Genomic DNA, 55,556 nt, shown 5'->3' on the forward strand with positions numbered 1-55,556 from the left:
GGCGGAGGGCGAGGAGCAGGCGGTCCTGGCGATCGACGCGGAGGGCCGGGTGTACAGCGTCGACCACACGGGCGACTGGTTCCTGGGCCAGGACATCGACGAGGCACTGGCGACCCTGATCACCGGCACCCAGCCGGCCCGCCTGACCTCGGCACCCTCCGACCCGCCCGGCGCGTGAGGCCGCGCCCGGAGACCCAGGACCTGCGGCCCGCCCCGGCCGGCCCGGCGCCCGAGGACGCCCCGGTCAGCCCGTCCGCCGCTCAGACCGCAGCTTGAGGACGGGACCGGCCACCCCCAGCCCGTCCGGCGCTTGAGGACGGAACCGTCGCTCCGGACGAACGGCACCATCTCTTCCCGGACGCGGAGGGGTCGCCGCTCTCCACAGCCAGGGTTCCGTCCTCAATCGCCGGACGGGCTACAAAGGCTGCCGGCCGCACGTGCCGGACGGCAGAAAGGGCCGGGCCTCACCCCCAGGGCGGCCGGCCACGCACGCCGGACGGGCCGCAAGCGCGCCCTGCGGACAGGCAGGCGGGCCGAGGAGCACCGGCTTCAGGCGTCGTCGCCCGAACCGTCGGGAAGCACCGCCGAAACCCGGAAGCCCCCCGCGTCCGTCGGACCGGACACGAACACGCCCCCCAGCCCCTGCACCCGCTCCCGCATCCCCACCAGCCCGTTCCCCCCGCTCGGCAGCCCCGCATCCGCCGCCGCCGAGTCCGAAAGACCGTTCTCCACCTGCATCGCGACCTCGGCCTCCCGATGCGCGAGCCGTACCCACGTCTTCGCGCCCGCCGCGTGCTTGTGCACGTTCGTCAACGCCTCCTGCACCACCCGGAACGCCGTCTGCTCGACCTCCGGCGGATACGGCCGCGGCTCACCGTCAACCGACAGCTCCACCGTCATCCCCGCCTGCCGCGACTGCGCCACCAACGCCTCCAGCTCATCCAGCCGGGGCCCGTCCTCGGACGCGGCGGCGGCAGCGGCCGCGACGGCCGCCTGCCGCACCGACGCCAGCGGAACCGCGCGCCCGCCCCCGCCCGCCCCCGCGGCCGCGGGCGCGGTCAGCGCGTCCCCGCTGCGCAGCACCCCGAGCATCTCGCGCAACTCCGTCAGCGCCTGCCGGCCCATGTCCCCGACCAGCGCCGCGTTGCGCACCGCCTTCGCCGGGTCCTTCGGCGCGACGGCCTGCAGGGCGGCGGCGTGGACCACCATCAGGCTCACCCGGTGGGCGACCACGTCGTGCATCTCCCGGGCGATCCGGGTCCGCTCCTCCGTACGCGCCCACTCGGCCCGCTCCTCCGCCCGGTCCGCGAGCAGCGACAGCTCCCGCTCCAGCGAATCGGCCCGCTCCCGCAAGCTCTCCATCAGACGGCGTCTGGCGCCTATGTAGAGGCCGAGCAGCACGGACGGGGCGGTGAGCCCCACCGCCATGAAGACGGACATCAGCGGGACGTACCAGTCCCCCGGCCCGAAGTCCGTCTGCTCCGCCACGCTCTGCCGCAGCCGTACCCAGGTGACGACGAACGTCCCCACCAGCGCCATCCCCGCCAGCACGACGGTGATCCGGCGCGGCACCTCGGACGCGGCCAGCGTGTAGAGGCCCACGAGGGCCATCAGGAAGCCCATCTCGGCGGGCGTCATCGCGATCGTCACGAGCACCACGGCGATCGGCCACCGCCGACGCACCAGCAGCACCGAACCCGCCAGCAGTCCGAACACCACGCCCACCGGCACCGGTATCCCGGTGTTCCGGGCGAACTCCACCCCCTCCAGGCCACACTCCAGCGCCGATACCAGCGCCAGTCCCACGTCCAGGGCGACACCGCGTCGCCGCTCCCACCACCAGTAGCCGCGGGTGGTCGATCCCGCCGCCTCCCGGTCTGCCCCCGTTGCGGTCATGGCATCCAGCCTACGGGCGGACGCATCTCATTTTCGGGTGACCGGCGACAGCATGTTCCGCGCTCGAACAAGCACGAAACACATACCGATCGCCTGAAATGGCGAATCGACCGCGCTTTCGACCCGGACGTTCGCATTCCGGACGACGATCTCCGTATGACGAAAACCACAAACAAGTACGCCGACTTCGAGGGCCTGCGCGAGCGGGCGGTGGCGCTGCGCCGGGAGGGGCTCAGCCGCCGCCAGATCCGCGACCGGCTCCACGTCGACAACAACGACATCCTCAACCGGCTCCTGGAGGGTGAGCCGGCTCCGGAATGGACGAAGCGGCCCCCCGCCAAGGACGACGTACGGGCGAAGGCCCGGGAATTGCGGCTCCAGGGGATGACGTACGACCAGATCCAGGTGGAGCTGGGGTGCTCCAAAGGGTCCATCTCGCTGTGGGTGCGGGATCTGCCGAAGCCGGAGCGCAAGCGGACCCGGGAGGAGGCCTCCGCCATCGCACGGCGTGGCTGGGAAGCCACTCTCCAGCAGCGGGACGCGGAGCGCCGGGAGGCAAAACGCAACGCTTCGAAGGAGGTTGGCGCGATGAGCGAGCGTGAGCTGTTCCTGGTGGGCGTCGCCCTCTACTGGGCAGAGGGCTCAAAGTCCAAGCCGTACCGCCCTCAGGAGCGGGTCACCTTCGTCAACAGTGACCCCGGCATGATCGAGGTCTTCCTCTCCTGGCTCCGCCTTCTGGGCGTACCCCTGGAACACCTGCGCTTCCATGTCCACATCCATGAGACCGCAGACATCACAGCAGCCGAGCAGTACTGGATCGCCCTTACGGGCGCCGCCCCTTCAGCGTTCGGCAAGACGTCTCTCAAGACGCACTCCCCGAAGACGAACCGCAAGAACATCGGCGACAACTACCGAGGCTGCCTTTCTGTGCGTGTCCTAAAAGGTGCCGACCTGTACCGTCGCATCGAAGGCTCTTGGTACGGCATAGTAGGGGCTGCAAAACGAGCCGATCAAGAGAATCGGACATAAGTGGCGATACTATCCCGGGTCGTCTAATGGCAGGACAAATGGTTTTGGTCCATTGAATGAGGGTTCGATTCCTTCCCCGGGAGCACGCCTGCGGGCCCCGACCACACCGGTCGGGGCCCGCCCCCGTTTCACCCGGAAACACCCCCGGTATCCTGCGGATGACCACCACCCGAAGCCGAAGGGCACATCCGTGAGCGCAACCAGCCCGGCAGCCGTCGTCGTCCTCGCAGCGGGTGAGGGCACCCGCATGAAGTCGAAGACACCCAAGGTCCTGCACGAGATCTCCGGGCGCTCGCTCGTCGGACATGTCGTCGCCGCCGCCCGTGAGCTGGACCCCCAGCACCTCGTCGTGGTCGTCGGCCATGCCAGCGAGCAGGTCACCGCGCACCTCAACGCCGGCGACGCCCCCGTGCGCACCGCCTTCCAGGCCGAGCAGAACGGGACCGGGCACGCCGTCCGCATGGGTCTCGAAGAACTGGGCGGCGCCGTCGAGGGCACCGTGATCGTCGTCTGCGGCGACACCCCCCTGCTGTCCGGCGGGACGCTCGGCGCGCTCGCCGCCACCCACGCCGCCGACGCCAACGCGGTCACCGTCCTGAGCGCCGAGGTCCCCGACTCCACCGGCTACGGGCGCATCGTGCGCGACCCCGCCATCGGCGCGGTCACCGAGATCGTCGAGCACAAGGACGCCACCGAGGAGCAGCGGGCGATCCGGGAGATCAACTCCGGGGTGTTCGCGTTCGACGGGCGGCTGTTGGCCGAGGCTCTGGGCAAGGTGCGCACCGACAACAGCCAGGGCGAGGAGTACCTCACCGACGTGCTGTCCATCCTGCGCGAGGCCGGGCACCGGGTCGGGGCGTCGGTGGCGGGTGACCACCGGGAGATCCTCGGCATCAACAACCGGCTCCAGCTGGCCGAGGCGCGCCGGCTGCTGAACGAGCGGCTGCTGGAGCGGGCGATGCTCGCGGGCGTGACCGTGGTGGACCCGTCGTCCACGCTGATCGACGCGACGGTGACGTACGAGCGGGACGCGGTCGTGCACCCGGGGACGCAGCTGCTGGGGACCACGCACCTCGCGGAGGACAGCGAGGTGGGGCCGAACTCGCGGATCGAGGACACCGTCGTCGGTGCCGGGGCCCGGGTGGACAACTCCGTGACGCTGTCGGCCGAGGTCGGGGCGGGGGCGCTGGTCGGCCCGTACGCCTATCTGCGGCCGGGCACGCGGCTGGGGACGAAGGCCAAGGCCGGTACGTACGTGGAGATGAAGAACGCGACGATCGGGGAGGAGACGAAGGTCCCGCATCTGAGTTACGTCGGTGACGCGACGATCGGCGACCACACCAACATCGGTGCGGCGAGCGTCTTCGTGAACTACGACGGCGTCGCCAAGCACCACACGACGATCGGCTCCCACTGCCGTACCGGTTCGGACAATATGTTTGTGGCGCCCGTCACGGTCGGGGACGGCGTCTACACCGCCGCCGGGTCGGTCATCACCAAGGACGTGCCTGCCGGTTCGCTGGCCGTGGCGCGGGGCCAGCAGCGGAATATCGAGGGTTGGGTGGCCCGGAAGCGGCCGGGCAGCGCGGCCGCGCAGGCCGCTCAGGCGTCGTCGCGGGAGACCGACGGGCAAAGCTGACCGGAAACAGGTGCGCCGGTGACGGCGTACCGTGATAGATGCTCACCCATTTCGGCTGGCTCGTTGCACATCGGGACCTATGCGTGCGGCGCCAGATACACGTCTGAGGAGACTGTGCTGTGACCGGGATCAAGACGACCGGCGAGAAGAAACTGATGCTCTTCTCCGGCCGCGCCCACCCCGAGCTTGCCGAGGAGGTCGCCCATCAGCTGGGAGTCGGTCTCGTGCCGACGAAGGCCTTCGATTTCGCCAACGGTGAGATCTACGTGCGCTTCCAGGAGTCGGCACGTGGCGCGGACTGCTTCCTGATCCAGAGCCACACGGCTCCGATCAACAAGTGGATCATGGAGCAGTTGATCATGCTGGACGCGCTGAAGCGCGCTTCGGCCCGCTCCATCACGGTGATCGTGCCGTTCTACGGCTACGCCCGGCAGGACAAGAAGCACCGCGGCCGTGAGCCGATCTCGGCGCGCATGGTGGCGGACCTGATGAAGACGGCGGGTGCGGACCGGATCCTCACGGTCGATCTGCACACGGACCAGATCCAGGGCTTCTTCGACGGCCCGGTGGACCACCTGTTCGCGCTGCCGATCCTGGCGGACTACGTGGGCGCGAAGGTCGACCGTTCCAAGCTGACGATCGTGTCGCCGGACGCGGGCCGGGTGCGGGTCGCCGACCGCTGGTGCGACCGGCTGGACGCGCCCCTGGCGATCGTGCACAAGCGCCGCGACAAGGACGTGCCGAACCAGGTCTCGGTCCACGAGGTCGTGGGCAACGTCGAGGGCCGGGTCTGTGTGCTGGTCGACGACATGATCGACACCGGTGGCACGATCTGCGCCGCGGCGGACGCGCTGTTCGCGCACGGTGCGGAGGACGTCATCGTGACGGCGACGCACGGGGTGCTGTCGGGTCCGGCGGCGGACCGGCTGAAGAACTCGAAGGTGAGCGAGTTCGTGTTCACGGACACGCTGCCGACGCCGGGTGAGCTGGAGCTGGACAAGATCACGGTGCTCTCGATCGCGCCGACGATCGCGCGTGCGGTGCGTGAGGTGTTCGAGGACGGTTCGGTGACGAGCCTCTTCGAGGAGCAGGGCTGACAGCAGTGACGATCACCCTGGGGTGATCCACTTTGGGGTACGGCCTCCCCGCCGGGTAGACTCAGCGAGTTGCTCGGCGAGGGAGGCCGTACCTGTGTGTACGGCGGTCCGTTATCGACGCGCTCTTCGTAGCAGGCCTGTCGTGGGCCGGGTGACCGTTCGAGATCCGTCACCCCCGGCGGCTCTCCGTACCTGACGAGGAGTGCAACATGGCCGAGATCAAGCTCGCCAGCGAGGTCCGTACCGAGTTCGGCAAGGGCGCCGCCCGCCGTGTCCGTCGTGCCGACCGCGTTCCCGGTGTCGTCTACGGCCACGGTGCCGAGCCCGTCCACGTCACCCTGCCGGGCCACGAGCTGCTGCTCGCGCTGCGCACGGCCAACGTGCTGATCGGTCTGGAGATCGACGGCAAGGACGCGCTGGTCATCCCGAAGGCCGTCCAGCGTCACCCCCTCAAGGGCACCATCGAGCACGTCGACCTGCTGACCGTGAAGCGCGGCGAGAAGGTCGAGGTCGAGATCGCGGTGCACACCGAGGGCGACCTGGCGCCGGGTGCCAACCTGCTGGAGTTCGTCCAGAACACGCTGCTCGTCGAGGCCGAGGCCACCCACATCCCCGAGTCCGTGACGGTCTCCGTCGCGGGTCTGGACGCCGGTGACTCGATCCAGGCGAAGGACATCGCGCTGCCCAAGGGCTCCGTGCTCGCCGGTGACGAGGACGCCATCGTGATCCAGGTCGTCGCCGCGCAGGCCGAGGAGCCGTCCGCGGACGCGGCCGGCGAGGCCTCCGAGGCCTGAGCCTCGTCGCTCACCGTTCCACCCGCATCACCTGTTCCACCCGCATCACCTGTTCTACCCGCATCATCTGTTCCACCTGCATCACTTGTTCCACCTGCTTGACTGACGGGGTGGTGGTTCCCTTTCCGGGAGCCACCGCCCCGTTTGCCTGCCATCCCCCTGCGTGCGAGGAGACCGAGCGCTGATGTCCGACGCCACCGACCCCTGGCTCATCGTGGGCCTGGGCAATCCCGGTCCCGACTACGCGGCGAACCGGCACAACGTCGGGTTCATGGTCGCCGATCTGCTGGCGGAGCGGATCGGCGGGAAGTTCAAGCGGGCGCAGAAGGCGCAGGCGCAGGTCGTGGAGGGGCGGGTGGGTCCGCCGGGTCCGGCGAGCCGTCGGGTGATCCTGGTGAAGCCGATGTCGTACATGAATCTGTCGGGCGGGCCGGTGACGGCGCTGCGGGACTTCTACAAGGTGCCGACGGATCACGTCGTGGCGGTCCATGACGAGCTGGACGTCGATTACGGGATGCTGCGGCTGAAGCTGGGCGGCGGTGACAACGGGCACAACGGGCTGAAGTCGATGACGAAGGCGATGGGCCCGGACTATCACCGGGTGCGGTTCGGGATCGGGCGGCCGCCGGGTCGGATGCAGGTCGCGGATTTCGTGCTGAAGGACTTCTCGTCGGCCGAGCGCAAGGAGCTGGCGTTCCTGGTGGACAGGTCGGCGGACGCGGTGGAGTGTCTGCTGGCGGAGGGTCTGGAGCGGGCGCAGAGCGCGTACAACTCCTGAGTCCCGGCCTCGGTCGCCGTGTCTTCCGCCGCGTACAACTCCTGGGCCCCGGCCATGGTCGCCGTGTCGTCCGCCGCGTACAACTCCTGACATTCCTGGTGCTGGTGGGGCGTTTTTCGGCCACAGGTTGACCGCGGGTGGGGGTCTGGCCAAGGATCGGCCCCCATGAAGCGGAGCTCTTCCCAGCGTGCGGCGCTCGCGGGCCGTCGGGCGGCCATGGGGCTGGTGGTCCTGGTGCTGCTGGTCGCGGGTGCGTGGTCGTCGTGGAACACGGCGCACCACATCGTTCTGGCCAAGGGCCGTGACCACGGCACCGTGACGGTGACGGGGTGCGGCGAGGAGAAGTGCACCGGTTCGTTCGAGCCGGACGCGGTGTCGCGGGAGCGTTCGCGGGTGAGCGTGGACCGGTCCGTCGCGGCGCGGGAGGGGGATCGTTTCCCCGTGGTGGTGAAGCCCGGCTCCGATGCGGTGGTCCGCACGGGGGTGCCGGGCTTTCTGCATGCGTGGATGCCGTTGGGCGGGGCGATGGTGCTGGCCGCGTTCGTGATCGGCGGCGGGCTGCGGATGTCGCGGACGGCGTGGGGTGCCGGTACGGCGGGGGCGGCCCTGCTGGTGGCGACGTTCGTCGCGCTGTAGCAGGGCCGCCCCGTTCCGGCGTGGGTCCGGTCAGCCGGTGTTGCGGAGTCCTGCCGCGACGCCGTTGACGGTGAGCAGCAGGGCGCGGGCGAGCAGCGGGTCGGGTTCCTCGCCGCGCTCGGCGGCCTGGCGCTGGCGGGCCAGCAGTGAGACCTGGAGGTAGGAGATCGGGTCCAGGTAGGCGTCGCGGATGGCGAAGGTCTGCTGGAGCACCGGGCTGGTGCCGAGCAGTTCGGTGGAGCCGGTGACCTTGAGGACTTCTCTGACGGTGAGCGCGTGCTCGGCCTCGATGGCGTCGAAGACGTGCTTCAGTTCGTCGGGGACGAGCGTGTCGACGTAGTGCCGGGCGATGCGCAGGTCGGTCTTGGCGAGCGTCATCTCCACGTTGGAGAGGAAGTTCCGGAAGAAGTGCCAGTGCTCGTGCATCTCGTCGAGGACGGTGTCGAGTCCGGCTTCGCGCAGGGCCTTGAGGCCGGAGCCGACGCCGTACCAGCCGGGGACGATCTGGCGGGACTGGGTCCAGCCGAAGACCCACGGGATGGCGCGCAGGCCGTCGAGGGAGACGCCGGAGCCGGGGCGGCGGGAGGGCCGTGAGCCCAGGTGCAGGTCGGCGAGCTGGTCCACCGGGGTGGAGGCGAGGAAGTAGGCGGGGAGGTCGGGGTCCTCGACGAGCTTGCGGTAGGCGCTGTGGGCGGCGTCGGAGACGGTGTCCATGGCCGCGTCCCAGCGGGCGAGGGCTTCGTCGGACTGGCGGGGCGCGGTGTGGAGGGCGGAGGCCTGGAGGGTGGCCGCGACGGTCAGTTCCAGGTTCTCGCGGGCGAGGGCGGGGATGAGGTACTTGTCGGAGATGACCTCGCCCTGCTCGGTCACCTTGATCTCGCCCTCCAGGGTGCCCCAGGGCTGGGCGAGGATGGCGTCGTGGGAGGGGCCGCCGCCGCGGCCGACGGTGCCGCCGCGGCCGTGGAAGAGGCGCAGGCGTACGCCGTAGCGGTGGGCGACGTCGCGGAGGCGTCGCTGGGCGCGGTGGATCTCCCACTGGGAGGTGGTGATGCCGCCGAACTTGGAGGAGTCGCTGTAGCCGAGCATGACCTCCTGGACGTCGCCGCGGAGTGATACGAGGCGGCGGTAGGAGGGGTCGGCGAGCATGGCGTCGAGGATGACGTCGGCGGCCTTGAGCTCGTCGGTGGTCTCCAGGAGCGGGACGATGCCGATCTTGGCCCAGCCGGCGTGGAGGTCGATGAGGCCGGCTTCGCGGGCGAGGACGGCGGCGGCGAAGACGTCGTCGGCGCCCTGGCACATCGAGATGATGTAGGACTCGATGACTTCGGGGCCGAAGCGTTCGAAGGCCTGCTTGATGGTGTGGAAGACGCCGAGGGTCTTCTCGCCGGCGGCGTCGAGCGGGGCCGGGGTGGGGGCGAGCGGCCGGCGGGAGCGGAGTTCCTTGGCGAGGAGCTTCTGCCGGTAGTCGCGGGGCATGTCGGTGTAGCGCCAGGACTCCTCGCCGAGCCGGTCGAAGAGCTGGCCGAGGGCGTGGTGGTGGGCATCGGCGTGTTCGCGTACGTCCATGGTGGCGAGCTGGAGGCCGAAGGCGCCGAGGGTGCGGATGGTGCGGTCCATCCGGCCGTCGGCGAAGAGGCCGCCCTTGTGCGCGCGCAGGGAGGCCTGGATGAGTTCCAGGTCGGCGATGAGTTCGGCGGTGCCGAGGTAGTCGCAGCCGGGGCGGTGGGGGGTGCCTTCGGCGAGGCGCTCGCGGGTGTTGACGAGCTTCTGGCGGATGCAGGTGGCCTTGAGGCGGTAGGGCTCCTCGGCGTTCAGCCGCTTGTAGCGGGGGCTGATGCCGGGGAGGCGTTCCAGGTCGGCCTGGAGGGAGGTGAGGAGTTCCTCGGTGGCTCCGGCGTAGCGGATGGAGTTGGAGAGGAGGCCGCGGAGGTGGTCGATCATCTCCAGGGCGTCGGTGATGCCGTGTTCGTGCTGGAGGATCAGGACGTCCCAGGTGACGGACGGGGTCACGTTGGGGTTGCCGTCGCGGTCGCCGCCGATCCAGGTGCCGAAGGTGAGGGGGCGGGTGCCGGCGGGCAGTTCGACGCCGACGCGCTCCAGCTCGGCGGCGAGGTCCTCCAGGACGTCCCCGACGGCGCCCGCGTGGAGTTCGTCGAGGTAGTAGATGGCGTTGCGGGCCTCGTCGGCGGGTTCCGGGCGGACGACGCGGAGTTCGTCGGTCTGCCAGATGAGGTCGATGTTCTCGGCGAGGCGGAGGTCCAGCCGGCGGCGGTCGGCCTCGATGACCGGGGTCTCCAGGAGGGCTCCGATGCGGCGGAGCTTGTTGAGGACCGAGCGGCGGGCGGCCTCGGTGGGGTGTGCGGTGAAGACGGGCCGGACGTTGAGGTTCTTGACCGTCTCGCGGAGGTGCTCGGGGTCGGCGTCCTTGAGGCGGTCGGCGGTGCGGGCCAGCAGGCCGCCCTCGGCCGAGCGGCGTTCGCGCATCTCGTGGGCGCGGTGGACCTGCTCGGTGACGTTGGCGAGGTGGAAGTAGGTGGAGAAGGCGCGCACGAGCTGTGCGGCGGTCTCCAGGTCCGTGTCGCCGAGGAGCTCGGCGGCGGCTTCGCCGTCGGTGCGGGTCAGGGCGCGGACCCGTTCGACGAGGTCGAGGAGCTCCTGGCCCTCCTGGCGTACGAGGGTCTCGCCGAGGAGGTCGCCGAGGCGGCGGATGTCGGCGCGCAGCGCGGGGCTGGCGGCAGGGGTCTGGTCGGCACTGCTCACAGTGTGCGGCTCCTTGCAGTGAATGAGGAGGTGCGTTCGCTTCGCCGTCCCCATGTGGGTGGTGGTGGGGGCGGGTGGCGGGGTCCGGGGCCCTGCGGCTGGCAGCGGTGCTGTCGCCACGCCCCGACGAGCGGGTGCGGACCGCGCTGTCCGACCCTCTCAGGATAGGTGTCGTCGCAGGCGGCGTGTCCGCTGCCCCGGCGGGGGTCGCGGTCGTCGCGTGACACCTTCTTCCCCTTACCCCGGGGTCGGGCGGGCTACCGCGTGGGACGGGTGGGAGCGGCTTCTCGTGTTGTGGGCCCCGTCACTGCCATACTTACCAAGCCGTAGGTTACGGAACCGTAGCCAGGGCCGTCCGAGTCTCCTCCTCTCACCCTCCGAGGTATTTCCCCATGCCGAGCACTCCCCGTGTGATCGACGAGACCGAGCCGCCCGGAGCGGCCGAGGCCTCGCTGCCCCCCGGCACGCTGGGCGGCGACAACAAGCGGTCGGTCGAGCAGTTCGCGTTGCTGGCGTTCATCGTGGTGCCGTTCGCGGCTCTGGTCGTGGCGGTGCCGCTGGCGTGGGGCCGGGGGGTGAGCTGGCTGGACGTGGGGTTGCTGGTGGCGATGTACTTCATCGGCTGTCACGGGATCACGATCGGTTTCCACCGGTATTTCACGCACGGTTCGTTCAAGGCGAAGCGGCCGTTGCGGATCGCGCTGGCCGTGATGGGCTCGCTGGCGGTGGAGGGGCCGCTGGTGCGGTGGGTGGCCGATCACCGCAAGCATCACCGGTTCTCGGACGCGGAGGGTGATCCGCATTCGCCGTGGCGGTTCGGGGAGAGCCTGCCGGCCCTGATGAAGGGGCTGTGGTGGGCGCACATCGCGTGGATGTTCGACGAGGAGCAGGCGCCGCAGCAGAAGTACGCCCCTGACCTGATCAAGGACCCGGCGATCCGGTCCATCTCGCGGCACTTCCTCTCCTTCACGGTCCTCTCGCTGGCGATTCCGCCGCTGGTCGGCGGTCTGGTGACGATGTCGTGGTGGGGTGCGGCGACGGCGTTCTTCTGGGGTTCGCTGGTGCGGGTGGCGCTGTTGCACCATGTGACGTGGTCGATCAACTCGATCTGTCACGCGGTGGGCAAGCGGCCCTTCAAGTCCCGTGACCGGTCGGGGAACGTGTGGTGGCTGGCGGTGCTGTCGTGCGGCGAGTCGTGGCACAACCTGCACCACGCGGATCCGACGAGCGCCCGGCACGGTGTGATGAAGGGACAGATCGACTCCAGCGCCCGGCTGATCCGCTGGTTCGAGAAGCTGGGCTGGGCCACGGACGTGCGGTGGCCGGATGCCGGGCGTATCGACTCCCGGCGCACGTCCGTACCGGCCGACGCGGCATGATTGACGACGTGGCGACCGACGGCAGCACGAGCAGCGAGAAGAGCCGGACCTCCCCTTCCCGGCGGGCCCGGCGGGTCCGGATGACGGGTAAGGAGCGCCGCGAGCAGCTGCTGGACATCGGGCGCGCCCTGTTCGCCGACAAGGGCTTCGAGGGCACGTCGGTCGAGGAGATCGCGGCGCGTGCCGGGGTCTCCAAGCCGGTGGTGTACGAGCACTTCGGCGGCAAGGAGGGTCTGTACGCCGTGGTGGTCGACCGCGAGATGCGTCAGCTTCTGGACATGGTGACGGGGGCGCTGACCGCGGGCCATCCGCGCGAGCTGCTGGAGCAGGCGGCGTTCGCGCTGCTGGACTACATCGAGTCGTACACGGACGGTTTCCGGATCCTGGTGCGGGATTCGCCGGTGGCCCAGTCGACGGGGACGTTCGCGTCGCTGATCAGTGACATCGCCACGCAGGTGGAGGACATCCTGGGCCTGGAGTTCAAGGCCCGGGGTTTCGATCCGAAGCTGGCCCCGCTGTACGCGCAGGCGCTGGTGGGGATGGTGGCGCTGACGGGCCAGTGGTGGCTGGACGTGCGCAAGCCGAAGAAGTCCGAGGTGGCCGCCCATCTGGTGAATCTGTGCTGGCACGGGCTGGAGAACCTGGAGGCGAAGCCTCGGCTCATAGGGCACCGGAAGAACTGACCTTCAGAGCTGTCCGCACTTCGTCACTCGTTGTGATGACGGGTGCGGATCTCCCGCCGTAGGGTGGTCTGCAGGCGTCATGCCCCGGTGCGCTCCGGCTCCAGGAACTCCAGCCGGTTGCCCACCGTGTCCTGGGCGTAGAAGCGGCGGTGACGGCGGCGAGGCCGGCAGCGGCGGTCGTCACTTCTCCTTGCGGGCGACGGCGAAGATGCGGCGGAACGGGAAGACCGTGCCGTACGGGCCGGGCGGGTAGGCCGAGCGGAGCAGGTCGCGGTATTCGGTGAGGAACGCGTCGCGGGCGTCGGGGGCGTCGGCGAGGGCGGTGAGGACGGGGCGCAGGGCGGTGCCCTTGACCCAGTCGAGGACCGCGTCGTCGCCGCGCAGGGTCTGGAGGTAGGTGGTCTCCCAGACGTCCGCCGCGCAGCCCAGGTCCCGCAGCCGGGTGAGGTAGTCGGTGGGTTCCAGGACCGAGGCGGTGCGGTCGCCGACGCCGTGGAGCAGGGGTCGCCATCGGTCGGATTCACGGAGGCCCGCCAGGAGGGTGTGGCTGGGGGCGGTGTAGTTGCCGGGGACCTGGAAGGCGAGGGTGCCGCCGGGGGCGAGGGCGTCGAGCCAGCGGGGGAAGTGTTCGGCGTGGCCGGGGATCCACTGGAGTGCGGAGGTGGAGACGACCAGGCCGTACGTCTCGGTGGGCGTCCAGGTCGCGGCGTCGGCCTCGGCGAAGTCGAGCAGGGGCGGCCGGGCGTGGGCGGCGGCTTCGGCGAGCATCTCGCGCGAGGTGTCGTAGCCGGTGATCCGGGCGGCCGGCCAGCGGTCCGCGAGGAGGGCGGTGACGTTGCCCGCGCCGCAGCCGAGGTCGGCGATGCGGGGTGCGGGGTGGCCGGGGAGGTCGCCGATGCGGGCCAGGAGGTCGTGGAAGGGGCGGGTCCGGTGGTCCGCGTGACGCAGGTACTGCTGCGGGTCCCAGGAGGGCCGGTCGGGTGCGGTCATGCGGAACAGGATCACGCCACACATCTCTTGATGTCAAGACACTTGAATTCAAGAGACTTCATGTCGAGGGACCCTTTACACTGATCGGCATGGAGGACGAGGTCGACCGACTGGTCGCTGCATGGCGCCGAGAGCGCCCCGACCTCGACGTGGAACCACTCGAGGTGCTCAGTCGCGTCTCCCGCCTGGCACGCCACCTCGACCGGGCCCGCCGCATAGCCTTCTCCGAGCACAACCTGGAGCCGTGGGAGTTCGACGTGCTGACGTCGCTGCGCCGGGCCGGCTCCCCCTACCAGCTCTCCCCCGGACAGCTGCTCACCCAGACCCTGGTCACCTCGGGCACGATGACCAACCGCATCGACCGTCTGACCAAGAAGAACCTCGTCGAGCGGCTGCCCGACCCGAGCGACCGGCGCGGCGTCCTCGTCCGGCTCACGGCCGAGGGGCGCGACAAGGCCGACCAGTCGCTGGCCGGACTGCTCGACCAGGAGCGCGCCATCCTCGGCGAGCTCTCCCGCCACCAGCGTGGCGAACTGGCCGGGCTACTGCGCCAGTTGACCGCCCCGTTCGACAACATCCCCTAGAGGGTGCTCGGCGGGGCCGACCCCCGCCCTGCGGGCCAGCGCCACCGCGGCCAGGGTCGAGTGCACCCCGAGCTTGCCCAGCACGTTCTGCATATGGGTGCGCACCGTGTGCGGGGACAGGAACAGCCTCTCGGCGACCGCCTTGCGGCCCAGCCCCGCCACCATGCAGCGCAGCACCTCCCGCTCCCGCGGCGTCAGCGACTCCACCAGCCGCTCGCTCTCGGTGCGGTGCTTGCGGGCGGCGGTCAACTCCCGCAGTACGCCCGTGAGCAGCGCGGGCGGCAGATGTGTCTCGTCGCGCAGCACGCCCCGTACCACCGCCAGCAGCCGTTGCAGCGAGCAGTCCTTGGCCACCCAGCCCGAGGCGCCCGCCTGGAGCGCCCGTGCGGCGGTCCGCGGGTCGTCCTTCTCGGCGAGCACCACCGACCGCACGGCGGGCCGGCCCGAACTGACCCCGGCGACCAGGGAGATGCCGTCGAGGACGCCCGTCTCCTGCTGCTGGGGCACGGGGACGGCCTGCGCGGCACCGGCCGCCAGGACGCCCAGCTCGGCGTCCACCAGCAGCACGTCGTAGTCCCGCCCCTCGGCGGCAGCGCGCTCCAGGGCGCGCAGCGCGGCCGGGCCACTGCCCGCCGCGGACACGTCCACGTCCGGTTCGGCCGCGAGGGCGGCCGCGAGCGACTCGGCGAAGATGCGGTGGTCGTCGACCACCAGGACCCGGATACGCGGCACAGAACCCCCATCGGTGGGGGCGGACAGCTGCGGGTACGGCGCCCGGAGGCCTCGGCGCGGCCCGCTGTGCTCCGGCCGCCGCCTTCGCACTGCCTGCCGCCCCGCCCCCGGGCGCCGTACCCGGCTCTCTCGCTCCCCTGAATCGGCACCGGCCCCCACCGGTGCTGAGCATCAGCGTACGGGCGGGGGCCACGAGGGGAAGCCGATTCGCCGAACTGGTTGCCCTCGGTGTTTAGGGTGTGCTTCATGTTCCGTCTTGAGACAGAAGTGGACAGAGAACGTCGCATTCTGCTGAGCGGGCGTCTGCACGAGGACAACATCGCGGCCGCGGCCGGCCTGCGTGCACTGCTCTCCACCCCCGCCGAGCACGAAGTGCCGCTGGAGGTCTGGGCGTTGGACGAGCTCGGGGCCCTGGCCGGTGGGCTGACCGGGCGGACCTGGGCGTACTGGCTGCACGTCGACCTGCTCTGGGTCGACGCCCCGCACCGGGGCTCCGGCCTCGGCGCGCGCCTGCTCGCCGAGGCCGAACGGACCGCCCGCACCGAGCGCGCCTGCACCCGCTCGCGGCTGGAGACCTGGGACTTCCAGGCCCCCGGCTTCTACCGCGGGCAGGGGTACGAGGAGATCGGACGGGTCACGGACTACCCGCCGGGCGTCACCGAGTTCATCCTGGTCAAGGAGCTGTGAGCGCGGTGCCCCCGGGGGTCACCGCAGTCGGCGGGCCCCTGCGGAAGGGATGGCGTCGAAGATCCCCGGGGCCGCGTGTCCGGCCGCCGCGAACGCCTCGCTGACGGCCTTGGCCACCGTGCCGGCCGCCGCCTCCTCCACCAGGACGACCGCCGAGCCGCCGAAGCCGCCGCCGGTCATCCGCGCACCGAGCGCCCCGGCCGCGTTCGCCGCCTCGACCACCAGGTCCAACTCGGGGCAGGAGACCCGCAGATCGTCGCGGAGCGAGCGGTGGCCCTCGGTGAGGACGGGGCCCGCGGCCCGGACGTCACCCGCGTCGAGCAACCCGATGACCTGCTCGACCCGGCGGTTGTCGCCGACGACATGGCGTACGTAACGGATCACGGACTCGTCCGCCCCGGCATCGGCGAGGGTGGTGAGCGCCGCGTCGAGACCGGCGTACGGGAGGTCGCGGAGCATCGGCAGGCCGAGCAGCCGGGCGCCCTCCTCGCAGCCGGCCCGGCGCTCCGCGTACGCGCCGTCGCCCAGGGCGTGCTTGACCCGGGTGTCGACGACCAGCAGCGTCAGCCCCTGGGGGGCCAGGTCGAAGGGGACCTGACGCAGGGAGAGGTCGCGGGTGTCCAGGTGGAGCGCGTGGCCCTCGGTGCAGCAGGCCGAGGCCATCTGGTCCATGATCCCGCAGGGCACGCCGACGAAGTCGTTCTCGGCGCGGCGGCCGACGACGGCGAGTTCGGGCCCGGTGAGGCCGAGGTGGAAGAGGTCGTTCAGGGCCAGCGCGGTGACGACTTCGAGGGCGGCGGAGGAGGAGAGCCCGGCGCCCGTGGGCACGGTGGAGGTCAGCGCGATGTCCGCCCCGGTGACCGGGTGCCCGGCCTCGCGCAGCGCCCAGAGCACCCCGGCGGGGTAGGCGGCCCAGCCGTGGCCGGAGTGCGGGGCGAGTTCGTCGACACGGAGGGAAACGACGCCGCCGGGCGCGTCGGAGGAGTACAGGCGCAGCACGCCGTCATCGCGGCGGGAGACGGCCGCGCGGGCGGTGTGCGGGAGGGCGAGCGGCATGACGAAGCCGTCGTTGAAGTCGGTGTACTCGCCTATGAGGTTCACTCGTCCGGGTGCCGCCCAGATGCCGTCGGGTTCGCCCCCGTACAGCTCGGCGAAGGTGGCGGCGGGGTCGGAGTCGGTCCCGTGCGCCTCGGTGGTCTCGGTGGACTCGGTCATGGGGTGGTGGTGTCCTCTCGGCGGGCGAACCGCCAGGCGTCGGCGATGATTCCGGCCAGGTCGGTGCGGGAGGGCTGCCAGCCGAGCCGCTCCACGGCGGTGGCGGCGGAGGCGACGAGGACGGCCGGGTCCCCGCCTCGGCGGGGGGCGGCGGTCTCGGGAACGGGGTGGCCGGTGACCTCGCGGACGGTCTCGATGACCTCGCGGACCGAGAAGCCGTTGCCGTTGCCGAGGTTGCAGATCAGGTGCTCGCCGGGGGCGGCGGCCCGCAGGGCCAGCAGGTGGGCGTCGGCGAGGTCGGCGACGTGGATGTAGTCGCGGACGCAGGTGCCGTCGGGGGTGGGGTAGTCGTCGCCGTACACGGAGATCGACTCGCGCTGTCCCAGCGCCACTTGGAGGACAAGCGGGATGAGGTGGGACTCGGGGGCGTGGCGTTCGCCGCAACTGCCGTACGCCCCGGCGACGTTGAAGTAGCGCAGCGAAACGGCGGCCAGGCCGTGGGCGGTGGCCTCGCCGCTGATCATGTGGTCGACGGCGAGTTTGGACGCGCCGTAGGGGCTGGTGGGGGCGGTGGGGTCGGCCTCGGTGATGGGGCTGGAGACCGGCTCGCCGTAGGTGGCGGCCGTGGAGGAGAAGACGAGGGTGCGCACACCGTGCTCGCGCATCGCGGCGAGCAGGGCGGTGGTGCCGCCCACGTTGTTGACCCAGTACTTCTCCGGGTCGACGACGGACTCGCCGACCTGGGAGAAGGCGGCGAAGTGCAGGACGCCGTCGTAGGAGGGGTCCAGGTGGCGGGCGGCGTCCTGGACGCGGCCCTCGATGAACGCGGCGCCGGCCGGGACGCCCACGCGGAACCCGGTGGAGAGGTCGTCGAGGACGGTCACCGTGTGCCCGGCCTCCAGCAGGTGCTGGGCGACGACGCTCCCGACGTAACCGGCGCCGCCGGTGACCAGGTACTTCTTCGGAGGGGTGCTCACGTTCGGGGGGTTGCTCACGTTCCGGGGGTTGCTCACTTGCTCGCTACCTCTCGCAGTCGCTGGGCCGCGGCTTCCGGCGGCACGTCGTTGATGAACACGCTCATGCCGGACTCGGAGCCCGCGAGGAACTTCAGCTTGCCGGAGGTCCGGCGAATGGTGAAAAGCTCCAGGTGCAGGGCGAAGTCCTCCCGTCCGGGGACCCCGAACGGCGCCTGGTGCCAGGCGGAGATGTACGGGGTCGGCGGCTCACCGGGGCCGAAGATCCGGTCGAAGCGCCTCAGGAGTTCCAGATAGACGCGGGGGAATTCCGCCCGCGCGTCCTCGCCCAGTTCCCGCAGGTCGGGGACGCGGTGGCGGGGGTGGAGGTGGACCTCGTAGGGCCAGTGCGCCGCGTACGGGACGAAGGCGGTCCAGTGGTCGGTGGCGAGGACGACGCGCGAGCCGTCCTTCTCCTCGCGGGCGACCACCTCGTCGAACAGGTTGCGGCCGGTCTCCTCGCGGTGGCGGGCGGCCGAGCGGAGCATCAGCTCGGTGCGCGGGGTGACGAAGGGATAGCCGTAGATCTGGCCGTGCGGGTGGCCGAGGGTGACACCGATCTCGGCACCGCGGTTCTCGAAGCAGAAGACCTGGGTGACCTGGTCGAGTGCGGCGAGTTCGGCGGTGCGGTCGGTCCAGGCGGCGAGGACGAGGGCGGCCTGCTCCTCGGTGAGGTCGGCGAAGGACGCGTCGTGGTCGGAGGTGAAGCAGACGACCTCGCAGCGGCCGGAGTCGCCGGCGAGGGAGGGGAAGCGGTTCTCGAAGACGGCGACGTCGTAGTCGCTGTCGGGGATCTCGCCGACGCGTCCGTCGCGCGTGGGGCAGAGCGGGCAGGCGTCGGCCGGCGGGTGGTAGGTGCGGGCCTGGCGGTGCGAGGCGATGGCGACCGCGTCGCCGAGCAGCGGATCGCGGCGGATCTCGGACGAGGTCGAGACGGGATCCAGCGGGCGCTCGTCGACGGCGTCGCGGACGGTGTCGTCGGCGGAGTCGTAGTAGATCAGCTCACGGCCGTCGGCGAGGGTCGTAACCGTCTTCTTCACCAGATCCTCCACCAGATCACTCAACATAATCGCACATAACAAATCACAAGCGCACACTCGCGTCAATGGTCGAGAGGTCCGAGGGGCAGACCGACGGGCGCCGAGGGGTAGACCGGGCGGCACGGCGGCACGGTAAGCGGCATACCGGGACATTCCCCCACGCTCGATCACGATCGAACAAAGAACCCCAACGGAAGTGTTCATTTCTCGAACACGGAGGCGTAGGTTCCGACGGGTTCAGTTCGCGCAACGAAGCGAGTACCCCCCATGCAGACACTGGCCGAAGGGCTCCGGCTCCCCACGAACGGGCTCGACTACGCCATCCTGGCGATCTACTTCGTCGTCGTACTCGGCATCGGCTTCGCGGCCCGTGCCAGTGTGAGGACGAGCCTCGACTTCTTCCTCTCCGGACGGTCACTGCCCGCCTGGGTGACCGGGCTCGCCTTCGTCGCGGCGAACCTCGGCGCCACCGAGATCCTCGGCATGGCGGCCACCGGCGCGCAGTACGGCGTCGCGGTGGTGCACTGGTACTGGATCGGCGCGATCCCGGCCATGGTCTTCCTCGGCCTGGTGATGATGCCGTTCTACTACCGCTCCAAGGTCCGCTCCGTGCCGGAGTTCCTGCTCCAGCGGTTCGACAGGTCGGCGCACCTGCTGAGCTCCGCGCTCTTCGCGTTCGCGGCCATCCTCATCGCGGGCGTCAACCTCTACGCCCTGTCGATCGTCGTGGAGGCGCTCCTCGGCTGGCCGCAGTGGGTCGCGATCGTCGTCGCGGGCCTGTTCGTGCTCGTCTACATCACGATCGGCGGACTTTCCTCGGCGATCTACAACGAGGTGCTCCAGTTCTTCGTCATCCTCGCCGCGCTGATCCCCCTCACCGTCCTCGGCCTGAAGCGGGTCGGCGGCTGGGACGCGATGAGCGACTCGCTGACGAAGCAGCACGGCGGGGACTTCATGACCGCCTGGGGCGGAACCGGCATCGGTGACGCCAACCCGCTGGGCGCCAACTGGCTGACGATCATCCTGGGGCTCGGCTTCGTGCTGTCCTTCGGCTACTGGACGACGAACTTCGCCGAGGTGCAGCGCGCCCTGTCCGCGAAGAACCTCTCCGCCGCCAAGCGCACCCCGCTGATCGCCGCCTTCCCGAAGATCTTCATCGTCTTCGCGGTGATGATCCCCGGCCTGGTCGCCGCCGTGATCGTGCCGAAGATCGGCACGCCGGACTCCGACCTGACCTACAACGACGCGATCCCCCTGCTGATGCAGGAGCTGCTGCCCAACGGGGTGCTCGGCATCGCGGTGACGGGTCTGCTCGCCGCTTTCATGGCGGGCATGGCGGCCAACGTGTCCTCGTTCAACACGGTGTTCACCACCGACATCTGGCAGCGGTACGTGGTGAAGGACAGGCCCGACGCCTACTACCTGCGCTTCGGGCGGCTGATCACGGCGATCGGTGTGCTGGCCTCGATCGGCACGGCGTTCATCGCCGCCAGCTTCTCGAACATCATGAGCTACCTCCAGACGCTGTTCTCGTTCTTCAACGTGCCGATGTTCGTCGTCTTCATCATCGGCATGTTCTGGAAGCGGGCCTCGATGAAGTCCGGTGTCTGGGGCCTGGTCGCGGGCACCGCGGCCGCGATGGTCAACTACTTCTGGATCTACAAAGGCGGGATCATCGACATCCCGTCCGACCAGGGCGCCAACTTCGTCTCCGCGATCGTCGGATTCGTCGCCGGAGCCGTCGTCATGGTCGCCGTCACCCTCTTCACCGCGCCGAAGCCCGAAGCGGAACTGGCCGGTCTGGTGTACGGGACCGAATCGCCGGACCCCGACGAGGCGCTCGACGAGGCCGACGGCGCCTGGTACCGCAAGCCCGCGCTGCTCGGCTGGGGCGCGGTCGTCCTCGCCGCCGCGTGCTACATCCCGTACTCGTTCTGATCGGAGGAACTCACCATGTCCGACCTGCACAAGGAAGTCTCCGAGCTGGAGCGCAAGTCCGCGACCGCCGCCCGACTCTTCGACATCCGGCGGATCATCGGCGGCCTGTTCGTGGTCTACGGAGTGATCGTCACCATCGCCGGCATCAGCCCGTCCGAGGCCGACCTGAAGAAGGCCGAGGGCGTCCACATCAACCTGTGGACGGGCCTCGCCATGCTGGCGCTCGGCCTGTTCTTCCTCATCTGGATGAAGCTGCGCCCGGCCGAGGCCCCGGCGGCCCCGGAGACGGGCCCGGCCCCGGAGCGGGAGTCCGGCACGGGCTGACCCGCCCGCCGCTCGTCCGCCGTGCCCCGCAGGGGCCGTACGTCACCCGCGCTGTCCGGGGATGTACGGCTCCCGCGGCGTGCCGCCGTGGTCCGCGGCCCTCTCCAGCAGTCCCGTACGGGCCGCGAGGGCGGCCGCCTCCAGGCGGGAGCCGACCCCCAGCTTCATCAGGACCCGCTGGACATGGGTACGGGCGGTGCTCGGGGCGATGTCCAGGCCGGCCGCGATCAGCCGGGTGCCCTCGCCCTCGGCGACCCGCACCAGCACCTCCGCCTCGCGCGGGGTGAGCATCCGCAGCAGCCGCCGCCCCTCGTCATCGGGCTGGGCGGCCGGGTTGAGCAGCTCGGCGAAGGCCCCCCGCAGCAGCTGCGGGGCGACGGCGCTCTCCCCCGCCCGCGCCTTGAGCATGGCCCGCTCGACGCCTTCGATGCGCTCGTCGTGCCGGACGTACCCGGCGGCCCCGGCGGCGAACGCCGCGGCGATCCCGCGCGGGCTGGGCACCGGGCCGAGGACCACCACCGCCACCTGCGGGCGCTCCTGGCCGATGCGCGTGATCGGGTCGAAGACCCCGGGGGCGGCGGGCGATGCCGTACCGAACAGGCAGACCTCCGGAGCCCGGCCGACCACCAGTTCCGCCGCCCCGGACGTCGGCGCCGCCGCCGCGAGCACCCGGTGCCCGCGCAGTTTCAGCGCCGAGGCGAGTGCCTCGGCGAGCAGCCGGTGATCGTCGACCACCATGAGCCGCACGCCCACGGTTCCCACCCCCAAAAGCCCCTGCGCGCCCGGCCCCCCGGACTCCTGCCCCGGCAAGCTACACGCTTGTCCGACGCCGCGCGGCCCTTACGTGGGAGAAGCCCCCCGGAATGCCGAATTCTGGTTCGTCCGGCCCTCGTTGACCTGCGTTCAGGTCCCGTTGGCCGGTCTGGCGCGTTCCCTTCACGGGCGGAGAACAGTCGGCCCCGCCGGTGAGGTGATCGACCGGCGGGGCCTGGCGCTGCGGGACGCTCCCGGGGAGCGCGGTGATCAGTCGGCGCGGTAGGCGACGACGAGGTAGCGCTTCTCGTCGGGGTTGACGGTGCTCGGCTTGTGGGCCGACTTGGCCGCCATGTAGAACCGCCCGTCGGTGTAGAGGAGTTCGGCCGAGTCGATGGAGAACCGCTTCTCCGCCTCCCGGACGGTCTCGTCGCTCGGGTTCTCCATCAGCAGGGTCTGCTCGAAGGTCTCGCCGTCGATGGAGACGACCTGGCCGCCCTTGTCGTACGGGCCCTCCTTGTAGGCGATGATGCTGGTGCCGTCCATCCGGAGCGGGGTCAGGGTGTGGCGGTCGCCCGCGTCCGCCCGGCCGCCGAGGAGCTTTCCGGTGGCCAGGTCGAACGCGACGACCTCGTTCGTGTCGCCGTACTCGCTGGTTCCGTCGTGCCTCTCGGTCGGCAGGTAGAGCCGATTGTTGCCGACGGCGATGTGCTTGCACTGCTCGACGTCGGTGGAGCCGCAGCGTGCCGCGTACTTGTCCGCGTCGGCGGGAATGCGGACGATCAGCTTGCCGGTCGCCGCGTCGATCGAGAAGAAGTCGGAGATGCTGCTGCCGTCGCCGGCGGTGTCGCCGACGTCAGCCGCGACCACCAGCGGCTTGGTGGAGACGATGCTCGCGTAGTCGACGCCCGCGGGCATCTGGTACGAGGACAGCGGCGCGCCGGTCGTCGGGTTCAGCGCCTGCACGGTGAGCTGCGGGCTGTCGGAGGTGCCGCACCTGCGGACCACGGCGAGGGCCTCGCCTCCCGCGTAGCCGCGGTCGTAGCAGCCGTCCGCGCCGACCTTCGGCTTCCAGAGCTCGGCGCCGTCGGCCAGCTTGAAGGCCGCGCCGCCGGAGGTTCCGCCCGCGGCGACCGTGGTCCCGCTGAGCGTGACCTCGTCGAAGCGGATCGGCTTGTCGCCGCCGGTGGCGGAGGTGACGCTCTTGCTCCACAGGAGCTTGCCGGCGTTCAGGTCGATCGCGCCGACCTGGTTGCACGACGGGTACTTGTTCTCCTTGGTCGCCTTCGCCTCCTGGAAGAGGATGGCCGCCTTGTGGTCCTCGCTCGTGTGGCGGGACACGCCGCAGATCTCGCCGGCCAGCGGGAAGGACCAGAGCTTGGTGCCCTTGTCCCGGTCGTAGCCGGTGATCTCGGCGATGCCGGACTTGACGTACGCCTTGTCGGTGACCCAGGAGCCCGCGACCGTGGTGATGTCGGTGACCACCGGCTCCGGGAACTGGAAGGCGACCTTGGACTTGGTGTTGGCGGGTGCCTTCTCCTCGCCGCCGGCCAGGCCGCCCTCGCCGCCCTTGGCCTCGCCACCGGTGGCGCCGGACGAGGAGGCCTCGTCCGTGCCGCTCTTGTCGTCGCCGGTGGAGGCGTAGATGAGCCCGCCGCCGATGATCAGCACCACGGCGACGGCCGCGGCGACGATGATCTGCATCTGGGTGGAGAACTTCTTGCCGCCGTTGCCGTCCGGCTGCGGGGCCCCGTACTGCGGCTGCATCGGCTGGGTCGGGTAGCCGTAACCCTGCTGCGGCATCCCGGGCTGTCCGGGCTGTCCGGCGGGCCCCTGCGGGTAGCCGTAACCCTGCTGCGGGGCCTGGGGGTAGCCGTACCCGTTGGGCTGCGGCGCGGGCGGGGTGGGGTAGCCGCCCGCCGGCGGGGGCGGGGTGCCGTAGCCCCCGGCGGGCGCGTCCTGCGGGGCGGCGGGCTGCGGCGGCTGCTGCTGCTTGCCGAAGGGGTCGGCGGGCGGCGGGGTCGGCTGGCCGAACCCTCCCGGCGGCGGGTCCTGCGGAGCGCCGAACCCGCCGGAAGGCGGACCGGCGGGCGGTGCCGGGGGCGTGTTCGGAGGCTCGTTGGGCGGCTGCTGCGGTGGCTGGGGCGGCTGGGTCATGGCGTGCGTACCTCGGGAGACGAGTGGTTGTGGGGGCGCGTGGGGCCGGGGCGGGCCGGCCTCGGCCGGATGCCGTGGCGGACCGTCACTTGGTGAAGACCAGCATCGTCGACTGCTCCAGCTCTTCCTTGTCGTTGCTCGCGCTCACACGCTTGCTGAAGATGTAGGAGCGGCCGTCCTGGTAGAGGACCTTGGACGAGAAGAAGCCGTTCTCGATCCGGCCGGCCGACGCCGGGTGCTGGAGCAGTGTCTTGGGGGTGCCGCCGGTCGGCGGGAGGGTCACGAGCGCGCCGGCGGTGTCGTACTTCGGCCGCATGTAGAGCAGCACCTGGCCGCCCTCCATGCCCAGCGGCTTCAGCACGCGCTCGGCCGGGGCGGGCGCCTCCCACTTGGGCTTCCCCGTGTTCAGGTCGAAGGCGATGACCTTGTTCGTCCGGGCGGTGCCGCTGCTGTCGTCCTCGGTCGCGATGTAGAAGGTGTTGGCGTCGGCGGCGACGCCGCTGCACCCTTCGAGATTCGTGCCGAAGACCGCGAACCTGCCCCCGCAGTCGACGGTGAGCTTGTCATCTTGCGCGGGAGCGAGCTGCGAGCGGAGCTTGCCGCTCTCGGTGAGCGCGGCGATGGCGTACTGCTTCTTCTCCTCGTGGTCGAACCGGACGACGAGCGGGTTGACCGAGTAGACCTTGCTGACCTCCCAGCCGCGCTTCGGCTGGTAGGTCCACTTGGCCTTGCCGGTGACCGGGTCCAGCTCCTGGACCTGATGCTGCGGGTTCTTGACGTCGTCGGTGCGGCAGTTGACGGCGGCGATCAGCTTCGCGCCGCCGGCGAAGGCGAAGGGCTTGCAGTTGCCCTCGGGGTTGCCGAACAGCTCCTTGCCGTCGCTGACGCGGTAGGCGTTGGCGTTGTTGGTGCGCCCCACCGTGACGGTGTCTCCGCTGATCGCCAGCCCGATGTCCGACAGGAAGTCCCAGGTGCCGTTCTTCTTGATCGTCTTCTTCCAGCCGGCCTTGCCGGTGTTGAGGTCGATCATCTGGAGAACGGAGCACTTGGCCCGGTCGGTGGTGCCGTCCTTCACGCCGATGACGAGCTTGCCGTCGGCGGTCGCGGTGTTCGGCGTGGCGCACACGTCGGCGGGGAGCTTCAGGGCCCACTTCTGCTTGCCGTCGGCGACGGCGTAGCCGAAGACGCCGCGGTACATGGCCTTGACGACCAGGTCGCCGGTGAACCAGGGGCCTTCGACGGACGCGCCGTTGCGCGGCAGGTCGATGTCGTTCTTCTGGAGCCAGGCGACCTTGGCCTCGCCCGGCTTGCGCCCGGCGTTGAGGTCGTCGTTCCCCTCGCGGCCGTCGCCGCTGCCGTCGCCCTCGTCGACCGTCGGTGACTCGCTGGGGGGCTTGGGGTCGGTGCTCGTGCCCGCGACGGGCTTCTTGGGGTCGTCACCGCCGTCGCTCACGAGGAACCAGGTGCCCGCCCCGGCGACCAGGACCACGGCGAGCGCCGCCGCGACCACGATGCCGGTCTTGTTCTTGAGGAACCCGCCGCCGGAGCCCGGTCCGCCGGGGGCGGGGGCGCCGGGGTGCTGCTGCGTCGGGTAGCCGTAACCGGGCTGGGGCTGCTGACCGTACGGACCCGGGGCAGCCTGCTGGCCGTACGGGCCGGGCTGCTGACCGTACGGGCCGGGCTGCTGGCCGTACGGTCCGGGGGCCTGCTGGCCGTAGGGGCCGGGGGCCTGGCCGGGCTGCTGCGGATAGCCGTAGCCGGGCCCGGCCGGGGGCTGCTGCTGCGGATAGCCGTACGCCGGGGTGCCCGGCGGGGGCGTCTGCGGCGGGCCGGCCGGGGGCGCGGGCGGCTGCGCGGGGGGCGGACCCTGGGGCGGCTGACCGGACGGCGTCTGCGGCGGCTTCGCCAGGTCCGGCTGGTCCTGAGGCTGCTGAGGAGCTCCGTTCGGCGGCTCCTGCGGAGCCCCGAAGCCTCCCTGCGGCGGTTGCTGGCTGGGCGGCTGGCTCATATCAGCACGTCCCCCTTCGTGCGGTCCGGTGCCCGAATCGGTCTCCCCCGCATTCCCAAGAGGGTTGATTCCCCTTGGAAAGGAGCGAATCGGGCATGGCTTCCGCGGTGTCACGACAGTCGGGCGGGGCTTCTTTCTACCACCCGCCCGCCACGGGGCACCGGTTCGGGCCAACCCCTGTTCCCAAGGGAGAACCGCCTTGTGATGCCTCCGTTACGCCCCGGCGGGAGGTGATGGTCAGTCACCGAAGGCGATCATCGCCGACAGGTCCGCCTCCTCCTCGTCGGTGGCCCCGGAGACGTGCGTGAGCATGAGCAGCGATCGGCCGCCGGAATGGAGGACGAGCGGATCGGTGAAGGTGCGCTCGGTCGCCGCGGCCGAGGCCGGGTGACGCAGGACCGCCCGCGGTGCGCCGCCGTCCGGACCGAGCGCCACGATGCCGCCGCCGACGCCCTTGGCCTTGCTCCTCGGGCCGGGCGGGGCAAGGTACATCAGCACCTTGCCTCCTTCGACGCGCAGCGGCATCAGGGTCTGGCCGGGAGGCGCGGGAACCTTCCACTTCTTCTCTCCGGTGCTCATGTCGAAGGCGACGACGTCGTTGGTCAGCCCCTCGTCCGTATGCCGGTGTTTCGTGGCGGTGTAGAGCGTGCCGTCGTCGGCGGCCACGCCGACGCAGGTGTCGAGGTTCGCGCCCACGTCCCGCCGCATGCCGGTGCACCGGGCCTCGGGGACGTCGTCGCCGGGGGCGGGCCGGGAGCGGAGGGTCCCGTCGGTGTTCAGGACCGCGATCGCCCACTCGCCCTCCACCGCCCCGCCCTTGCGCAGCGAGATCACCGGCGGGTCGACGGAGTGGAAGCTGTCGATCAGCCAGCCCTTCCCGGGCTTGTACGTCCACACGGTCCGGCCGGTGGCCGGGTCGATGCGCCGCACTTCCTCGACGACGTCGTCGGCCTCGGCCTCGCCGGCCGGCCGGTCGCGGCAGCCGACAGCGGCGAGCAGGACGGCTCCGCCGGCGAGACCGTACGACTGGCAGGGGCCGGGCAGCTTGTCCCACAGGTGCTTGCCGTCGCTGACCCGATAGGCGTCGGTACGGCCGACGCGCCCGATCGTCAGGACGTCGCCGCTGATCGCCATGACGATGTTGGAGAGCCCGTCCTGGGTCGGCGCGCGTTCGAAGGTCGCGGACCAGCCCGCCTCGCCGGTGGCCAGATCGATCATCTGGAGCTTGTCGCAGGCCGAATTCTCCGTGGAGGTGTCGGTCATGAGCCCGATCACGATCTTCCCGTCCGCGGTCGGCAGGGTGGGCGCCGCGCAGACGTCGGAGGGCAGGCGCAGGCTCCACTTCCGCGCGCCGTCGTCGAGGGAGTAACCGGAGGCCGTGCGGTACATGGCCTTCGCCACGACATCGCCGACGACCCAGGGGCCGAGGGCGGAGGCGCCGCCCCCCGGCAGGTCCACGCCGTTCCGCTGGACCCAGCGGACCTTCGCCTCGCCCTTCTCGCGGCCCTGGTTGAGCTGCTCGGCGGTCGGAGCCGGCTTCCTCACCGGGTCCGGGTCGGCGCCGGGCTGTTCCGGTGCGGTGCTTCCCGTCGCGACGGGCTTGCCGTCGTCGGCGCCGTCACCGCCCACCGCGAACCAGACGCCCGCCCCGATGACGAGGACCCCGGCGAGCGCGGCGGAGACGAGACCCGCGACCCGGCCCCGCGAGCGTCCGCCGGAGGGCGAGGGCCCGGGCGTCGGGTAGCCGTGCGGCGCGGTGGGCGGCTGACCGTACGGACCGGGCCGCGGCTGGTGCCGGGGCGGCAGGGGTGCTCCGTACGCACCGGGCCGCGGTTCGTACGGAGCGCCGAAGCCCTCCTGCTCCCCCGGCCCGCCCTGCGACGGCGGCGGTTGCGACATCGGTGTGCTCCCCCTCGAACGTACGGCCACTGCCGTCCCGTTCTACCACCTGCCGCACCGGCCTCCGTCAGGCGTCCTCGGCCAGCTCCAGCCAGCGCATCTCCAACTCGTCGCGCTCGGTGACCAGTTCGCGCAGTTCGGCGTCGAGCCCCGCGACCTTCTCGAAGTCGGTGGCGTTGTCCGCGATCTGCTTGTGCAGCGCGGTCTCGCGGGTGGAGAGCTTGTCGAGCTGCCGCTCGACCTTCTGCAGCTCCTTCTTCGCGGCACGGGCCTCCTGCGCGGAGACGGCCGGGGCGGCGGCGGACGCGGTGGACGTACGGGGCGCGGCGGCGGCGGAGGGGGTGGACTCCTCCTCCATCCGCTGCCGGCGCTCCAGGTACTCGTCGATCCCGCGCGGCAGCATGCGCAGGGCGCGGTCGCCGAGGAGCGCCATGACCCGGTCGGTGGTCCGCTCGATGAAGAACCGGTCGTGGGAGATCACGATCATCGACCCGGGCCAGCTGTCGAGGAGGTCCTCCAGCTGGGTCAGGGTCTCGATGTCGAGGTCGTTGGTGGGCTCGTCGAGGAAGAGGACGTTGGGCTCGTCCATCAGCAGCCGCAGGATCTGGAGCCGGCGGCGCTCACCGCCGGAGAGGTCGCCGACGGGCGTCCACTGCTTCTCCTTGGTGAAGCCGAACTGCTCGCAGAGCTGACCGGCGGTCATCTCGCGGCCCTTGCCGAGGTCGACCCGGTCGCGCACCTGCTGGACGGCCTCCAGGACCCGGAGGTTCGGGTTGAGCTCGGAGACCTCCTGGGAGAGGTAGGCGAGCTTGACGGTCTTGCCGACGACGATCTTCCCGGCGGCGGGCTGCTCGTCGCCCTGGGTGCGGGCGGCCTCGGCGAGCGCGCGCAGCAGCGAGGTCTTGCCCGCGCCGTTGACGCCGACCAGGCCGACGCGGTCGCCGGGGCCGAGCTGCCAGGTGAGGTGGGTGAGCAGGGTCTTGGGCCCGGCCTGGACGGTCACGTCCTCCAGGTCGAACACGGTCTTGCCGAGGCGGGCGTTGGCGAACTTCATCAGCTCGCTGGTGTCGCGCGGCGGCGGCACGTCGGCGATGAGTTCGTTGGCGGCCTCGATGCGGTAGCGCGGCTTGGAGGTGCGGGCGGGGGCCCCGCGGCGCAGCCAGGCCAGCTCCTTGCGCATGAGGTTCTGCCGCTTGGACTCCTCGGTGGCGGCGATGCGCTCCCGCTCGGCGCGGGCGAACACGTAGTCGCTGTAGCCGCCCTCGTACTCGTGGACGGTGCCGCGCTGGACGTCCCACATGCGGGTGCAGACCTGGTCGAGGAACCACCGGTCGTGGGTGACGCAGACGAGGGCGGAGCGCCGGGTCCGCAGGTGGCCGGCGAGCCAGGAGATGCCCTCGACGTCGAGGTGGTTGGTGGGCTCGTCGAGGACGATCAGGTCCTGCTCGTCGATGAGGAGCTTGGCCAGCGCGATACGGCGGCGCTCCCCGCCGGAGAGCGGGGCGATGACGGTGTCGAGCCCGTGCTCGAAGCCGGGGAGGGCCAGGCCGCCGAAGAGCCCGGTGAGCACGTCACGGATCTTGGCGCTGCCCGCCCACTCGTGGTCGGCGAGATCGCCGATGACCTCCTGGCGGATGGTCTTCGCCGGGTCCAGGGAGTCGTGCTGGGTGAGGACGCCGAGGCGCAGCCCGCCGTTGTGGGTGACGCGGCCGGTGTCCGCGTCCTCCAGCTTGGCGAGCATCCGGATGAGGGTGGTCTTGCCGTCGCCGTTGCGGCCCACGACACCGATCCGGTCGCCCTCGGACACCCCGAGGGATACGCCGTCGAGCAGGGCACGGGTGCCGTACACCTTGCTGACCTGCTCGACATTGACCAGATTGACGGCCATTTCACTCCTGCCTAGGGGGTTGATCGACCTTTCCAGGGTACGGCGCGGCGGCGGGGGCGGGGTGTGCGGTCCCGTCAACGGGAAAGCGCGGTACAGTTTTCTGTACGTACAGGATCACGTACATTCCTGGGAGGCGATCATGCGGACCATGACCTACACCGAGTCCCGCGCCAAATACGCCGAGACCCTGAGCGCGGTCGTGGACGACCGCGAGGAGGTCGTGGTCACGCGTGCCGGACATGAGCCGGTGGTGATAGTGGCACTCGATGAGTACGAGTCCCTGAAAGAGACGGCGTACCAGCTCCGGAGCCCGGAGAACGCGCGTCGGTTGCTGGCTTCGATCGACCGCCTGGAGAGCGGCGGCGGCACCGTACAGGAGCTTGCCGAGTGAAGTTCGTGTGGGACCAGTCGTCGTGGGACGACTACGTCTGGTGGCAGAACCAGGACCGTAAGATCCTCAAGAGGATCAACACACTGCTCCAGGACATCGCCCGGAACGGCAACGAAGGAATGGGCAAACCGGAACCGTTGAAGCACGGTTTTCACGGGTACTGGTCCCGCCGCATCACCGACGAGCACCGGCTCATCTACAAAGTGGCCGACGATGAGGTCCGTGTCGCCGCCTGCCGCTACCACTACGGTCACTGACCCCGGCCCCGCCTGCCCCCCGCCCGTTCCACCAGCAGCCAGCCGCCCAGGGTCGTCGCGACGGCCGCCGTGGCGCGGCGACCCGCAGCAGGTCGGCGTCACGGTCCCGGGTGGCGGGGCTGCCCGGGGCCGTACACGAACACGTGACCCCCTGTGCACCCGGTCGTGGCAGGCGGGTGTGCGGCGGCAGGGCGCGGGTACTCAATCCGGCAGCCGAGTACCGGGCCGGCCCGGGGGGAGGTCCTTGCCGTGGAGCGGATCCGGTCGGGCCGCCGCGCGACGAAGAGAGACACGGGGGAGTCGCTGCCCGTCGGGCGGCGTACGTGCTCGCCCTCCCGCACCGGAGAACGCCGGACCGCCGTACGGCCCGTCACGCCGCTGACCGTCCCCGAGAGACCGGAGTACGAACACTGTGCGGACTCTTCGCCACCTCGCCCCCCTCGCCCTGCTCGGCGGGTTCGTCCTGGCCGGATGCGCGGACGGGTCACCGTCCGACGGCACCGCCCCGGTGACCCCGACCACCGCTACGGAAACGGTCTCGGCCACTCCGCCGACCACCACCACCGCTCCCCCGGCCACCACCGCTCCCCCGGCCACAGCCGCCCCCACAGCCACCACGAGCGCCACTCCTGACCGGGTCGTGCCGGCCCTGCCCGGCCGGACCTACGCGGAGGCGCGGGCGGAGTTCACCCGCCGGGGCCTGTCCGCCACGCTTCTGACCAGCGCTGCCCAGCACAAGGACGTCACCCTCTCCCGGGACCACGACGCCTGGTACGTGTGCGCGTCGAGCCCCCGGCCCGGGGCGCCGCTCCCGGCCGCCACCACGGTCACCGTCAAGCTCGCGAAGGACTTCAGCGACTGCACGACCAGCTTCCACGGCTACCTCCACCAGGAGAACGACCCGGCGTACACCCCGCCCCCGGCCGACCGCTGACTCCGCGGCGCACCCCGGCACGGGCCCCCGGCCGGGCGCACACGATCCCGGGGTGTCAGGGCGTCACGACGCGCGCTCCCGGCGCCGGCGACGACGCGGGGCGCGCGGCCCGGCAGGTCCCGGACGCCAGCAGCGCGTCCGCGACCTTCCGGCCCGTCTCCTCGTCCGGGACCAGGAACGCCGTCGTCGGCCCGGACCCGGAGACCAGGGCCGCCAGGGCCCCCGCCTCCGTGCCCGCGCACAGGGTCTTGGCGAGGGAGGGGCGCAGGGAGAGCGCGGCGGGCTGGAGGTCGTTGCCCAGGGCCTTCGCGAGTGCGCCGGAGTCGCCGGAGCGCAGGGCCGCGAGGAGCACGGGGGACGCCGTCGGCTCCGGGACCCCGGTGCCGGCCGTGAGGCGGTCGAACTCCCCGTACACGGCGGGCGTGGAGAGGCCGCCGTCCGCCACCGCGAAGACCCAGTGGAAGGTTCCGCCGACCTCGATCGGGGTCAGCTTCTCGCCGCGTCCGGTGCCGAGCGCGGCCCCGCCGACCAGGCTGAACGGCACGTCGCTGCCCAGTTCCGCGCAGATGGCGAGCAGTTCGTCGCGGCTCGCGCCGGTCCCCCACAGGGCGTCGCAGGCGACGAGCGCGGCGGCCCCGTCGGCGCTGCCGCCCGCCATGCCGCCCGCGACCGGGATGTCCTTGGCGATGTGCAGGTGGACGGCGGGCTCGACGCCGTGCCGCTCGGCGAGCGCGAGGGCGGCGCGGGCGGCGAGGTTGGTGGTGTCCAGCGGGACCTGGGCGGCGTCCGGGCCCGAGCAGGTGACGCGCAGCTCGTCGGCCGGGGCCGCGGTGACCTCGTCGTACAGGCCGACGGCGAGGAAGACGTTGGCCAGGTCGTGGAAGCCGTCGGGGCGGGCGGCGCCCACGGCGAGCTGGACGTTGACCTTGGCGGGGACGCGGACGGTGACGGCCGTACCCACAGGGTTCACAGGGCCGCCTCCGGCTTGTTCTCGGCGATCGCCGCGAACTCCTCCACCGTCAGCGCCTCGCCGCGCGCCTGCGGCGAGATCCCGGCGGCGACGAGCGCCGCCTCGGCGGCAGGCGCGGAGCCGGCCCAGCCGGAGAGGGCGGCGCGCAGGGTCTTGCGGCGCTGGGCGAAGGCGGCGTCCACGACGGCGAAGACCTCGGCGCGGGAGGCGGTGGTGGCGAGGGGTTCGGTGCGGCGGACCAGGGAGACGAGCCCGGAGTCGACGTTCGGGGCGGGCCAGAAGACGGTGCGGCCGATGGACCCGGCGCGCTTGACCTCGGCGTACCAGTTGGCCTTCACCGACGGCACGCCGTACACCTTGTTGCCGGGGCGGGCGGCGAGCCGGTCGGCGACCTCGGCCTGGACCATGACGAGGGTCCGCTCGATGCTGGGGAAGCGCTCCAGCATGGTCAGCAGGACGGGCACGGCCACGTTGTACGGGAGGTTCGCCACGAGCGCGGTCGGGGCGGGTCCGGGCAGCTCGGTGACCAGCATCGCGTCCGAGTGGACCAGGGCGAAGCGGTCGGCGCGCTCCGGCATCCGGGCCCGGACCGTGGCGGGCAGCGCGGCGGCGAGCACGTCGTCGATCTCGACCGCGACGACCCGGTCCGCCGCCTCCAGCAGCGCCAGGGTCAGCGAGCCGAGCCCGGGGCCGACCTCGACGACGGTGTCGTCCGGGCGGACCTCGGCCGTGCGCACGATGCGGCGGACGGTGTTGGCGTCGATGACGAAGTTCTGACCGCGCTGCTTGGTGGGGCGTACGCCCAGCTTCGCGGCCAGGTCGCGGATGTCTGCGGGGCCCAGGAGGGCGTCGGGCTCTGTGCTGCTCACCCGGTAAGCCTACGGCCGCGGTGGGGCCACGGGCCCGCCCCCCGCCGCGCGTACGGGGGCAGGCCCGGCCGGCGGTCAGAAATCGAACGCGCGGGCGGTGTTGTCGTCGACCGCGGCGGCCAGCACGTCCTCGTCCACTCCCTTGACCTCGGCCATGGCGCGGAGCGTGACCGGGATGAGGTAGGGCGCGTTGGGCCGCCCGCGGTACGGGGCGGGGGTGAGGAAGGGGGCGTCCGTCTCGACGAGGAGCAGTTCGGCCGGGGCGACGGCCAGGGCGTCCCGCAGCGGCTGGGCGTTCTTGAAGGTCACGTTGCCCGCGAAGGACATGAAGTACCCGGCCCGCGCGCAGATCCGGGCCATGTCGGCGTCGCCGGAGTAGCAGTGGAACACGGTCCGCTCGGGCGCGCCCGCGTCGCGCAGGACCCGCAGGACGTCCTCGTGCGCGTCGCGGTCGTGGATGACCAGGGCCTTGCCGTGCCGCTTGGCGATCTCGATGTGGGCCCGGAAGGACTCCTCCTGGGCGGCGACGCCCTCGGGCCCGGTGCGGAAGAAGTCCAGGCCCGTCTCGCCGACCCCGCGCACGTGGTCGAGGGCGGCCAGCGCGTCGATCTCCGCCAGCGCCTCGTCCAGCGCCGCCCTGCCGCCGGGCTCCCGCGCCCCCTGCCGGGCGGTGCCGTCCGGATCGCCGTGGACGATGCGCGGGGCCTCGTTGGGGTGCAGGGCGACCGAGGCGTGGACGGCGGGGTGGGCGGCCGCGGTGTCGGCGGCCCAGCGGGAGCCGGCCACGTCGCAGCCGACCTGGACGACGGCTCTCACGTTCACCGCGGCGGCCCGGGCGAGGGCCTCCTCGACGGTGGCGTCCTGCATGTCCAGGTGGGTGTGGGAGTCGGCGACCGGAACCCGCAGGGGCTCGGGCAGCGGCGGGGCTTCGGTACGGCTCATGCCGACGATCGTACGAGGGCCCCACCCTCGTACGATCGTCGGCTGCGGAAGCCACCCGGGTACGTCATCCGCGACGGAGGGCCCGCCCCATCCGCGCCGGAAGGATCACGTCACCCGCGGTGGTGGGTCGGTGTCACCCGCGGTGGAGGAGGGGAGGCGTTACCGGCGGTGGAAGGGGTGGAGCAGGTCGGACAGCCGCCAGTGCCGGGCCGGGGCCGCGGCGGTCGACACGGTCCGGTCCTTCGCGGCGGTCGCCTCGGCGCGCGGCGTCTGCTGCTTGCGCAGGAGCTCCTGGACGCCCGCGACCCGCCCCGCCCGCATGATCCGCACCACGTGTCCGCCGCAGTTCGTGCAGGTGGGCGTGGAGAGCGGGGACGGCACGCGCTCGCCGTCCGCCGTGTAGACGACGAAGGCGTGGCCGTGGACGTCGACGTGGTGCTCTATCTCGTAGGACTGCTCCCAGCCGTACCCGCACTTCATGCAGGCGAAGGCATACGCCTCGTGGACAGTGGTGGCTGCGATCTCGCTCATGCCTGCTCCTCTTGGCCGCGGGTCACGCGCTCCGGGGACGGGCGGCCCGACCGAGGGTTCTTCGAGCGGGTGGCCCGTCCCTTCCAGTGGACACCTGCACCCGTACGGACGCACCAGCTCAGGCCCGATGTTGGTGCGTTCTTGGCCTCCTTTGGCCGCCCTTTGCCGACGCATGGCGTTGGACTGGACCAACGGAGAACAACGCGTGACCGCCGGGCCACCGAGCGCCCCCAGCGCGCCGCCCGCCGACCGTGAACGCGCCCGCGCACCACCCCCGTCCGCCCCCTCCTCCTCCCTTGCGTTCCCGGGCTTTTCCCCCACCCGCACCCCATGAATTCATCATTCAATTGAAAACGCGATTTCCCCGGATCCCGCTCGCCGATTTGCGGCGCCCCCATTCCTCCTTTTCACTCATTACGTCCACCCCATTTCCCACAGGACGGGGAACAACCCATGTTCACCACGGACACCACTGCCACCGACATCGAGATGGACCTCGACGCCGCCCTCAACCCGGGCGAGGTCGAAGGTCTGTACCGCGACTCCCGCGAATGCGCCTACCTCGCGCTTCTCGGGGGCGGCAGCGTGCTGCTTCTCTCGCCGCCGACCCCGCGCCCGAAGAAGGGCTAGTCGCCGGCACATGGACCAGACACATGCTCCGTCGCCCCTGGCGGGCGCCGTGCATGACCTGGCAACAGAGGTGGTCCTCGCTCTTCGGAGCGGGGACCACCTCGCCACGGTGTGCGGCGCGGCGGGAATCGACGAGGAGAATAGGACCGGAATCGCGGCGGCACGGGTCATCGGGGCCGACCTTCTGCTGCCCAGTGTTCTCTACGGACGCCATCCGCATCCGGGTGACGTCGCCGTGCTCGACCGGGCGGCGCGGGAATTCCCGCCCAAGCCCGACGCTCCGGCCGCGACGGCCTGGAGCCACTGGCACATGATCTCCACGCTGCAGCGGCTGACGCCGCCTCCACCGGGAGCGGCCGCGCCCGCGACGTACGCGGAACCCGACGCCGCCTGGCTGGAAGGAGCGCCCTGGCAGGGGTTCACCCACCAGCTCTCGGTGCTCGCGCCGCTCGCCGTCCCGGCCGCCCCCTCGGCCGTGCGGCGGGCCGCGACGAACCGGGCCGTCGACCTGGCGCGCGGCTTCGTCCGCGCGGTCCGGCGGCGCGACTGGCTCCAGGCGGCGGGCGCGGGCCGCTGGCTCGCGGCCACCGGCGGCGAACCGGCGACGCTGGGCCTGGAACGCGGCCTGGACTTCGTCGAGCTGATGGGCGGCCACGACCCCCGGGTCACCCTCCATGTCCGGGCCGCCCGGCTGATGGCCGAAGCGAGGGCACGGTGACCACGACCGCGACGCAGGGCCCCTCGCAGGACCGCCCGGCCGGGGGACCGCGGCGTCGGCCGGGGGCGGGGGGCGCGGACCGCCGGGAGCACTCGGCCCCCGGCGCCGCGCTCGCCGTCCTCCCCGACGTCCTGCGCGAAGCCCTCGCCTGGACCGACACCCACCGGGCGCGCTTCGCGCTCCCCGACGACGTCCTGGAACCCCACACCCAGGTCAACGCCACGCTGAAGCCGCTGGGCGAACTGGCCCAGCTCGGCTCCACGATCCGCCGCACCACCGCCCCCGGCACCCCGGAGCACGAACTGGCCGGGGACCTCGTCGCGTACGCCTGGGAGCAGACGGCGGCGGGCGAACTGCTCCTGGAGCTGCTGCGCGCCGAACCGTTCGCGGCGTACCCGTACGAGATCTACGCCGCCTTCGCCGGGTACGGGCTGCGCCACGAGGGCTTCGAGGCCCTGGCCCGCCCGCTCACCGCGACCCGCGCCTGGGCCCACACCGAGCAGCACGCCAACCGGCAGCTCGGTCTGGTCAACTCCGAGCGGCGGGTCGGCGTGGTGCCCCACACCGACGCCGGGGCGGTCCTGTCCCGGACCTGGCTGGGCGGCCTGTCGGAGCCCTGGATGTTCGAGGGCCCCTCCGGCTACGCCCTGACCCACGCGGTCTTCCACGTCACGGACTGGGGGCTGATGCCCGACCGGGTCCCCGCGAGGATCGACGGCTATCTGCGGACCTGGCTGCCCGCGTGGGCCGACGGCTGCGTGGAGAGCGCCCAGTGGGACCTCACCGGCGAGCTGCTGGCGGTCGCGGCGGCCCTGCCGGGCCCGCCGCCCGCGGAGCTGCTCGACGCGGTCTGGCCGGTGCTGGCGGACGTCCAGCACGCGACGGGCTGTCTCCCGGAGACCGGCGTACCGGTGCGGGACCTTTCACCGGACCCGTATCCCTTCATCGACTGCTATCACTCCACGCTCGTGACGGCCTTCGCCGCGGCCCTGTCCCTGAGGTCGCTGCGCGGGGCCGGCGAGGCCGTGCCCGGCCGGGAAAGGCGGACCGCATGAGCAGCGGCATCCAGCAGATCCACGACGTGGGGGCGAAGGCCCTGGGCTGGCTGTACGAACACCGGGACGGCTTCCGGCTGGAGCCCGATCCGTCCCCGGAGGTGGGGATGCTGGACCGCTTCAAGCCCCTGGGCGAGCTGGCGGTGGTCGGCAAGGTCATCTTCCGCGAGGGCGTGGCCGGCTCGCAGCAGTCCTCCCTGGCCCACAAGCTCCTGGACCACGCCTGGCACGAACTGCTGGACTCCGGCGCCCGGCTGCTGGAGGGCCAGCGGCGCGAGCCGCTCTCGCCGGTGCCGCTGGAGGTCTACGTACCGTTCCGGGAGCTGGGCTACCGGCAGCCGGACCTGGAGTCCGCGATCCGCCTCAACCACCGGCTGGCCAGCTGGGCGGCGCTGGAGGTGCGTCCGGTGCGGCGGCTGGGGCTGTCCACGATCGAGCGGCGCTTCGGGGTGGAGCCGAGCGTCCCGGAGACGGCGGCGCTGGCCCACACCTGGCTGGCGCGCCGGCCCGAGCCGTGGACGGTCGAGGGCCACACCGCCTACGACATCACGCACACGGTGTTCCACCTCACCGACTGGGGCGAGAGGCCCTCGGGACTCCCCGCCGACATCGCGGAGTACCTGGCGCTGTGGCTGCCGGTCTGGCTGGACGACTGGCTGGACCTGAAGCGCTGGGACCTGCTGGGCGAACTGCTGGTCGTCGACGCGTGCCTCCCCGAGCCGACGCTGGACCCGGCGGCCTGGCAGGGGTTCGCGCAGGCCCAGCAGCCGGACGGGGCGATGCCGGCGCTCGGCGGGATGCCCGAGGGGGACGAGGAGACGGTGTTCGACCTCGTCTACCACCCGACGCTGGTCGCCGCGTTCGCCTCGGCGCTCGCGATGTCCCGCGCCCTGTCCGACCTCAGCGCGACGCCGGCCCCGGCATGACGGACGTGACGGCGGTCCGCGTGGACACCCCCGGCGCCCCGGCCACCGCCCGCCTCCTGGCCGAGGCGGCGCGGGCGGTCGACGCGCCGGACCTGGTGCTCGCGGTCAGCCGGAACGGGGTGCGCACCGTCCACACCGGGGGGAGCGGGGAGCCGGGCCCGGTCCCCCGCGAGCTGCTGGGTTACGAGCTGGGCTCGGCGTCGAAGCCGTACGCGGGGCTGCTGCTGGCCCGGCTGGTGGCGCAGGGCCGGGTGCGGTACGCGGACCGGGCGGCGGACCTGCTGGCCCCGGGCTTCCCGGTGCACCCGTCGGTGCGCCGGATCACCCTGCGCCACCTGCTCACCCACACCTCGGGGCTGCCGGGCCTGCCCGCCGACTTCTACCCGCAGGCGGTGCCCCGTTGGTCCACCGACCCGTACGGCGGCTACCCGGCCGACCGGGTGGTCCGGGCCTTCCTGCGGGCCCGCCCGCGCCACCGGCCCGGGACCCGCTGGCACTACTCGAACTTCGCCGTCTCGGTCCTCGGCCACACCCTGGCGGCGGCCACCGGCACGCCGTGGGAGGTCCTGCTGCACCAGCAGGTACTGGCCCCGCTGCGCCTGGACGCGACCCGGGTGCGCCCGGGGCCGGAGGGCACGGAGGCGGTCGGCCACCGCCGCGACGGGACGCCGGTGCCCGTGCTGGACACCGGGGGCTTCACGGCGGCGGGCGCGGTCCGGGCGACCCCGCTGGACCTGCTGACGTTCCTGGAGGCGCACGTGGGCGGGCCGGACCCCCGGGACCCGGCACCCCGGAACGCGACGCCCCGGGACCCGACACTGAGCGCCGCGCTCACCGACGTGTGCCGCCCCCTGCTGCGGCGCGGCCTGCGGCACACCCACACCCACACGCTCACGTGGTTCCACCATCCGTCCCCGCACGGCCCGGTCCTCTTCCACGCCGGGGCGACCCTGGGCCAGCAGGCGTTCCTGGGCTTCTGCCCGGGCACGGGTCTCGCGGTGGCGGCGACGGCGACGCGGCGGGTGCACCGGGCGGACACGTTCGTCGCGACGGCGTACGGCCTGCTGACGGAAACGCCCTGAGCGCTACGGCTTCGGCGGGGCGGCCTCCCCCGCGCTGTTCCCCGCGCTCTTCGCCGCGTCCTTCTCCGCGTTCTTGGCGGCCACCACCGCGTCGAAGACGTCCCGCTTGGGCAGCCCGGCGGCGGCGGCGACGGCGGCGATCGCCTCCTTGCGCCGCTCCCCCGCCTCCTCGCGCACCCGCACGCGCCGCACCAGTTCCTCGGCGTCCAGCCCTTCGTCGCCGGAGTCGGTGGCGCCCTCCACGACGACGGTGATCTCCCCGCGTACGCCGTCGGCGGCCCACACCGCCAGCTCGCCGAGCGGACCGCGCTTGACCTCCTCGTACGTCTTGGTCAGCTCCCGGCACACGGCGGCGCGCCGCCCGTCGCCGAAGACCTCGGCCATCGCGGCGAGGGTGTCGTCGAGCCGGTGAGGGGCCTCGAAGAAGACCATGGTGCGCCGCTCGTCCCCGACCTCCCGGAGCCTGGAGAGCCGTTCACCCGCCTTGCGGGGCAGAAACCCCTCGAAGCAGAAACGGTCCACGGGCAGTCCGGAGAGGGCGAGCGCGGTCAGCACGGCGCTGGGCCCGGGGACGGCGGTGACGCGGATGTCCTTCTCCACGGCCGCGGCGACGAGCCGGTAGCCGGGGTCGGAGACGGACGGCATGCCCGCGTCCGTGACGAGCAGGACACGCGCGCCGCCGGTCAGGGCTTCGACGAGTTCCGGCGTGCGGGCGGACTCGTTCCCCTCGAAGTAGGACACGACACGCCCCGAGGTCTGGATGCCGAGCGCCTGGGTGAGCCGGCGCAGCCGCCGGGTGTCCTCGGCGGCCACGACGTCGGCCCGCTCCAGTTCGGCGGCCAGGCGTGGCGGGGCGTCGGCCACGTCACCGATGGGGGTCCCTGCGAGCACGAGCGTTCCAGTCATTCCAGTCACAACAGCCATCCTCGCAGCACGGGCAGCGCCCTTCGCACAGACGCGTTCCCTACGATGGCGCGGTGACGAGTACCGCACCCGAGACCCAGCGGGGCCAAGACGCCGGGGATCCGCCCGGCGAACAGCCGACCTCCTGGCAACGGCGGCTGCGCCGCTTCGGCCATGATCCCCGGCCGGAAACCTCCCTCCGCGACCGGCTGGACCCGCCGTACACGCGGCCCGGACGGCAGGTGTGGTCGGTGCTCGCGATCCCGCCGCACGTGGCCGACCGGCTGGTGCGGTGGTCCGGCTGGGGCGGCCCGCTCCTGGTGACGCTGGTCGCCGGGCTGCTGCGCTTCTGGAAGCTGGACCAGCCGCACGCGGTGATATTCGATGAGACGTATTACGCGAAGGACGCCTGGGCGCTGGTCAACCAGGGGTACGAGGGGTCCTGGCCCAAGGACGTCGACAAGCAGATCCTGAACGACCCCTCCTCCGTCCCGATCCCGACCGACCCGGGCTATGTGGTGCACCCGCCGGCCGGCAAGTGGATCATCGGCTTCGGTGAGCAGCTGTTCGGCTTCACGCCGTTCGGCTGGCGCTTCATGGTGGCGGTGCTCGGCACGGTCTCCGTCCTCCTGCTGTGCCGGATCGGCCGGCGGCTGTTCCGCTCCACGTTCCTGGGCTGTCTGGCGGGCCTGCTGCTCGCGGTGGACGGGCTGCACTTCGTGATGAGCCGGACCGCGCTGCTCGACCTGATCGTCATGTTCTTCGTCCTGGCCGCGTTCGGCTGCCTGGTGGCCGACCGGGACCATGTCCGCCGTCGATGGGCCGACGCGCTGCCGGTGGACGCGGAGGGGGTGCTGCGCCCGGACGCCCGGATCGCGGAGACCCTGCGGCTGGGGTGGCGGCCGTGGCGGCTGGCGGCGGGCGTGATGCTGGGCCTGGCCTTCGCCACGAAGTGGAACGGCCTCTACGTGCTGGCCGCGTTCGGCCTGATGACGGTCCTGTGGGATGTCGGCGCGCGCCGCACGGCGGGGGCCGTCCACCCCTACCGGGCGGTGCTGCGCCGGGACCTGATCCCCGCCTTCTTCTCCACGGTGCCGGTCGCGATCGTCACGTACGTCGCCTCGTGGACCGGCTGGATCGTCACGGACAAGGGCTACTTCCGGAACTGGGCGGCCACCGAGGGCAAGGACTCCGCCTGGAGTTGGCTGCCCGACTGGCTGCGCAGCCTGTGGCACTACGAGAACCAGGTGTACGACTTCCACGTCGGCCTGACCTCGGGCCACACGTACGAGTCCAACCCGTGGAGCTGGCTCGTGCTGGGCCGGCCCGTGTCGTACTTCTACGAGGACCGGACCGGCTGCGAGGAGTCGGCCACCGGCAAGTGCGCCAGCGAGGTCCTCGCCATCGGCACCCCGCTGCTGTGGTGGCTGGCGTGCTTCGCCCTCGTGTACGTGCTCTGGCGCTGGTTCTTCCGCCGCGACTGGCGGGCGGGCGCGATCGCCTGCGGTGTGGTGGCGGGCTGGCTGCCCTGGTTCTTCTACCAGGAACGGACGATCTTCCTCTTCTACGCGGTCGTGTTCGTCCCGTTCCTGTGTCTGGCCGTGACGATGATGCTGGGCGCGATCGTCGGCCCGGCGGCGGGCACGGGCACCCGGGCCGAACTGGGCCTCGCCGCCCAGGACCCCGGCGGCGAACGCCGCCGCACGCTGGGGGCGATCGCGGTGGGCGTGCTGGTGCTCCTGATCGTCTGGAACTTCATCTACTTCCACCCGCTGTTCACGGGGACGTCGATCCCGGAGGACCTCTGGCGGGACCGGATGTGGCTGGACACGTGGGTGTAGGCACCGCGGTTCGACGGGCGGGAAACCAAAATGCGGGCGGGCCGCGACGACATGTCGTCGCGGCCCGCCCGCATTTCACAACCCGCCCGCCAGCCCGCCCGTATTTCACAGCCGCCCGCATTTCACAGGTTTCCGTCCGGTCGGCAGCATTCCGGACTCCTCTTTCCGACCGCCACCCGAAGGTCAGAAGAAGTGCTTTCGCCCGCCCACAGCACGGCCGGTCGCACCCAGGATCCACAGGATGGCACCCACCAGAATAAGAATGCCGCCGATGGTCGTCAGAAGTCCGACACCGACAAGCATGCCGACGAGCAGCAGAATAAGCCCAAGGATGATCATTTCGTTTCCCATCGTCAAGACGGTTCAGACGCGTATGCGCCTGCGCTTCACAACGGCCTCAGTGCACCTCACCGGTACCGCCCGGTTCCGGAAGTCCCAGAACCTCATTGCGAAAGTCCTGGTGCCCGGCAATTCGGCATTCACACATTGCTCAGCGCCCCCGTTCACTTCGCCGCCCAACGGACTCGCCCCCCGTACGTCGGCGCGGGGCCGGCGCTCCGCGTTCCCGCGCCCGAGCAGGGTGGGCGGGTCCCCGGGATGACTTCGGGGGGAATCAGTCGCCCCCGCAGCCGCCTCCGCAGCTCGACCCGCACGTGGAGCCGCAGCCGCCGCCCCCGTGGTGCCGGGTGCCGGAGCCACGCCCGCTCGACCCGCGCGACGAGCGGGGCGGCGGGTTCGTGCGGCGCTCCTCCGCCTCGCGCTCCGCCCGCCGGTGGCGCTCCGCCCGCTCCCGGCCCTCGCGCAGCCGCTGCTGCTGCCGGACGGCGCCGTCCGCCGGTTCCCACGGGCCCAGCCCGTGGCGGCGGTCCGGGCGGAGCGGGACCGTGGTCACGGTCGCGTACATCCGCCCCAGCTCCTGGTGGCGGTGGTACTCGGCGCAGGCGTATTCAAGGACGACCTCGTCGCCCTCCGCGGGGGTGCCGTACAGGACCGCTTCGAAGGGCTCGTGCCGCGGGTCGATGTCGTGGTGCCCGTTCCCCACCCCGTACGCCGAGCCGCCGCCCAGGAGCCGCGTCCGTTCGCGGGTGTCGCCCTTGCGGGGGGTGTACGCGATCAGGGGGGCCGCGGAGCGGGTGCGGGCGTCCGCGCACACCCAGTGGCGTCCGTCCGCACCGGCGCGCACGCCCACGATCAGGGCCGGCTGGGCCTCCCGGTGCAGCCGTCGGGCCGCCAGGTGGGCGAGCTGGCCCCGGCCGTAGAAGGACGTCCCGGCCACGAGGAGCACCAGGGCGATGCGCTGCTGCCCGACGGCGTCGTAGGCGGCACCGGAGTCGGAGGGTTCCCCGAACAGGCCCTCGGCGAGGACGCCGAGGGCGGCCAGGCAGAGGGCCAGCCCGAGGTAGACCTGCTGGTGGCCCCGGTGCCCGTCCGATTCCGGGGTGCCGTGGGGCAGCGGGAAGCGGCGTCCTCCCGCGGCGGCCAGCGCCAGGGCCCGCTGCCGGCGCCGGGCCCGCAGCCGGAGGCAGCTTCCCGTGAGCGCGAGGGCGCAGGCGGCGAGGACCACCAGCCGTCCGGCCCTCGCCGGGCCGTCCAGGTCGCCGGACCGGGCCAGGGCCAGCGCCGCCTCCCCGGCGACGAGCACGGCCGCCGGGACGGCGGCGACCGGAACGTACCGGTACCAGAGCGGCAGGGCGGTCAGCAGGACGAGCCCCGGGTACCTCAGCCAGTCCGTCCCGTCCCCGGGCCCGCTGTGCCAGGCCAGGGACGCGGACGAGAGCGCGAACAGCAGGACGTACGCCGCCGCGACCAGGCCGGCCAGGGCCCAGCCGCCCGTGGCCGGGGCGAGAACGGCCGGGACCGCCGCCTTCCGCCACCGCTCGGCGTCGGGCACGGCCCAGGGGGAGATGCCGCCGGACAGCCGGGAGGCGACACCGCTTCCGGTCACGGTCCAGGTGTCGGACGCACCTTCGGGCAGGATTCCGGTCGGCAGATGCTTGATGGGGCAGGCCGTCACCGGACCACCGCCGCGCGCCCTCGTCCGCCCATGCCGCACGCCCCCCGACGTTCGCTCCCCCGTGCATTACCGGCCAGTCTTCCCACCCCGGCCCCCCATCACACGGCCGCACGCGGCATGGCCCCGCATCGCGCGGTGTCACGCCCCATCGCACGGGGTCACCCCGCGTCGCGCGGCGCGTCGAACAGCGGGTCGCGCACCGGATCACGCCACATCACCCCGCATCACGCCACGGAGAGCGCTTTCCGGCCAAGCATTCCGGTCCGGTAACAACGCCCTCACCACCTGCCACAAGCCTTTAGGGTTCCTCACAGTTGCCCCTTGAACGTGTTCAGGGGGCCTCCTGGGGAGGGGGACTGCGAGATGCGCAGTGGAGCGAAGGTCGCCGTGATCGGCGGCGCGTTCGTCCTGATGGCCGGAGGGATCGGTTACGGGGCGTACAGCATGCTCGGCGACACCGTCGGCGGGGACGGCGGTACGCGGAGCGCGGCCGAGTCGTCGAAGGTGAAGACCGGGCCGCCGAGCGCGGAGGAGACAGCGGAGACGTCGAAGGGCTTCCTCGACGCCTGGGCGGCGGGGGACGCGACGGCCGCGTCCCTCCTCACCAACAACGAGGCGGACGCGGAGCCGGTGCTCGCCTCGTACGGCGAGGACGCCCGCATCGGCGAGGTGAAGATCACCCCGGGCCCGGCCGTCGGCACGAAGGTGCCCTACACGGTCAAGGCGACCGTCTCGTACGACGGGAAGTCCAAGCCCCTCTCGTACGCCTCGGAGCTGACCGTGGTGCGCGGCCTGACGACGGGCAAGGCCCTGGTCGACTGGGCCCCGACGGTCGTGCACCCGCAGCTGACGGAGGGCGCGACGCTGAAGACGGGCGCGTCCTCCACGCCGGCGATCGAGGCCGTCGACCACAGCGGGCAGGTGCTGACCAAGGAGAAGTACCCCTCGCTCGGCCCGATCCTGGACACGCTGCGCGAGAAGTACGGGGAGAGCGCGGGTGGTTCGCCCGGCATCGAGACGTGGATCGAGCCCGCCGACGAGACCCAGCCGGACATCAGCCTGGTGACTCTCGCCGAGGGAAAGCCCGGCAAGGTGCAGACGACGCTGGACGCGGGCGCGCAGGCGGCGGCGGAGCGGGCGGTGAAGAAGTACGCGCAGGCCTCCGTGGTCGCGGTGAAGCCGTCCACCGGGGCGATCCGCGCGGTGGCCAACAACCCGGCGACCGGGTTCAACGCGGCGATGCAGGGGAAGCAGGCGCCCGGCTCCACGCTGAAGATCGTGACGGCGGCGCTGCTGCTGGAGAAGGGCCTGGTCACGGCGGGCGGGGCGGCGGAGTGCCCCAAGGACGTGCTGTACCAGGGGCGTTCGTTCCACAACCTGGACCACTTCGCGCTGCCGGACGGCAGTACGTTCACCCAGAGCTTCGCCAGGTCGTGCAACACCGCCTTCATCAAGCTGATCGACGACACGAAGGACGACGCCGCACTGGCCAAGGAGGCGCGGGACGTCTTCGGGATCGGCCTGGACTGGAAGACCGGTGTCGTCACGACCGACGGCAGCGTGCCGGAGGAGACCGGTGGCGTCGCCGCCGCCCAGTACATCGGTCAGGGCACGGTCCAGATGAACGCCCTCAACATGGCGTCCATCACCGCCACCGCCCGCACCGGCACGTTCCGTCAGCCGGTCATCGTCCCGCAGTCCCTGGACAACCGGCAGTTGGCGACCGCCTCGCGCTCGCTGTCGCCGTCCGTCACCCAGCAGCTCACGACGATGATGCGCGCCACGGCTGCCTGGGGCACCGGTGCGAAGGCGATGGCCTCGGTGGGCGGAGACAAGGGCGCCAAGACCGGTTCGGCGGAGGTCGACGGACAGGAGACCTCCAACAGCTGGTTCACCGGCTTCAGCAATGACCTCGCCGCCGCGGCGGTCGTGCAGACCGGCGGCCACGGCGGTGACGCGGCGGGGCCGGTCGTCGCGGAGGTGCTGCGCGCGGGCGGCTGAGACCGCCGCGGCAGCCCGGCGTGACGCGGGCCGCGTGACCCGGGGCTACGTGACGCGTGAGGCGGACCACGCGACGCGGAGGACGCCTACTCCGCCGCCCAGCCTCCGTCATCGGGGCTACTTCCCCGCCCCGACGACGGCCTCGTCCCCTTCCACGCCCTGCGCGAACCGAGGCCCTTGCACTGCCGGTTCGCGCAGGGTGCGAAAGAGCAGCCAGCTCAGCAGCGGCATCGCCACGAGAGGCGCCAGGGCTGTCCGCAGGGACGTGGCGTCGGCGAGTGCGCCGATGGCGGGGCTGGCCAGGCCGCCGACGCTGACGGTCAGCCCGAGGGTGATCCCGCTGGCGGTGCCGACGCGGGAGGGCAGGTAGTCCTGACCGAGCGTCACCTGCAACGAGAACGGCACGTACAGGCCGGCCGAGGTCAGCGCCAGGAACAGGAAGACGGCCGGACCGGGCGCCCACACCACGCCCGCGACGGTGGCGCCGACCCGCACCCGGCGGCTGGCGCCCGGCGGCTCGATCGATGCCCACCGGCACGACGACCACCAGATCGTCTACGCGGGCCGCGGCGTACTGACCGTCACGACCGGCGCGGGGTCCTGGGTCGCCCCGGCCACGCGCGCGATCTGGGTACCCGCCGGCACCGTGCACGCGCACCGGGCCTACGGCGAACTCGATCTGCACCTGGTGGGGCTGCCCGTCACCGAGAATCCGCTCGGCCTCGACACGCCGACCGTGCTGGCCGTCAGCCCGCTGCTGCGCGAACTGCTCATCGCCTACACCCGCGCCGAGGGCGACGACCGCCCCGAACGGGCCCGCCTCCGCGCCGTGCTCCTCGACCAGTTGCGGGCGTCCGCGCAGCAGTCCTTGCACCTGCCCATGCCCACCGCCCCGCTGCTGCGCGCCCTGTGCGACATCCTCCAGGCCGACCCGGGCGACAGCCGTACGCTCGCCGAGCTCGGCCGCCGGGTCGGGGCGAGTGACCGGACCCTGTCCCGGCTGTTCCGCAGCGACCTCGGCATGACCTTCCCGCAGTGGCGCACCCAGCTCCGCCTCCATCACGCCCTGATCCTGCTGACCGGGCGGACGCCGGTGACGTCGGTGGCACACCAGTGCGGCTGGTCGTCCACGAGCGCGTTCATCGAGGTCTTCCGCCGCACGTTCGGCCACACCCCGGGCTCCCACCGGGACAGCCCTTAGGACCGCCTCGCGTCCACCGCCCGGAACCCCCTCGCATGCGTGCCGCGCCGACCGCTAGCGTGCAGCCATGAGCGCATCCGAACCTCTCGCGACCACACCCGCCGCCCCCGTCTCCGACGCCCACCCCCGGTTCGCCGAGGCGCTGGCAGGACTGGGCCTCCAGGTCGAGGTGCGGCGTTTCCCGGACGCGACCCGTACGGCGGCGGAGGCCGCCGCCGCCGTCGGCTGCTCCCTGAGCGAGATCGTCAAGTCCCTGGTCTTCACGGCGGACGGCGTGCCCGTGCTGGTCCTGATGGACGGCTCCTCGCGGGTGGACGTCGAGCTGGTGCGGCGCGAACTGGACGCGCAGAAGGTCAAGCGGGCGGACGCGGACCTGGTCCGGGAGACCACCGGGTACGCCATCGGCGGCGTGCCGCCCTTCGGCCACGCCACCCGGACCCGGGTGCTGGCCGACCGGCGGCTGCTGGACCACGCCGTGGTGTGGGCGGCGGCGGGCACCCCGCACACGGTGTTCCCGCTGGACCCGAAAACGCTGATCGCCCACGCGGGCGCGACGGTCGTGGATGTGCGCGAGCCCGCCAAGTGACCCCTCTGGTCGCTCTCGCGGTCCTCATAGCCGCTGTCACGCACGCCAGTTGGAACGCCATCGCGCACGCGATCAAGGATCAGCTGCTCTCCTTCACGCTGATCTCCGGCGGTGGTCTGCTGATCGGCGTGGTGATGGCCCTCTTCGCCCCGTTCCCGGCGGCGGAGGCCTGGCCGTACCTGGGCGCCTCGGCCGCTCTGCACGTGCTGTACATGCTGCTGCTGATGCGGTCGTTCACCCTCGGCGACTTCGGGCAGATGTACCCGATCGCCCGGGGCACGGCCCCGTTGGTGGTGACGGTCCTGGCGGCGGTGTTCGTCGGCGAGCGTCCGGACGGCTGGGCCACGGCGGGCGTGGCGGTGGCCTCGGCCGGGCTGGTCGGGCTGGCGCTGTGGGGCATCCGGGGCTCCGGCAAGCGCCCGCACTGGCCGGCGATCGTGGCGGCGCTCGGCACCGGCCTGACCATCGCCGGGTACACCACGGTCGACGGCGTCGGCGTGCGCGCCTCGGGCGCCCCGCTGGGTTACATCGCCTGGCTGATGGTCCTGGAGGGCCTGGCGATCCCGGCGTACGCGTACTACCGCCGCCGCGCCGAACTCCTCCCGCAGCTGCGGCCCTACGCGGTACGGGGCCTGGTCGGCGCGGCCCTCTCGGTCACCGCGTACGGGCTGGTCCTCTGGGCCCAGACACAGGCCCCGCTCGCCCCGATCGCGGCGCTGCGCGAGTCGTCGATCATCGTGGGCGCGGCGATCGGCGCGCTGTTCTTCAAGGAGCGCTTCGGGGGCCCGAGGATCGCGGCGGCGGGGCTGATGGTGGTGGGCATCGGGCTGATGCTGCACACGAGTTGATGCCTCCCGCCCGGTGCGTACACACACGGCGGAAGGCATCAACAGACATCAGGCGTCGGACAACAGGCGTCAGACATCCGGCCGGACATACGGCATCAGGCGTCAGGCGACAGGTCGGAGCAGGCTCAGACGGTTGCCTTGGACGGCTCGTCGTCCTTGTCCCCGTCCGTCCCGCCGGCCTTCCGGGTGCGGACGAACTCGAGGAACGTGTTCAGCTCGCGCTTGACGACGGGCGCGAGGAGGTAGAGGCCGATGATGTTGATGACGGCCAGGGAGAAGAGCACCGCGTCGGCCAGGTCGATGAGGGTCTGCAGGGTGAGCAGGGACCCGGAGACGGCGAGCAGGGTGTAGAGGGACTTGAAGACGATCTCGCTGGTGCGGCTGCGGCCGAAGAGGTAGGTCCAGGCCTTGAGGCCGTAGTAGCCCCAGGTGAGCACCGTGGAGAAGGCGAAGAGGATCACCGCGACGGTCAGGACGTACGGGAACCAGGGCAGCACGGTCTCGAACGCGTCCGAGGTGATCGTCACGCCGCCGATGGAATCGTCGTTGCGCGCCTCGCCCCAGCTGGCCGGGTTGGCGATGACGATCGTCAGCGCGGTCATGGTGCAGATGACGACGGTGTCGATGAACGGTTCCAGCAGGGCGACCAGGCCCTCGCTGGCCGGGTGCTTGGTCTTGACCGCGGAGTGGGCGATCGGCGCGGAACCGAGGCCGGCCTCGTTGGAGAACGCGGCGCGCTTGAACCCGATGATCAGTGCGCCGAGCACACCGCCCGCGACCCCTTCGGGGTTGAAGGCGCCCTCGATGATCGTGCCGATCGCGTCGGGCACGGCGGTGACGTTGACGAGGATGACGATGAGACAGGCGACGATGTAGATCCCGGCCATCGCGGGGATGAGCCGGCTGGTGACCGAGGCGATGGAGCGGATGCCGCCGAGGAGCACGATGCCCACGAGAGCGGCTACGAGAATGCCGAAGAAGAGGGCACCGGCGGAGGAACCCATCGCCCCGTCCTCGCCGCCGGTGACGGAGACGAGCTGCGCGTAGGACTGGTTGACCTGGAAGAGGTTGCCGCCGAAGAGCCCGAAGAACAGGATCATGATCGAGGCGAGGACGGCGAGGACCTTGCCGAGGGCCTTTCCGTTCTTCCCGAAACGTTCCGCCAGCCCCTTGGGCAGGTAGTGCATCGGTCCGCCGGAGACGGTCCCGTCGGCGTGGACCTCGCGGTACTTCACACCGAGGGTGACCTCGACGAACTTGGTGGCCATGCCGAGGAGGCCGCAGAGGATCATCCAGAACGTGGCTCCGGCGCCGCCGATGGAGACGGCGACGGCCACACCGGCGATGTTCCCGAGGCCGACCGTGCCGGAGACGGCGGCGGTCAGCGCCTGGAAGTGGTTGACCTCGCCCGCCGAGTCCTTGTCGTCGTACTTGCCACGCACCACGTCGACGGCGAGGCGGAACTTGCGCAGCTGGACGAATCCGAACCAGAAAGTGAAGACGAGGCCCGCCACCACCAGCCAGGCGACGATGAGCGGGAGGTCCGTCCCGCCGACGGGGACGGCGTAGAAGACGATCTCGCCGAGCCATGTGGCTATGGGTTCGAAGAACCCGCTGACAGCTTCGTCGACGTTCTCGGTTATGGATTCGAGTGACACGTTGGCTACCTCGATGACGCGGGAACGGCGGACAGGTGGGGTGCCTTCGCCGGTCGGTGTGCGATGGGGGAACGTTTCTGGAGGGATGAGCGAACGTCGTCGTCCGGTCGGCGACGCGGCGCGTCCCATGGAGTGGACAACGATGACGGTCGCTCTGGCCTGCCGCCGGGGCGGTCCCGGCGCTCCGCTTCGGCGAGGTCCCCGCCGTGGAAGTTGGGCATTTGTACCACGCCGTTTGCTCGATTCTTAGTGATGCAGGTCACTTTTTTTGCGAGTGCGGGTGAAGATGCTGGGCGGGTGACGTCATCGTTATGCGGAACCACAGGTACGTTTATCGGACACCTATCTGCAGGTCGGAGGGGTATCTCCGGCCAAAGCGGGGGGAACCTCCGGCCTCGGGGCATCTCCGGCCCCGGGGCACCCCGGCCGGAGGGGACGCCTCCCCCCACCTACCCCGCCGGTCGCCGCGCAGACAGACCGGCGCGGCTGATCAACGCGTCGTGCGTGCCGCGCAGAACTCCCGCACCGCGCCGAGGACCGCCTCCGGCGACTCGTCCAGCAGAAGATGCCCCGCCCCCTCGATCACCGTGAACTCCGCACCGAGCCGACGCCGGGCGGCCGGCCCCAGATGACGCGGGGGCAGAAAGGGGTCGAACTGCCCCGTGAGGACCAACGTGGGTACGGAGCGCCGCAGTTCGAGCAGACCGGACGGCAGGGGAGGCGGAGCGAGACTGGTACGGCAGCAGCGCCCGACGAGATCCATCCACTCCCCCAGAAGCGCCGGGACGCGCCCTTCCCCCGGAGCCGCCATGTGACGCACGAGCGCCGTCGAACGGGCGACCGTGGGCCGCAGGAGCCAGGGGACGGTGGCGGCCAGGAGGGGGGCGGGGACCCTCAGCCGGACAAGCCCGGCGCTGGAGAGCAGCACCCGGCCGACGATCTGCGGAGCGTCGCAGGCGAGGGCGACCGCGCCGCCCAAGGAGTGCCCCACGACGACGACCGGCCCCGGCACCGCCGACGCGAGCGCCTCGGTCAGCCACTTCCCGTACCAGGAAAGGCGATTGACGCGGGGCCGCAGGTCCGCGCTGAGCCCGGGCTGACCGGGCAGATCCAGAACGACCACGCGCCCCTCCCGGGCGATCGCCTCCACCACCGGCAGACACAGAGCGGCGTTCATGTTCGTCCCCGGCAGCAGGACGACAGTCGGCCCCCCGTCGCGCGGCTCCGGCCCTGCGGTCAGGACTCCGGTGGCCCCCGCCGAGGTCACCACCTCGCTGCGGGCATGGGCCAGGCCCGAGCCCTCGATCCGATGGGCGCACCAGCGCCGCACTTCCGCTCGCGCCTGCTCGCTCCGGTACACGGAAGTCATGGGGCCGTCCTGGGTCGGGCCGCTATCGGCAACGGGGGCACGCACTTCTCGATCGGACCGTGAGGTCGGTGCGCTGCGGCGTCGGGGGCGGTGGTGGCGCTGATCATGTCGCTCCCCGCACTTGCTTGTTGAAGGCCCGCGCTTGCTCGTTGAAGGCCCGCGACTGTCTCGGGTGGAGAGCCCGCGCCCGGATGATGCCACACCGCTGTTCGACGATCCACGGGTGCCCCGGACCGGAAACCGGCCGACCGCGGACCAGGAGGTGTTCGAGGCCCCCACGACTACGATCCCAGCCCATGACGCCCACCACGCGAAGCGAAGACGGGAACGGAAACGGGGCCAGGGAGAGGGACAGGGACGGGAACGGGGACAGGGACAGGGACCAGGGCACCGACCGGTACGAGATCGACACCGACCCCGGCCGCCTCGACATCGGCCTGGTGCACCACTGGCTCTCCACCGACGCCTTCTGGGCACTCGGCCGCAGCCGCGACACCGTTGAGCGGTCCGTGCGCGGGTCCCTCAACTTCGGTGTCTACGGCCCCGACGGAGCCCAGGTCGCCTACGCCCGTGTCATCACGGACCGGGCGACCTTCGCCTGGCTCTGCGACGTCTACGTGGACCCGGCGCACCGCGGCGGAGGCCTGGGCGTACGGCTGGCGACCGCCGTCCGCGACCACCTCGCACCGTACGGCCTGAAGCGGACCCTGCTCGCGACGCTGGACGCCCACGAGCTGTACGCGAAGGTCGGTTTCGTCCCCGTACCCGACCCCGAGCGGCTGATGATCCTGAGCACTGAGCGCTGGACGGCGACGGGGCGCGCGTGAGACGGGCGGTTCCGGGCAAGCGGGGATCGGCGAGTTCCTGCGTCACGAGCTGGAGGACCACTTCGGTCTCGCCCCTCTGCCGTCGGAGCCGGCGGCGATCGCGGCCCGGGTGCTGTCCTGGTGGACGGCGACCGGCACGACCGGTACCACCGCCTCCGCCCAGGGGGTGCTCACGGCTGCGCCATCGCCTGCCGGAAGCCCGTGTTCACCGCGAGGATCCCGCCGTCGACGCGCAGCGTCGTCCCGGTGATCCACGCCGCGTCGCTGGAGGCGAGGAAGGCGACGGCGGACGCGATGTCCTCGGGGGTGCCGACGCGGCCGAGCGGGTAGAGGGCGGCGGCCCGGTCCAGTTCGGCGTCGCGGCCCGCCCAGGCGTCGGTGCGGATCGTGCCGGGGGCGACCAGGTTGACCCGTACGCCGCGCGGCCCGGCGTGGCCCGCCAGCGTACGGGTGAGGCTGGTCAGGCCCGCCTTGGCGGCGCTGTACGCGTGGCCGCCGAAGTCCTGTTCACCGTTGACCGAGCCGATGGTGACGATCGCGCCCCGGCCCGAGGCGACCAGGTGCGGCAGCGCGGCGCGGGCGCAGCGGAACGGGCCGGAGAGGGTGATGTCCAGGTCGCGTTCCCAGACCTCGTCCGTCTCGTCCTCGAAGAGCGGGGTGTCCTGGCCCGCCGCGTAGGCGTTGTTGACCAGGACGTCGAGTCGGCCGAAGGCGGCGACCGCGTGGGCGACGGCCGCTTCGACCGCCGCCCGGTCGGCCACGTCGCAGACGAGGGATTCGGCGGTGCCGCCCGCCTCGCGTATCGCCGCCGCCGTGTGGGCGGCACGCTTCGCGTCCAGGTCGGTGACGAGGACGGAAGCTCCTTCCGCCGCCAGGCGGCGGGCCGTCGCCGCGCCGATGCCCTGGCCGGCGGCGGTGATCAGGACGCTGTATCCGGCGAACCGGGCTGAGGTCTGCACGGGTGCTGGTGTCATAGCGCCGACCGTACTGCCCTGACCAGGGCCTGGGCACGGGGATCCGCGGTAACTCCCTTCTGGAGTCCGTTGGTGACATAGCCGAGCGCGATACCGGACTCGGGGTCCGCGAAGCCGAGGGAACCGCCGCGTCCGGGGTGGCCGAAGGAGCCGGGGCCCAGCAGCGGGGCGGCCGGGCCGTGCAGCATGTAGCCGAGGCCGAAGCGGGTGTTGACGACCAGGACCCGGTCCGGGCCCGCCGACTCCTCGGTGCGGGCCAGGGTGAGCGTGGCGGGCGCGAACAGCCGGCGGTGGCCGTCGACGGGGCCGATCATCGCGGCGTAGCAGCGGGCCAGGCCCCGGGCGGTCGCGATGCCTCCCGAGGCGGGGAGTTCGGCCGCGCGGTAGGCGGGGTCGTTCTCGTCGGGGAACGGGTCGATCGCGCCGAACGCCCTGCGGGTGAGGGAGTCGGGGTCCTGGTAGGCCTCGACGACGGAGCGTTTGGGGCGTACGCGCAGGGCGCCCGACGCCGTGGCGGCGGCCGGGGGCTCCACCGGGCCGATACGGCCGATGCGGTGGGCCTCGTCGGCGGGGAGCCCGAACCAGAAGTCGAGACCGAGCGGGCGGGCGATCTCCTCGGCGATCCAGCGGCCGATGGTGCGGCCGGTGGCGCGGCGGACCAGTTCGCCGATCAGCCAGCTGTAGGTCTGGGCGTGGTAGCCGTGGTCGGTGCCGGGCTCCCACTGCGGGCGCTGGGCGGCGACGGCGGCGGGGCCGGAGACCCCGTCGGCGGCCTCGGCGGGGGTGAGGGCGGTGTCCAGGGCGGGGACCCCGGCCCGGTGGGCGAGGAGGTCGCGGACGAGGACGCGTTCCTTGCCGTTCGCCTTGAACTCCGGCCAGTAGGTGGAGACCGGGGCGTCCAGGTCGACCTGTCCGCGCTGGTGGAGCAGCAGGGGGACGGCGGCGGCGATGCCCTTGCCCGCCGAGCGGACGATCTGGACGGTGTCGACGGCCCACGGCTCGCTGCCGTCGACGTCTCTCGTACCGGCCCACAGGTCGACGACCTTGCGCCCGTGGTGGTAGACGGCGACGGCCGCGCCGCGTTCCCCGCGCTGCTCGAAGTTACGGACGAACGCCTCCGCGACCGGTTCGAACCCGGGCGCGACCGTGCCCCGTACGTCCACGGTGACGGCCTCGGGCACCGCTTCGGTCCTGGCTTGGGCCACGGCTTCGGTCCCGGTCACGTCCGCTCCCCTGTGTGGTTCGGTTCCCGTGCGTGGTCCAGCCTTCGTGTCCGGTTCCGCTCCCGTGCCCGATCCCGATCCCGATTCCGCTTCCGCGCCCGCCGTCGTGCTCACTCCCGCGCTCCCGCTCATCCCCCCATGGTGCACGTCCCGCCAGGGTGTTCGGGGGGCGGGTCGCCGTCACCACCGTGCTGTCACGACCTGTTTACGCCGACGGAACCAGAGCTCAAGGGGCGTACGGCAGATGGTTGGTGGCCGTCAGCGCGGTGGCCTCGGCAGGTGCGTCGATGAAACCATCGGGTACGGGTACACGCAGGGGAGGCTCCGCCTCCTGCGGGTCCGAGGCAGGTCGGACCCATCGTGCCACTTTCGTAAAATATGGGACATTAGAGGGCAGAGCTATACATAGAGGAGGAGCCGGCCCATGTCCCCCGTGATCGAAATACATGCCCGCGCCCGGCTCATCACCGATGGCCCCCTGACCCGCCCGGTCCCCGTCGACCTCCGGTACGACCCGGCCGACGACCGGCGCACCGTCCACATCGGCCTGCCCGACGGCACCGACTGGGCGTTCGGCCGCGATCTCCTGGAACGCGGTCTGCGCACCCCGATCGAGCGCGGCGCCGTCCGCGTCTGGCCGTGCGGCCGTACGCAGCTGATCGTGGAGCTGCACTCGACGGACGGGGTCGAGGTGTTCCAGTTCGAGATCCGGACGCTGATCCGCTTCCTCGCCCGCACCCAGCAGGCGCAGGCGCAGACGCAGACATCGGCGCAGACGCCGGCCACGTCACCGGACGCCGGACGGGAGCCGCAGCAGCCGCCGTCCCGCACCACCCGCCCGGCGCGGAGCGCACAGCCCGAGCAGGGCGCACAGCCCGCCCGCGGCT

Annotated in this window: 53 protein-coding genes, 1 tRNA gene and 1 pseudogene (2 of these 55 cut by a window edge); 29 read left to right on the forward strand and 26 right to left on the reverse strand. The window is 71.9% G+C overall.

The annotated features are described in order from the left end of the window. Positions 1-178, forward strand: partial view of an SUKH-3 domain-containing protein gene (locus PSQ21_RS12700; protein WP_274030600.1) — the 3' portion only. 341 nt of this gene lie to the left of the window's left edge; the window shows 178 of its 519 coding nt (coding positions 342-519); its start codon lies beyond the left edge, outside the window; its stop codon occupies positions 176-178. 371 nt (positions 179-549) lie between these two features. On the opposite strand, the gene PSQ21_RS12705 is transcribed toward PSQ21_RS12700, so the two are convergent. Continuing rightward, entirely contained in the window at positions 550-1,896 is a 1,347-nt protein-coding gene (locus tag PSQ21_RS12705) for a sensor histidine kinase (RefSeq protein ID WP_274030601.1), read from the reverse strand. Positions 1,897-2,052: 156 nt separating this feature from the next. On the opposite strand from PSQ21_RS12705, the gene PSQ21_RS12710 reads away from it, so the two are divergent. The 7 genes from PSQ21_RS12710 to PSQ21_RS12740 all read left to right on the forward strand — a co-directional run bounded on the left by PSQ21_RS12710 (position 2,053) and on the right by PSQ21_RS12740 (position 7,869). After that, positions 2,053-2,925: a hypothetical protein gene (locus PSQ21_RS12710; RefSeq protein ID WP_274030603.1), complete on the forward strand. Its 873-nt coding sequence runs from the start codon at positions 2,053-2,055 to the stop codon at positions 2,923-2,925. Between the two features lie 12 nt (positions 2,926-2,937). After that, positions 2,938-3,008, forward strand: a tRNA-Gln gene (locus tag PSQ21_RS12715). 107 nt (positions 3,009-3,115) lie between these two features. Then, positions 3,116-4,564 carry a bifunctional UDP-N-acetylglucosamine diphosphorylase/glucosamine-1-phosphate N-acetyltransferase GlmU gene (glmU, locus tag PSQ21_RS12720; RefSeq protein ID WP_274030604.1) on the forward strand — a complete coding sequence of 483 codons (1,449 nt, stop codon included), beginning with the start codon at positions 3,116-3,118 and terminating at the stop codon, positions 4,562-4,564. A gap of 119 nt (positions 4,565-4,683) precedes the next feature. Then, positions 4,684-5,661 carry a ribose-phosphate diphosphokinase gene (locus PSQ21_RS12725; protein ID WP_003968592.1) on the forward strand — a complete coding sequence of 326 codons (978 nt, stop codon included), beginning with the start codon at positions 4,684-4,686 and terminating at the stop codon, positions 5,659-5,661. Between the two features lie 209 nt (positions 5,662-5,870). Further along, positions 5,871-6,455, forward strand: coding sequence for a 50S ribosomal protein L25/general stress protein Ctc (locus PSQ21_RS12730; protein ID WP_274030605.1), 585 nt, complete (start codon positions 5,871-5,873; stop codon positions 6,453-6,455). A 184-nt stretch (positions 6,456-6,639) separates the two neighbouring features. Continuing rightward, positions 6,640-7,233, forward strand: a complete 594-nt coding sequence (pth, locus tag PSQ21_RS12735; protein WP_274030606.1) for an aminoacyl-tRNA hydrolase — start codon at positions 6,640-6,642, stop codon at positions 7,231-7,233. Between the two features lie 165 nt (positions 7,234-7,398). After that, on the forward strand, positions 7,399-7,869 hold the full coding sequence (locus tag PSQ21_RS12740; RefSeq protein WP_274030607.1) for a hypothetical protein: 471 nt from the start codon (positions 7,399-7,401) through the stop codon (positions 7,867-7,869). Between the two features lie 30 nt (positions 7,870-7,899). Here PSQ21_RS12740 and ppc read toward each other — a convergent pair whose 3' ends face one another. Continuing rightward, positions 7,900-10,629 carry a phosphoenolpyruvate carboxylase gene (ppc, locus tag PSQ21_RS12745; protein WP_274030608.1) on the reverse strand — a complete coding sequence of 910 codons (2,730 nt, stop codon included), beginning with the start codon at positions 10,627-10,629 and terminating at the stop codon, positions 7,900-7,902. Between the two features lie 392 nt (positions 10,630-11,021). On the opposite strand from ppc, the gene PSQ21_RS12750 reads away from it, so the two are divergent. Both PSQ21_RS12750 and PSQ21_RS12755 read left to right on the forward strand, forming a co-directional pair. Continuing rightward, positions 11,022-12,008: an acyl-CoA desaturase gene (locus PSQ21_RS12750; RefSeq protein ID WP_274030609.1), complete on the forward strand. Its 987-nt coding sequence runs from the start codon at positions 11,022-11,024 to the stop codon at positions 12,006-12,008. After that, the gene (locus PSQ21_RS12755) at positions 12,005-12,691 is read left to right on the forward strand and encodes a TetR/AcrR family transcriptional regulator (protein ID WP_274030610.1); all 687 of its coding nucleotides are present in this window, start codon (positions 12,005-12,007) and stop codon (positions 12,689-12,691) included. The genes PSQ21_RS12750 and PSQ21_RS12755 overlap by 4 nt, the downstream gene beginning before the upstream one ends. 180 nt (positions 12,692-12,871) lie before the next feature. Here PSQ21_RS12755 and PSQ21_RS12760 read toward each other — a convergent pair whose 3' ends face one another. Then, positions 12,872-13,681, reverse strand: a complete 810-nt coding sequence (locus tag PSQ21_RS12760) for a trans-aconitate 2-methyltransferase (protein ID WP_274030611.1) — start codon at positions 13,679-13,681, stop codon at positions 12,872-12,874. Positions 13,682-13,770: 89 nt separating this feature from the next. Between PSQ21_RS12760 and PSQ21_RS12765 the strand changes: the two genes are divergently transcribed. After that, complete coding sequence (locus tag PSQ21_RS12765) at positions 13,771-14,265, forward strand: MarR family winged helix-turn-helix transcriptional regulator (RefSeq protein WP_097869741.1); 495 nt, start codon at positions 13,771-13,773, stop codon at positions 14,263-14,265. Here the strand turns inward: PSQ21_RS12765 and PSQ21_RS12770 are convergent. Beyond that, positions 14,224-14,997: a response regulator transcription factor gene (locus PSQ21_RS12770; RefSeq protein WP_274030612.1), complete on the reverse strand. Its 774-nt coding sequence runs from the start codon at positions 14,995-14,997 to the stop codon at positions 14,224-14,226. The two genes, PSQ21_RS12765 and PSQ21_RS12770, sit on opposite strands and share 42 nt — an antisense overlap. A gap of 246 nt (positions 14,998-15,243) precedes the next feature. On the opposite strand from PSQ21_RS12770, the gene PSQ21_RS12775 reads away from it, so the two are divergent. Further along, complete coding sequence (locus PSQ21_RS12775) at positions 15,244-15,684, forward strand: GNAT family N-acetyltransferase (protein ID WP_274030613.1); 441 nt, start codon at positions 15,244-15,246, stop codon at positions 15,682-15,684. An 18-nt stretch (positions 15,685-15,702) separates the two neighbouring features. Here PSQ21_RS12775 and galK read toward each other — a convergent pair whose 3' ends face one another. Genes galK through galT form a run of 3 tightly spaced genes read right to left on the reverse strand, consistent with a single transcriptional unit; the run spans position 15,703 to position 18,952 of the window. After that, positions 15,703-16,899: a galactokinase gene (gene galK, locus PSQ21_RS12780; protein WP_274030615.1), complete on the reverse strand. Its 1,197-nt coding sequence runs from the start codon at positions 16,897-16,899 to the stop codon at positions 15,703-15,705. Next, a complete protein-coding gene (galE, locus tag PSQ21_RS12785; RefSeq protein WP_274030616.1) occupies positions 16,896-17,876 on the reverse strand; it encodes a UDP-glucose 4-epimerase GalE in 981 nt (326 codons plus the stop codon). The genes galK and galE overlap by 4 nt, the downstream gene beginning before the upstream one ends. Before the next feature lie 32 nt (positions 17,877-17,908). After that, complete coding sequence (galT, locus tag PSQ21_RS12790; RefSeq protein WP_274030617.1) at positions 17,909-18,952, reverse strand: galactose-1-phosphate uridylyltransferase; 1,044 nt, start codon at positions 18,950-18,952, stop codon at positions 17,909-17,911. 267 nt (positions 18,953-19,219) lie between these two features. Here galT and PSQ21_RS12795 point away from each other — a divergent pair, with 267 nt between their 5' ends. Both PSQ21_RS12795 and PSQ21_RS12800 read left to right on the forward strand, forming a co-directional pair. Next, entirely contained in the window at positions 19,220-20,890 is a 1,671-nt protein-coding gene (locus PSQ21_RS12795) for a sodium:solute symporter family protein (protein ID WP_274030619.1), read from the forward strand. A gap of 15 nt (positions 20,891-20,905) precedes the next feature. After that, positions 20,906-21,214: a hypothetical protein gene (locus PSQ21_RS12800; protein WP_274030620.1), complete on the forward strand. Its 309-nt coding sequence runs from the start codon at positions 20,906-20,908 to the stop codon at positions 21,212-21,214. 42 nt (positions 21,215-21,256) lie between these two features. Here the strand turns inward: PSQ21_RS12800 and PSQ21_RS12805 are convergent, their stop codons facing one another. The 5 genes from PSQ21_RS12805 to PSQ21_RS12825 form a co-directional block, all read right to left on the reverse strand. Further along, entirely contained in the window at positions 21,257-21,967 is a 711-nt protein-coding gene (locus tag PSQ21_RS12805; RefSeq protein ID WP_274030622.1) for a helix-turn-helix transcriptional regulator, read from the reverse strand. A 270-nt stretch (positions 21,968-22,237) separates the two neighbouring features. Beyond that, positions 22,238-24,124, reverse strand: coding sequence for an outer membrane protein assembly factor BamB family protein (locus tag PSQ21_RS12810; RefSeq protein WP_274030623.1), 1,887 nt, complete (start codon positions 24,122-24,124; stop codon positions 22,238-22,240). A gap of 85 nt (positions 24,125-24,209) precedes the next feature. Beyond that, positions 24,210-26,132, reverse strand: coding sequence for an outer membrane protein assembly factor BamB family protein (locus tag PSQ21_RS12815; protein WP_274030624.1), 1,923 nt, complete (start codon positions 26,130-26,132; stop codon positions 24,210-24,212). A gap of 237 nt (positions 26,133-26,369) precedes the next feature. Beyond that, on the reverse strand, positions 26,370-28,031 hold the full coding sequence (locus PSQ21_RS12820; protein WP_274030626.1) for an outer membrane protein assembly factor BamB family protein: 1,662 nt from the start codon (positions 28,029-28,031) through the stop codon (positions 26,370-26,372). Positions 28,032-28,098: 67 nt separating this feature from the next. Then, the gene (locus PSQ21_RS12825) at positions 28,099-29,919 is read right to left on the reverse strand and encodes an ABC-F family ATP-binding cassette domain-containing protein (protein WP_274030627.1); all 1,821 of its coding nucleotides are present in this window, start codon (positions 29,917-29,919) and stop codon (positions 28,099-28,101) included. A gap of 139 nt (positions 29,920-30,058) precedes the next feature. Here PSQ21_RS12825 and PSQ21_RS12830 point away from each other — a divergent pair, with 139 nt between their 5' ends. The 3 genes from PSQ21_RS12830 to PSQ21_RS12840 all read left to right on the forward strand — a co-directional run bounded on the left by PSQ21_RS12830 (position 30,059) and on the right by PSQ21_RS12840 (position 31,501). Beyond that, entirely contained in the window at positions 30,059-30,310 is a 252-nt protein-coding gene (locus PSQ21_RS12830; protein ID WP_006125193.1) for a type II toxin-antitoxin system Phd/YefM family antitoxin, read from the forward strand. Continuing rightward, complete coding sequence (locus PSQ21_RS12835) at positions 30,307-30,567, forward strand: Txe/YoeB family addiction module toxin (RefSeq protein ID WP_274030628.1); 261 nt, start codon at positions 30,307-30,309, stop codon at positions 30,565-30,567. The genes PSQ21_RS12830 and PSQ21_RS12835 overlap by 4 nt, the downstream gene beginning before the upstream one ends. A gap of 412 nt (positions 30,568-30,979) precedes the next feature. Then, positions 30,980-31,501 (forward strand): PASTA domain-containing protein, encoded by a 522-nt coding sequence (locus tag PSQ21_RS12840; protein ID WP_274030629.1) that lies wholly within the window; start codon positions 30,980-30,982, stop codon positions 31,499-31,501. Positions 31,502-31,556: 55 nt separating this feature from the next. On the opposite strand, the gene PSQ21_RS12845 is transcribed toward PSQ21_RS12840, so the two are convergent. The 4 genes from PSQ21_RS12845 to PSQ21_RS12860 all read right to left on the reverse strand — a co-directional run bounded on the left by PSQ21_RS12845 (position 31,557) and on the right by PSQ21_RS12860 (position 34,813). Then, positions 31,557-32,462 carry a 4-(cytidine 5'-diphospho)-2-C-methyl-D-erythritol kinase gene (locus PSQ21_RS12845; protein WP_274035732.1) on the reverse strand — a complete coding sequence of 302 codons (906 nt, stop codon included), beginning with the start codon at positions 32,460-32,462 and terminating at the stop codon, positions 31,557-31,559. A gap of 5 nt (positions 32,463-32,467) precedes the next feature. Beyond that, a complete protein-coding gene (gene rsmA / locus PSQ21_RS12850) occupies positions 32,468-33,340 on the reverse strand; it encodes a 16S rRNA (adenine(1518)-N(6)/adenine(1519)-N(6))-dimethyltransferase RsmA (RefSeq protein WP_274030630.1) in 873 nt (290 codons plus the stop codon). 75 nt (positions 33,341-33,415) lie between these two features. After that, positions 33,416-34,282 carry a TatD family hydrolase gene (locus tag PSQ21_RS12855; RefSeq protein ID WP_274030632.1) on the reverse strand — a complete coding sequence of 289 codons (867 nt, stop codon included), beginning with the start codon at positions 34,280-34,282 and terminating at the stop codon, positions 33,416-33,418. A 159-nt stretch (positions 34,283-34,441) separates the two neighbouring features. Continuing rightward, positions 34,442-34,813: a hypothetical protein gene (locus PSQ21_RS12860; RefSeq protein ID WP_274030633.1), complete on the reverse strand. Its 372-nt coding sequence runs from the start codon at positions 34,811-34,813 to the stop codon at positions 34,442-34,444. A gap of 453 nt (positions 34,814-35,266) precedes the next feature. Here PSQ21_RS12860 and PSQ21_RS12865 point away from each other — a divergent pair, with 453 nt between their 5' ends. From PSQ21_RS12865 to PSQ21_RS12885, 5 genes are read left to right on the forward strand one after another with little or no spacing between them, the layout of a single operon-like run. Next, positions 35,267-35,443, forward strand: coding sequence for a hypothetical protein (locus tag PSQ21_RS12865; RefSeq protein WP_274030634.1), 177 nt, complete (start codon positions 35,267-35,269; stop codon positions 35,441-35,443). A 10-nt stretch (positions 35,444-35,453) separates the two neighbouring features. Then, complete coding sequence (locus PSQ21_RS12870; protein WP_274030635.1) at positions 35,454-36,161, forward strand: hypothetical protein; 708 nt, start codon at positions 35,454-35,456, stop codon at positions 36,159-36,161. Next, complete coding sequence (locus PSQ21_RS12875; RefSeq protein ID WP_274030636.1) at positions 36,158-37,216, forward strand: DUF6895 family protein; 1,059 nt, start codon at positions 36,158-36,160, stop codon at positions 37,214-37,216. Before PSQ21_RS12870 ends, PSQ21_RS12875 begins: the two co-directional genes overlap by 4 nt. Continuing rightward, the gene (locus tag PSQ21_RS12880; protein WP_274030637.1) at positions 37,213-38,142 is read left to right on the forward strand and encodes a DUF6895 family protein; all 930 of its coding nucleotides are present in this window, start codon (positions 37,213-37,215) and stop codon (positions 38,140-38,142) included. The genes PSQ21_RS12875 and PSQ21_RS12880 overlap by 4 nt, the downstream gene beginning before the upstream one ends. Continuing rightward, the gene (locus tag PSQ21_RS12885) at positions 38,139-39,224 is read left to right on the forward strand and encodes a serine hydrolase domain-containing protein (protein WP_274030638.1); all 1,086 of its coding nucleotides are present in this window, start codon (positions 38,139-38,141) and stop codon (positions 39,222-39,224) included. The genes PSQ21_RS12880 and PSQ21_RS12885 overlap by 4 nt, the downstream gene beginning before the upstream one ends. Positions 39,225-39,227: 3 nt before the next feature. Here the strand turns inward: PSQ21_RS12885 and rsmI are convergent, their stop codons facing one another. Continuing rightward, positions 39,228-40,130 carry a 16S rRNA (cytidine(1402)-2'-O)-methyltransferase gene (gene rsmI / locus PSQ21_RS12890; RefSeq protein WP_274035734.1) on the reverse strand — a complete coding sequence of 301 codons (903 nt, stop codon included), beginning with the start codon at positions 40,128-40,130 and terminating at the stop codon, positions 39,228-39,230. Positions 40,131-40,201: 71 nt separating this feature from the next. Between rsmI and PSQ21_RS12895 the strand changes: the two genes are divergently transcribed. Beyond that, the gene (locus tag PSQ21_RS12895) at positions 40,202-41,968 is read left to right on the forward strand and encodes a dolichyl-phosphate-mannose--protein mannosyltransferase (protein WP_274030639.1); all 1,767 of its coding nucleotides are present in this window, start codon (positions 40,202-40,204) and stop codon (positions 41,966-41,968) included. 183 nt (positions 41,969-42,151) lie between these two features. Here PSQ21_RS12895 and PSQ21_RS12900 read toward each other — a convergent pair whose 3' ends face one another. After that, the gene (locus PSQ21_RS12900) at positions 42,152-42,319 is read right to left on the reverse strand and encodes a hypothetical protein (RefSeq protein WP_274036106.1); all 168 of its coding nucleotides are present in this window, start codon (positions 42,317-42,319) and stop codon (positions 42,152-42,154) included. A gap of 262 nt (positions 42,320-42,581) precedes the next feature. Continuing rightward, entirely contained in the window at positions 42,582-43,982 is a 1,401-nt protein-coding gene (locus PSQ21_RS12905) for a hypothetical protein (RefSeq protein ID WP_274030640.1), read from the reverse strand. Between the two features lie 363 nt (positions 43,983-44,345). Between PSQ21_RS12905 and PSQ21_RS12910 the strand changes: the two genes are divergently transcribed. Then, positions 44,346-45,983, forward strand: a complete 1,638-nt coding sequence (locus PSQ21_RS12910; RefSeq protein ID WP_274030641.1) for a penicillin-binding transpeptidase domain-containing protein — start codon at positions 44,346-44,348, stop codon at positions 45,981-45,983. A 117-nt stretch (positions 45,984-46,100) separates the two neighbouring features. On the opposite strand, the pseudogene PSQ21_RS12915 reads toward PSQ21_RS12910, so the two are convergent. Further along, positions 46,101-46,481, reverse strand: a pseudogene (locus tag PSQ21_RS12915) (MFS transporter); the annotation flags it as partial. Between PSQ21_RS12915 and PSQ21_RS12920 the strand changes: the two are divergent. From PSQ21_RS12920 to PSQ21_RS12930, 3 genes are all read left to right on the forward strand, one after another. Next, complete coding sequence (locus PSQ21_RS12920) at positions 46,462-47,184, forward strand: AraC family transcriptional regulator (RefSeq protein WP_274030642.1); 723 nt, start codon at positions 46,462-46,464, stop codon at positions 47,182-47,184. The pseudogene PSQ21_RS12915 and the gene PSQ21_RS12920 overlap by 20 nt on opposite strands. Positions 47,185-47,251: 67 nt before the next feature. After that, complete coding sequence (locus tag PSQ21_RS12925; protein WP_274030643.1) at positions 47,252-47,770, forward strand: YbaK/EbsC family protein; 519 nt, start codon at positions 47,252-47,254, stop codon at positions 47,768-47,770. Next, positions 47,767-48,618, forward strand: a complete 852-nt coding sequence (locus PSQ21_RS12930; RefSeq protein ID WP_274030644.1) for a DMT family transporter — start codon at positions 47,767-47,769, stop codon at positions 48,616-48,618. The genes PSQ21_RS12925 and PSQ21_RS12930 overlap by 4 nt, the downstream gene beginning before the upstream one ends. A gap of 125 nt (positions 48,619-48,743) precedes the next feature. On the opposite strand, the gene PSQ21_RS12935 is transcribed toward PSQ21_RS12930, so the two are convergent. Together PSQ21_RS12935 and PSQ21_RS12940 are read right to left on the reverse strand one after the other, a co-directional pair. After that, positions 48,744-50,276, reverse strand: coding sequence for an alanine/glycine:cation symporter family protein (locus tag PSQ21_RS12935; protein ID WP_274030645.1), 1,533 nt, complete (start codon positions 50,274-50,276; stop codon positions 48,744-48,746). A gap of 490 nt (positions 50,277-50,766) precedes the next feature. Continuing rightward, positions 50,767-51,645: an alpha/beta fold hydrolase gene (locus tag PSQ21_RS12940; protein ID WP_274030646.1), complete on the reverse strand. Its 879-nt coding sequence runs from the start codon at positions 51,643-51,645 to the stop codon at positions 50,767-50,769. Between the two features lie 296 nt (positions 51,646-51,941). On the opposite strand from PSQ21_RS12940, the gene PSQ21_RS12945 reads away from it, so the two are divergent. After that, positions 51,942-52,472, forward strand: coding sequence for a GNAT family N-acetyltransferase (locus PSQ21_RS12945; RefSeq protein ID WP_274030647.1), 531 nt, complete (start codon positions 51,942-51,944; stop codon positions 52,470-52,472). Between the two features lie 42 nt (positions 52,473-52,514). On the opposite strand, the gene PSQ21_RS12950 is transcribed toward PSQ21_RS12945, so the two are convergent. From PSQ21_RS12950 to PSQ21_RS12965, 4 genes are all read right to left on the reverse strand, one after another. Beyond that, on the reverse strand, positions 52,515-52,646 hold the full coding sequence (locus tag PSQ21_RS12950) for a hypothetical protein (RefSeq protein ID WP_274030648.1): 132 nt from the start codon (positions 52,644-52,646) through the stop codon (positions 52,515-52,517). Next, a complete protein-coding gene (locus PSQ21_RS12955) occupies positions 52,643-53,446 on the reverse strand; it encodes an SDR family NAD(P)-dependent oxidoreductase (RefSeq protein ID WP_274030649.1) in 804 nt (267 codons plus the stop codon). Before PSQ21_RS12955 ends, PSQ21_RS12950 begins: the two co-directional genes overlap by 4 nt. Then, positions 53,443-54,609 (reverse strand): serine hydrolase domain-containing protein, encoded by a 1,167-nt coding sequence (locus PSQ21_RS12960; protein WP_274035735.1) that lies wholly within the window; start codon positions 54,607-54,609, stop codon positions 53,443-53,445. The genes PSQ21_RS12955 and PSQ21_RS12960 overlap by 4 nt, the downstream gene beginning before the upstream one ends. Positions 54,610-54,895: 286 nt before the next feature. After that, positions 54,896-55,036: a hypothetical protein gene (locus PSQ21_RS12965; protein WP_274030650.1), complete on the reverse strand. Its 141-nt coding sequence runs from the start codon at positions 55,034-55,036 to the stop codon at positions 54,896-54,898. 57 nt (positions 55,037-55,093) lie between these two features. Here PSQ21_RS12965 and PSQ21_RS12970 point away from each other — a divergent pair, with 57 nt between their 5' ends. Further along, a protein-coding gene (locus PSQ21_RS12970) for an SsgA family sporulation/cell division regulator (RefSeq protein WP_274030651.1) crosses the window boundary here: on the forward strand, positions 55,094-55,556 show its 5' portion. The gene runs 2 nt beyond the window's last position; only the first 463 of its 465 coding nucleotides appear in the window; the start codon lies at positions 55,094-55,096; the stop codon is cut by the window's right edge — 1 of its three bases falls inside, at position 55,556.

The organism is Streptomyces sp. MMBL 11-1, from assembly GCF_028622875.1.
Lineage (GTDB): Bacteria > Actinomycetota > Actinomycetes > Streptomycetales > Streptomycetaceae > Streptomyces.

Bases quoted from the DNA above. Each gene is read 5' to 3' on its own strand.
- PSQ21_RS12705 (WP_274030601.1), bottom strand. From the start codon at position 1,896: ATGACCGCAACGGGGGCAGACCGGGAGGCGGCGGGATCGACCACCCGC.
- PSQ21_RS12710 (WP_274030603.1), top strand. From the start codon at position 2,053: ATGACGAAAACCACAAACAAGTACGCCGACTTCGAGGGCCTGCGCGAG.
- PSQ21_RS12730 (WP_274030605.1), top strand. From the start codon at position 5,871: ATGGCCGAGATCAAGCTCGCCAGCGAGGTCCGTACCGAGTTCGGCAAG.
- pth (WP_274030606.1), top strand. From the start codon at position 6,640: ATGTCCGACGCCACCGACCCCTGGCTCATCGTGGGCCTGGGCAATCCC.
- PSQ21_RS12740 (WP_274030607.1), top strand. From the start codon at position 7,399: ATGAAGCGGAGCTCTTCCCAGCGTGCGGCGCTCGCGGGCCGTCGGGCG.
- PSQ21_RS12750 (WP_274030609.1), top strand. From the start codon at position 11,022: ATGCCGAGCACTCCCCGTGTGATCGACGAGACCGAGCCGCCCGGAGCG.
- PSQ21_RS12755 (WP_274030610.1), top strand. From the start codon at position 12,005: ATGATTGACGACGTGGCGACCGACGGCAGCACGAGCAGCGAGAAGAGC.
- PSQ21_RS12760 (WP_274030611.1), bottom strand. From the start codon at position 13,681: ATGACCGCACCCGACCGGCCCTCCTGGGACCCGCAGCAGTACCTGCGT.
- PSQ21_RS12765 (WP_097869741.1), top strand. From the start codon at position 13,771: ATGGAGGACGAGGTCGACCGACTGGTCGCTGCATGGCGCCGAGAGCGC.
- PSQ21_RS12775 (WP_274030613.1), top strand. From the start codon at position 15,244: ATGTTCCGTCTTGAGACAGAAGTGGACAGAGAACGTCGCATTCTGCTG.
- galK (WP_274030615.1), bottom strand. From the start codon at position 16,899: ATGACCGAGTCCACCGAGACCACCGAGGCGCACGGGACCGACTCCGAC.
- PSQ21_RS12795 (WP_274030619.1), top strand. From the start codon at position 19,220: ATGCAGACACTGGCCGAAGGGCTCCGGCTCCCCACGAACGGGCTCGAC.
- PSQ21_RS12800 (WP_274030620.1), top strand. From the start codon at position 20,906: ATGTCCGACCTGCACAAGGAAGTCTCCGAGCTGGAGCGCAAGTCCGCG.
- PSQ21_RS12810 (WP_274030623.1), bottom strand. From the start codon at position 24,124: ATGACCCAGCCGCCCCAGCCACCGCAGCAGCCGCCCAACGAGCCTCCG.
- PSQ21_RS12815 (WP_274030624.1), bottom strand. From the start codon at position 26,132: ATGAGCCAGCCGCCCAGCCAGCAACCGCCGCAGGGAGGCTTCGGGGCT.
- PSQ21_RS12820 (WP_274030626.1), bottom strand. From the start codon at position 28,031: ATGTCGCAACCGCCGCCGTCGCAGGGCGGGCCGGGGGAGCAGGAGGGC.
- PSQ21_RS12825 (WP_274030627.1), bottom strand. From the start codon at position 29,919: ATGGCCGTCAATCTGGTCAATGTCGAGCAGGTCAGCAAGGTGTACGGC.
- PSQ21_RS12830 (WP_006125193.1), top strand. From the start codon at position 30,059: ATGCGGACCATGACCTACACCGAGTCCCGCGCCAAATACGCCGAGACC.
- PSQ21_RS12855 (WP_274030632.1), bottom strand. From the start codon at position 34,282: ATGAGCCGTACCGAAGCCCCGCCGCTGCCCGAGCCCCTGCGGGTTCCG.
- PSQ21_RS12860 (WP_274030633.1), bottom strand. From the start codon at position 34,813: ATGAGCGAGATCGCAGCCACCACTGTCCACGAGGCGTATGCCTTCGCC.
- PSQ21_RS12865 (WP_274030634.1), top strand. From the start codon at position 35,267: ATGTTCACCACGGACACCACTGCCACCGACATCGAGATGGACCTCGAC.
- PSQ21_RS12870 (WP_274030635.1), top strand. From the start codon at position 35,454: ATGGACCAGACACATGCTCCGTCGCCCCTGGCGGGCGCCGTGCATGAC.
- PSQ21_RS12880 (WP_274030637.1), top strand. From the start codon at position 37,213: ATGAGCAGCGGCATCCAGCAGATCCACGACGTGGGGGCGAAGGCCCTG.
- PSQ21_RS12885 (WP_274030638.1), top strand. From the start codon at position 38,139: ATGACGGACGTGACGGCGGTCCGCGTGGACACCCCCGGCGCCCCGGCC.
- rsmI (WP_274035734.1), bottom strand. From the start codon at position 40,130: ATGACTGGAACGCTCGTGCTCGCAGGGACCCCCATCGGTGACGTGGCC.
- PSQ21_RS12900 (WP_274036106.1), bottom strand. From the start codon at position 42,319: ATGGGAAACGAAATGATCATCCTTGGGCTTATTCTGCTGCTCGTCGGC.
- PSQ21_RS12910 (WP_274030641.1), top strand. From the start codon at position 44,346: ATGCGCAGTGGAGCGAAGGTCGCCGTGATCGGCGGCGCGTTCGTCCTG.
- PSQ21_RS12925 (WP_274030643.1), top strand. From the start codon at position 47,252: ATGAGCGCATCCGAACCTCTCGCGACCACACCCGCCGCCCCCGTCTCC.
- PSQ21_RS12940 (WP_274030646.1), bottom strand. From the start codon at position 51,645: ATGACTTCCGTGTACCGGAGCGAGCAGGCGCGAGCGGAAGTGCGGCGC.
- PSQ21_RS12945 (WP_274030647.1), top strand. From the start codon at position 51,942: ATGACGCCCACCACGCGAAGCGAAGACGGGAACGGAAACGGGGCCAGG.
- PSQ21_RS12955 (WP_274030649.1), bottom strand. From the start codon at position 53,446: ATGACACCAGCACCCGTGCAGACCTCAGCCCGGTTCGCCGGATACAGC.